The organism is Streptomyces sp. NPDC047049 (assembly GCF_040643995.1).
Taxonomy (GTDB): Bacteria; Actinomycetota; Actinomycetes; order Streptomycetales; family Streptomycetaceae; genus Streptomyces; species Streptomyces mooreae.
In genome coordinates this window covers 1-57,086 of sequence record NZ_JBEYVM010000015.1, presented here as the reverse complement: position 1 = coordinate 57,086, position 57,086 = coordinate 1, and the positions used below count along the sequence as shown (strand labels likewise).

The 57,086-nt window shown below is 72.2% G+C and carries 49 protein-coding genes, 1 tRNA gene and 1 pseudogene; 23 read left to right on the top strand and 28 right to left on the bottom strand.

The features are described 5' to 3' along the window. The first annotated feature begins 203 nt into the window (after positions 1-203). Positions 204-2,258, top strand: coding sequence for a fructose-specific PTS transporter subunit EIIC (locus tag ABZ851_RS27080; RefSeq protein ID WP_361132543.1), 2,055 nt, complete (start codon positions 204-206; stop codon positions 2,256-2,258). A gap of 267 nt (positions 2,259-2,525) precedes the next feature. Continuing rightward, entirely contained in the window at positions 2,526-3,044 is a 519-nt protein-coding gene (locus ABZ851_RS27075) for a hypothetical protein (protein ID WP_361132540.1), read from the top strand. Between the two features lie 11 nt (positions 3,045-3,055). On the opposite strand, the gene ABZ851_RS27070 is transcribed toward ABZ851_RS27075, so the two are convergent. Beyond that, on the bottom strand, positions 3,056-3,844 hold the full coding sequence (locus ABZ851_RS27070; RefSeq protein ID WP_361132537.1) for a TetR/AcrR family transcriptional regulator C-terminal domain-containing protein: 789 nt from the start codon (positions 3,842-3,844) through the stop codon (positions 3,056-3,058). A gap of 124 nt (positions 3,845-3,968) precedes the next feature. Between ABZ851_RS27070 and ABZ851_RS27065 the strand changes: the two genes are divergently transcribed. Beyond that, entirely contained in the window at positions 3,969-5,723 is a 1,755-nt protein-coding gene (locus ABZ851_RS27065) for an MDR family MFS transporter (protein WP_361132534.1), read from the top strand. 85 nt (positions 5,724-5,808) lie between these two features. Here ABZ851_RS27065 and ABZ851_RS27060 read toward each other — a convergent pair whose 3' ends face one another. Next, positions 5,809-7,140 (bottom strand): Ig-like domain-containing protein, encoded by a 1,332-nt coding sequence (locus tag ABZ851_RS27060; RefSeq protein WP_336052037.1) that lies wholly within the window; start codon positions 7,138-7,140, stop codon positions 5,809-5,811. A gap of 81 nt (positions 7,141-7,221) precedes the next feature. Beyond that, entirely contained in the window at positions 7,222-8,427 is a 1,206-nt protein-coding gene (locus ABZ851_RS27055; protein WP_361132798.1) for a CoA transferase, read from the bottom strand. A gap of 411 nt (positions 8,428-8,838) precedes the next feature. Between ABZ851_RS27055 and ABZ851_RS27050 the strand changes: the two genes are divergently transcribed. Beyond that, positions 8,839-9,171, top strand: coding sequence for a hypothetical protein (locus tag ABZ851_RS27050; protein WP_093638391.1), 333 nt, complete (start codon positions 8,839-8,841; stop codon positions 9,169-9,171). Between the two features lie 38 nt (positions 9,172-9,209). Here the strand turns inward: ABZ851_RS27050 and ABZ851_RS27045 are convergent, their stop codons facing one another. After that, complete coding sequence (locus tag ABZ851_RS27045; RefSeq protein ID WP_336052041.1) at positions 9,210-9,833, bottom strand: hypothetical protein; 624 nt, start codon at positions 9,831-9,833, stop codon at positions 9,210-9,212. A gap of 83 nt (positions 9,834-9,916) precedes the next feature. On the opposite strand from ABZ851_RS27045, the gene ABZ851_RS27040 reads away from it, so the two are divergent. Then, on the top strand, positions 9,917-10,633 hold the full coding sequence (locus tag ABZ851_RS27040; RefSeq protein ID WP_336052042.1) for a VIT family protein: 717 nt from the start codon (positions 9,917-9,919) through the stop codon (positions 10,631-10,633). Between the two features lie 163 nt (positions 10,634-10,796). Here ABZ851_RS27040 and ABZ851_RS27035 read toward each other — a convergent pair whose 3' ends face one another. The 4 genes from ABZ851_RS27035 to ABZ851_RS27020 form a co-directional block, all read right to left on the bottom strand. Then, on the bottom strand, positions 10,797-11,909 hold the full coding sequence (locus ABZ851_RS27035; RefSeq protein WP_361132529.1) for a P1 family peptidase: 1,113 nt from the start codon (positions 11,907-11,909) through the stop codon (positions 10,797-10,799). Positions 11,910-11,919: 10 nt separating this feature from the next. Continuing rightward, positions 11,920-12,771, bottom strand: coding sequence for a hypothetical protein (locus tag ABZ851_RS27030; protein WP_361132526.1), 852 nt, complete (start codon positions 12,769-12,771; stop codon positions 11,920-11,922). Positions 12,772-13,209: 438 nt separating this feature from the next. Further along, a complete protein-coding gene (locus tag ABZ851_RS27025; protein ID WP_361132523.1) occupies positions 13,210-14,367 on the bottom strand; it encodes a low temperature requirement protein A in 1,158 nt (385 codons plus the stop codon). Between the two features lie 256 nt (positions 14,368-14,623). Next, positions 14,624-15,655: a methyltransferase gene (locus ABZ851_RS27020; RefSeq protein WP_361132519.1), complete on the bottom strand. Its 1,032-nt coding sequence runs from the start codon at positions 15,653-15,655 to the stop codon at positions 14,624-14,626. Between the two features lie 212 nt (positions 15,656-15,867). Between ABZ851_RS27020 and ABZ851_RS27015 the strand changes: the two genes are divergently transcribed. Then, positions 15,868-17,226, top strand: coding sequence for an amidohydrolase (locus ABZ851_RS27015; protein ID WP_361132516.1), 1,359 nt, complete (start codon positions 15,868-15,870; stop codon positions 17,224-17,226). A gap of 103 nt (positions 17,227-17,329) precedes the next feature. Then, positions 17,330-18,421, top strand: a complete 1,092-nt coding sequence (locus ABZ851_RS27010; RefSeq protein ID WP_361132795.1) for a MerR family transcriptional regulator — start codon at positions 17,330-17,332, stop codon at positions 18,419-18,421. A gap of 111 nt (positions 18,422-18,532) precedes the next feature. Here ABZ851_RS27010 and ABZ851_RS27005 read toward each other — a convergent pair whose 3' ends face one another. From ABZ851_RS27005 to ABZ851_RS26990, 4 genes and pseudogenes are all read right to left on the bottom strand, one after another. Continuing rightward, on the bottom strand, positions 18,533-19,747 hold the full coding sequence (locus ABZ851_RS27005) for an FAD/NAD(P)-binding oxidoreductase (protein WP_361132513.1): 1,215 nt from the start codon (positions 19,745-19,747) through the stop codon (positions 18,533-18,535). 67 nt (positions 19,748-19,814) lie between these two features. Continuing rightward, complete coding sequence (locus tag ABZ851_RS27000; RefSeq protein ID WP_361132792.1) at positions 19,815-20,171, bottom strand: sulfite exporter TauE/SafE family protein; 357 nt, start codon at positions 20,169-20,171, stop codon at positions 19,815-19,817. Between the two features lie 402 nt (positions 20,172-20,573). Then, positions 20,574-20,951 (bottom strand): annotated as a pseudogene (locus tag ABZ851_RS26995) (sulfite exporter TauE/SafE family protein); the annotation flags it as partial. Further along, positions 20,936-21,736, bottom strand: coding sequence for a GntR family transcriptional regulator (locus ABZ851_RS26990; protein WP_361132510.1), 801 nt, complete (start codon positions 21,734-21,736; stop codon positions 20,936-20,938). The gene ABZ851_RS26990 and the pseudogene ABZ851_RS26995, both read right to left, overlap by 16 nt. Positions 21,737-22,094: 358 nt before the next feature. Here ABZ851_RS26990 and ABZ851_RS26985 point away from each other — a divergent pair, with 358 nt between their 5' ends. From ABZ851_RS26985 to ABZ851_RS26970, 4 genes are all read left to right on the top strand, one after another. Beyond that, the gene (locus ABZ851_RS26985; protein ID WP_361132507.1) at positions 22,095-23,498 is read left to right on the top strand and encodes a rhodanese-like domain-containing protein; all 1,404 of its coding nucleotides are present in this window, start codon (positions 22,095-22,097) and stop codon (positions 23,496-23,498) included. Between the two features lie 244 nt (positions 23,499-23,742). Next, positions 23,743-24,276 (top strand): AMP-binding protein, encoded by a 534-nt coding sequence (locus ABZ851_RS26980; RefSeq protein ID WP_361132504.1) that lies wholly within the window; start codon positions 23,743-23,745, stop codon positions 24,274-24,276. Between the two features lie 670 nt (positions 24,277-24,946). Next, the gene (locus ABZ851_RS26975; RefSeq protein ID WP_361132501.1) at positions 24,947-25,528 is read left to right on the top strand and encodes a MepB family protein; all 582 of its coding nucleotides are present in this window, start codon (positions 24,947-24,949) and stop codon (positions 25,526-25,528) included. A 118-nt stretch (positions 25,529-25,646) separates the two neighbouring features. Continuing rightward, on the top strand, positions 25,647-25,910 hold the full coding sequence (locus tag ABZ851_RS26970; protein WP_361132789.1) for a hypothetical protein: 264 nt from the start codon (positions 25,647-25,649) through the stop codon (positions 25,908-25,910). A 43-nt stretch (positions 25,911-25,953) separates the two neighbouring features. On the opposite strand, the gene mscL is transcribed toward ABZ851_RS26970, so the two are convergent. The 5 genes from mscL to ABZ851_RS26945 all read right to left on the bottom strand — a co-directional run bounded on the left by mscL (position 25,954) and on the right by ABZ851_RS26945 (position 32,107). Next, positions 25,954-26,460: a large conductance mechanosensitive channel protein MscL gene (gene mscL, locus ABZ851_RS26965; protein WP_336052055.1), complete on the bottom strand. Its 507-nt coding sequence runs from the start codon at positions 26,458-26,460 to the stop codon at positions 25,954-25,956. Positions 26,461-27,330: 870 nt separating this feature from the next. After that, positions 27,331-28,164 carry an S-methyl-5'-thioadenosine phosphorylase gene (locus ABZ851_RS26960; RefSeq protein ID WP_361132497.1) on the bottom strand — a complete coding sequence of 278 codons (834 nt, stop codon included), beginning with the start codon at positions 28,162-28,164 and terminating at the stop codon, positions 27,331-27,333. A 252-nt stretch (positions 28,165-28,416) separates the two neighbouring features. Continuing rightward, the gene (locus tag ABZ851_RS26955) at positions 28,417-28,788 is read right to left on the bottom strand and encodes an FmdB family zinc ribbon protein (protein WP_361132494.1); all 372 of its coding nucleotides are present in this window, start codon (positions 28,786-28,788) and stop codon (positions 28,417-28,419) included. A gap of 134 nt (positions 28,789-28,922) precedes the next feature. Beyond that, positions 28,923-30,224, bottom strand: a complete 1,302-nt coding sequence (locus tag ABZ851_RS26950) for an MFS transporter (RefSeq protein ID WP_361132491.1) — start codon at positions 30,222-30,224, stop codon at positions 28,923-28,925. A gap of 362 nt (positions 30,225-30,586) precedes the next feature. Next, positions 30,587-32,107, bottom strand: a complete 1,521-nt coding sequence (locus ABZ851_RS26945; RefSeq protein WP_361132786.1) for a potassium/proton antiporter — start codon at positions 32,105-32,107, stop codon at positions 30,587-30,589. A gap of 182 nt (positions 32,108-32,289) precedes the next feature. Between ABZ851_RS26945 and ABZ851_RS26940 the strand changes: the two genes are divergently transcribed. Beyond that, positions 32,290-35,013 (top strand): penicillin acylase family protein, encoded by a 2,724-nt coding sequence (locus ABZ851_RS26940; RefSeq protein ID WP_361132488.1) that lies wholly within the window; start codon positions 32,290-32,292, stop codon positions 35,011-35,013. Between the two features lie 139 nt (positions 35,014-35,152). Here ABZ851_RS26940 and ABZ851_RS26935 read toward each other — a convergent pair whose 3' ends face one another. Then, positions 35,153-35,764 (bottom strand): 5-formyltetrahydrofolate cyclo-ligase, encoded by a 612-nt coding sequence (locus ABZ851_RS26935; protein ID WP_361132485.1) that lies wholly within the window; start codon positions 35,762-35,764, stop codon positions 35,153-35,155. 144 nt (positions 35,765-35,908) lie between these two features. On the opposite strand from ABZ851_RS26935, the gene galU reads away from it, so the two are divergent. The 10 genes from galU (at position 35,909) to ABZ851_RS26885 (ending at position 44,397) form a co-directional block, all read left to right on the top strand. After that, positions 35,909-36,811, top strand: a complete 903-nt coding sequence (gene galU / locus ABZ851_RS26930; protein ID WP_361132482.1) for a UTP--glucose-1-phosphate uridylyltransferase GalU — start codon at positions 35,909-35,911, stop codon at positions 36,809-36,811. Between the two features lie 4 nt (positions 36,812-36,815). Then, positions 36,816-38,132, top strand: a complete 1,317-nt coding sequence (gene glp, locus ABZ851_RS26925) for a gephyrin-like molybdotransferase Glp (RefSeq protein WP_361132479.1) — start codon at positions 36,816-36,818, stop codon at positions 38,130-38,132. A 61-nt stretch (positions 38,133-38,193) separates the two neighbouring features. After that, positions 38,194-38,676, top strand: a complete 483-nt coding sequence (moaC, locus tag ABZ851_RS26920; RefSeq protein WP_311625243.1) for a cyclic pyranopterin monophosphate synthase MoaC — start codon at positions 38,194-38,196, stop codon at positions 38,674-38,676. Continuing rightward, positions 38,673-39,176 carry a MogA/MoaB family molybdenum cofactor biosynthesis protein gene (locus ABZ851_RS26915; protein WP_361132475.1) on the top strand — a complete coding sequence of 168 codons (504 nt, stop codon included), beginning with the start codon at positions 38,673-38,675 and terminating at the stop codon, positions 39,174-39,176. The genes moaC and ABZ851_RS26915 overlap by 4 nt, the downstream gene beginning before the upstream one ends. A gap of 14 nt (positions 39,177-39,190) precedes the next feature. Further along, entirely contained in the window at positions 39,191-39,805 is a 615-nt protein-coding gene (locus tag ABZ851_RS26910) for a GNAT family protein (RefSeq protein WP_336052066.1), read from the top strand. A 151-nt stretch (positions 39,806-39,956) separates the two neighbouring features. Beyond that, complete coding sequence (locus ABZ851_RS26905) at positions 39,957-41,006, top strand: hypothetical protein (RefSeq protein ID WP_361132472.1); 1,050 nt, start codon at positions 39,957-39,959, stop codon at positions 41,004-41,006. Between the two features lie 75 nt (positions 41,007-41,081). Further along, positions 41,082-41,154, top strand: a tRNA-Ala gene (locus tag ABZ851_RS26900). A 334-nt stretch (positions 41,155-41,488) separates the two neighbouring features. Then, positions 41,489-42,103: a hypothetical protein gene (locus ABZ851_RS26895; RefSeq protein ID WP_361132469.1), complete on the top strand. Its 615-nt coding sequence runs from the start codon at positions 41,489-41,491 to the stop codon at positions 42,101-42,103. A gap of 52 nt (positions 42,104-42,155) precedes the next feature. Beyond that, on the top strand, positions 42,156-43,835 hold the full coding sequence (locus ABZ851_RS26890) for an alpha/beta hydrolase (RefSeq protein ID WP_361132466.1): 1,680 nt from the start codon (positions 42,156-42,158) through the stop codon (positions 43,833-43,835). A gap of 97 nt (positions 43,836-43,932) precedes the next feature. Beyond that, positions 43,933-44,397 carry a hypothetical protein gene (locus ABZ851_RS26885; protein ID WP_361132463.1) on the top strand — a complete coding sequence of 155 codons (465 nt, stop codon included), beginning with the start codon at positions 43,933-43,935 and terminating at the stop codon, positions 44,395-44,397. Positions 44,398-44,404: 7 nt separating this feature from the next. Here ABZ851_RS26885 and ABZ851_RS26880 read toward each other — a convergent pair whose 3' ends face one another. From ABZ851_RS26880 to ABZ851_RS26835, 10 genes are all read right to left on the bottom strand, one after another. Further along, positions 44,405-47,974: an ATP-dependent DNA helicase gene (locus ABZ851_RS26880; protein WP_361132460.1), complete on the bottom strand. Its 3,570-nt coding sequence runs from the start codon at positions 47,972-47,974 to the stop codon at positions 44,405-44,407. Between the two features lie 156 nt (positions 47,975-48,130). After that, positions 48,131-48,970, bottom strand: a complete 840-nt coding sequence (locus ABZ851_RS26875; protein ID WP_361132457.1) for an alpha/beta fold hydrolase — start codon at positions 48,968-48,970, stop codon at positions 48,131-48,133. Then, a complete protein-coding gene (locus ABZ851_RS26870; RefSeq protein ID WP_361132454.1) occupies positions 48,967-49,398 on the bottom strand; it encodes a helix-turn-helix domain-containing protein in 432 nt (143 codons plus the stop codon). Before ABZ851_RS26870 ends, ABZ851_RS26875 begins: the two co-directional genes overlap by 4 nt. A gap of 94 nt (positions 49,399-49,492) precedes the next feature. Continuing rightward, positions 49,493-50,062: a M23 family metallopeptidase gene (locus ABZ851_RS26865; protein WP_336052075.1), complete on the bottom strand. Its 570-nt coding sequence runs from the start codon at positions 50,060-50,062 to the stop codon at positions 49,493-49,495. Positions 50,063-50,210: 148 nt separating this feature from the next. Next, positions 50,211-51,479, bottom strand: coding sequence for a glycosyltransferase (locus ABZ851_RS26860; protein WP_361132449.1), 1,269 nt, complete (start codon positions 51,477-51,479; stop codon positions 50,211-50,213). A 159-nt stretch (positions 51,480-51,638) separates the two neighbouring features. Next, complete coding sequence (locus tag ABZ851_RS26855; RefSeq protein WP_361132446.1) at positions 51,639-52,418, bottom strand: MerR family transcriptional regulator; 780 nt, start codon at positions 52,416-52,418, stop codon at positions 51,639-51,641. Positions 52,419-52,594: 176 nt separating this feature from the next. Then, positions 52,595-52,990, bottom strand: a complete 396-nt coding sequence (locus ABZ851_RS26850; RefSeq protein ID WP_088798196.1) for a GntR family transcriptional regulator — start codon at positions 52,988-52,990, stop codon at positions 52,595-52,597. A gap of 232 nt (positions 52,991-53,222) precedes the next feature. Then, complete coding sequence (locus tag ABZ851_RS26845; protein WP_361132439.1) at positions 53,223-54,320, bottom strand: ABC transporter permease subunit; 1,098 nt, start codon at positions 54,318-54,320, stop codon at positions 53,223-53,225. Further along, positions 54,317-55,246, bottom strand: a complete 930-nt coding sequence (locus tag ABZ851_RS26840; RefSeq protein WP_361132436.1) for an ABC transporter ATP-binding protein — start codon at positions 55,244-55,246, stop codon at positions 54,317-54,319. The genes ABZ851_RS26845 and ABZ851_RS26840 overlap by 4 nt, the downstream gene beginning before the upstream one ends. 133 nt (positions 55,247-55,379) lie before the next feature. Then, on the bottom strand, positions 55,380-55,868 hold the full coding sequence (locus ABZ851_RS26835) for a GNAT family N-acetyltransferase (RefSeq protein WP_361132433.1): 489 nt from the start codon (positions 55,866-55,868) through the stop codon (positions 55,380-55,382). 134 nt (positions 55,869-56,002) lie between these two features. On the opposite strand from ABZ851_RS26835, the gene ABZ851_RS26830 reads away from it, so the two are divergent. After that, positions 56,003-56,806, top strand: a complete 804-nt coding sequence (locus tag ABZ851_RS26830) for an exodeoxyribonuclease III (protein WP_361132430.1) — start codon at positions 56,003-56,005, stop codon at positions 56,804-56,806. The last annotated feature ends 280 nt before the right edge of the window (positions 56,807-57,086 follow it).

Genomic DNA, 57,086 nt, shown 5'->3' with positions numbered 1-57,086 from the left:
CCCCTCGCCCCCCTCGCTGTCCCCGTGGCCTCCCGGTTCCCTGCGGCCTCCTGGCCCCCTGTCACCTCCCGGGGCCGTGCGGCTCCCTGGTCCTTCGCGGCCCCTCGTTCCCGCCCTCCGGCCCATGCCGGGAGGCGTCCCAGCCACCCCCCCGTTCCGTCCCCACCGCCCGCACGGCGGTGCCGCGTGCAAGGGAGCCCGCGATGAGTGAGCTGATCACCGCGGAACTGGTCGACCTCGACCTGTCCGCAGAAACGAAGGACACCGCCGCACGGTCCCTGGCCGAGCGGATGGCCGCCCACGGTCGCGTCACCGACCTGGAGGGCTTCCTCGCGGACGTGGCCGCACGGGAGGCCCAGATGCCGACCGGTCTGGACGGCGGGATCGGGATTCCGCACTGCCGCAGCGCGCACGTCACGGAGCCGACGCTGGCCTTCGGGCGCAGCACCTCCGGTATCGACTTCGGCGCGCCGGACGGACCGGCCGACCTGATCTTCCTGATCGCGGCACCGGCGGGCGGCGACGCGGACCACCTGTCGGTCCTTTCGACCCTCGCCCGGCAGCTGATGGACGAGTCCTTCACCGGCGCGCTGCGGTCCGCCACCGAACCGGGGCGTACGGCGGCACTGATACGCGGGGACGCGCCGGCGGAGGAGCCCTCGGCCCGGGCGCCGGAAGAGGACGCGTGCCCCGGGACCGCCCCCGAGAGCGCCCCTGGGACCGCCGCTGAGACCGCCCCTGAGACCGCCCCCGAGAACCCCGCCCCTCCGGCCGCCCCCTTCCGTATCGTCGCCATCACCTCCTGCCCCACCGGCATCGCGCACACCTACATGGCTGCCGAATCGCTGGAGAAGGCCGGGCAGGCCGCCGGCGTCGAGGTGTCCGTCGAGACCCAGGGCTCGGCGGGGTTCAAGCGGCTCGATCCGCAGCTCGTCGCGGACGCGGACGGCGTGATCTTCGCGCATGACGTCGAGGTGCGGGAGAAGGAGCGGTTCGCCGGGAAGCCGACCGTCGACGTCGGGGTGAAGGCGGGCATCAACCGTCCCGCCGAACTCATCGCCGAGGTACGGCAGAAGGCCGAACGCGGCGAGGTGTCCGCCCCCGCGCGCGCCACCGCGCCCATGGACAAGGACGCCGCCACGGGCGACGGCTTCGCCACCCGCCTGCGCACCTGGCTGATGACCGGCGTCAGTTACATGGTCCCGTTCGTCGCCGCGGGCGGTCTGCTCATCGCGCTCGCCTTCGCCATCGGCGGCTACACGATCAACAAGGCGCCGTCCGTCGCCCACCACTTCCTGTGGACCGAGTCCACGAGCTGGGCGGCCCTGCTCTTCCAGGTCGGCAGCGTCGCCTTCGGCTTCCTCGTCCCGGTCCTGGCCGGTTTCATCGCGTACGGCATGGCGGACCGGCCCGGCCTGGTGCCCGGCTTCGTCGGCGGCGCCGTCGCGCTCACCATCAACGCGGGCTTCCTCGGAGGCCTGATCGCCGGTCTGCTCGCGGGTGCGGTGGTGAGGGCGATCCAACGGGTCGGCATCCCGCCGGTGCTGCGCGGCATCATGCCGGTCGTGGTCATCCCGCTGATCTCCTCGGCGGTCGTCGGCTTCCTGATGTTCCTCGTGATCGGCAAGCCGGTCGCCGCGCTGCAGAAGGGGCTGACCGACTGGCTGTCCGGCCTCACCGGCGCCAACGCGATCATCCTGGGCGTGATCCTCGGCCTGATGATGTGCTTCGACCTGGGCGGGCCGCTGAACAAGGTCGCCTACGCCTTCGCGGTCGGCGGCCTCGCCAACCCCAACGAGGGGAGCCTGAAGGTCATGGCCGCGGTGATGGCGGCCGGTATGGTGCCGCCGCTGGCGATGGCGCTGGCCACGACCGTCCGCGGGCGGCTCTTCACCAAGGCCGAGCGGGAGAACGGCAAGGCCGCCTGGGTGCTCGGGGCTTCCTTCATCACCGAGGGCGCGATCCCCTTCGCCGCCGCCGATCCGCTGCGCGTCATTCCCGCCGCGATGGCCGGCGGCGCGGTCACCGGAGCCCTGTCGATGGCCTTCGGCTGCACCCTCCGCGCCCCGCACGGCGGCATCTTCGTCGTCCCCCTGATCGGCCGGCCGTTCGTCTATCTGCTCGCCATCGCCGCGGGTACGGGCGTCAGCGCGGCCCTGGTGGTCCTCCTCAAGGGCCTCCGCAAGACCCCGTTGACCCGCACGGCGGACTCGCCGACCGACGGTGCGGCCGAGGCCGGGGTGACCGCCGCCGCCTGAGCACCGTCCCCCGCCCGCTCCTCCCGAGGCCTCCGCCGGACATCCGGTGGAGGCCTCGGTGCGCCCGCCCGCCACCCGGCTCCAGGACGGATTGGGACGGGACGTGGCGCGAAGTTACTCGTGCGTTAGCAGACCTTTAGCACCCACGACGAGAGTCCTGGGTGTCATACCGCGAAGGACGCCAGACACCAGACGCCAGACGCAGCCACCGGTACCAGGCACCCGACACCCGTTACCAGGCACCACTCACCACTCGGGGGAACCTCCATGTCGCTTGCCACCACCACCCTGCGCCGCGGTCGTCGTCTCGCCGTCGCATCCCTCATCGCCGCCGCGGCCCTCTCGCTGACCGCCTGCCAGAACGGCGACGACACGGCGTCGGCCGCGCCCTCCGCCGCGAAGGACGCGTCACACACGAGCGCCACCGGAGGCAAGAGTTCCGCGACGGGCGGCCCCGGTGGACAGGGCGGCGCCTCGGCCGGCCGTAAGGGCGTCAGCGGCACCTGGACCGGCAAGCTGAAGTGGCTCACCGAGGACAAGCTCACGGTGGCCCCGGACAGCGGCGCGGAGCAGGCGTTCCACCTCCTCGACAGCACCAAGGTGCTCGGCGCGGCAGAGCTCTGCGAGGCCCCCGACGGCCGCGTCCACACCGACGCCTCCGACCACGGCACCACCCACTGCACCCTCGACGACGCGCGCAAGGCGGCAAGGATGGGCAACGTCGACGTCCGGGTGACCGTGACGAACGGCGCCGCCACGAAGATCGCCGAGCGCTACCACCCGTAAGCTCCCGCCGCTCAGATCCCCAGCCGGGCCGCGATGCCGTCGAGGACGCTGTCCAGGCCGGTTTCGAAGCGCCACTGCGGGTCGTCCTTGCGCGTGGCCTCCAGGAGATAGCGGTGGTAGGTGGGGTAGCGCCCGGTGCCGATCAGGTAGCGCATCTGCGGGGCGAGGGCGTGCCGCAGATCGTCGTTGCTGTCGCAGCCATGCTCCCGCATCAGGAGATGCTGGGCGCACTCCGCCGAAACCGCCCCGTGGACATAGGAGTTGACGGTCCCGACTACGGCCATCATCGCGTCGACGTCGAGTCCGAGCCCGTCCAGGGAGGCGAGTGCGCGCTCGGCCGCGGCCATCCGGTGGGGGGTGAGCGCGTGCAATGACTGCGGCGAGGAGATCTGGATGAGCCAGGGGTGGCGCAGCACGATCTCCCGGGAGCGCAGCGCGCCGGCGCGCATGACGTCGCGCCAGTTCTCGACGTCGTCGGGGAGTGTGAGGTCCGCGTAGACCGCGTCCGTCATCAGGTCCAGGAGATCGGCCTTGCCGGAGACATAGCGGTAGGCCGCCATGGGCGCGACGTTCAGCTCGGTGGCCAGGCGCCGCATGGTGACGGCGTCGATGCCGTCGGTGTCGGCGATGCGTACGGCGGCCGCGGCGATCTTCTGCGGGGTCAGGGTGGCCCGCGGTGCGGGCGCCGGGCGGTCCAGGCGCTCCCAGAGGGAGACCGCCGCAGGGTTCGGTGAGTCCGTGGACGCCCCGGACGGCGACGGCTGCCCGTCCTCGGCTGCGCCGGGCTTCTTGCCGGTCATGGCGCTCACTTCCTTCCCTGATCCTGCCGCAGGATTGCGTACAACGTATCAGTAGTAGACGCTGTACACGCTGCTGTGTACGTTGTATTCGATCGATACGCAGTACACGCGAGAGGGCGCAGAAATGGCGGTCAACGGCACGAGGAAAGCGGCCGACCGGGCGGACGCAGCCCACCGGCCGGGAGGGGCAGACCAGCCGGGAGGGGCGGACAGGGCCGAGGGGACCGGCAGGCTCGGAGGAGCCACGGACGAGGAGGAGCCCAGCGGGCGACGCCCGTCGAGGTCCTTGTACTTAGGGGTGTTCGGGCTGCTGCTCGGGATGTTCCTGGCGATGGTGGACGGTCTGATCGTGGGCACGGCACTGCCCACGATCGTGGGGGAGCTCGGCGGACTGGACCAGCTGTCGTGGGTGGTGACGGCCTATCTGCTCACCACCGCCGTGGCGACACCGCTCTGGGGGAAGGCGGGCGATCTCTACGGCCGCAAGGGCACGTTCATGGCGGCGATCGGGCTCTTCCTGGCCGGGTCGATGCTGTCCGGGCTGGCGCAGGACATGGGGCAGCTGATCGCCTTTAGGGCACTGCAGGGACTGGGCGCGGGCGGGTTGATGGTCGGGGCGCTGTCGGTCATCGGGGTGCTGGTGCCGCCCCGGCAGAGCGGCCGGATGCAGTCGATGATCGGTGCCATGATGCCGGTCGCGTTCATCGGGGGGCCGCTGCTGGGGGGTTTCCTCACGGACCATCTGAGCTGGCGGTGGGCGTTCTACGTCAATGTGCCGATCGGGATGGTGTCGCTGGTGATCGTCGGGGGCTGGATCCGGCTGGGCCGCACGGAGCGGAGCACGGCCCGGATCGACTACCCGGGTGTGGCGCTGCTGTCCGGCGCGATCCTTGCGCTGACCCTGCTGGCCAGTTGGGGTGGCGTCCGGTACGGGTGGGGGTCACCGCAGATCCTCGGGCTGGCGGCCGTGAGCGTGGTGGCGCTGGCCTGGTTCGTACGGGTCGAACGGCGGGCCGTGGAGCCGGTCGTCCCGCCCCGGCTGTTCCGCAGCCGCAACTTCACCCTGGCGCAGATCCTGAGCTTTCTCATCGGCGCGGTGATGCTCGGGGTGACCAGCTATCTGCCGCAGTACATGCAGTTCGTGCAGGGCCTGTCGCCGACGGCCGCCGGATTGCTGTTACTGCCGCTGATGTTCGGGATGCTGGGCGTGCAGCTCGGCACCGGGGCGTTGATCAGCCGTAACGGTCGCTATCGGATCTACCCGATCCTGGGGGGCGGGGTGCTGACCGTGGGCGTCCTGGTCCTGCTGCTGCTCGGCAGCAATACCGCGACGGCCCTGGCCTCCGGGCTCACGGTCATTGCGGGGATGGGCATCGGGTTCGTCATGCAGAGCACCATGCTGATCACCATGAACAGCGCGGAGCCCCGGGACATGGGCGCCGCCAGTGGCACCGTGACGCTGCTGCGTACGGTCGGCGGCTCGCTCGGCGTCGCCCTGCTGGGCGCCGTCTTCACCGGCCGGCTGCACAGCGGGCTCGCCGGCCGGTTGGGGGAGGGTGCTGCGGGCCGGCTGACGGAAAGGGCCGGTCAGGTGACTCCGCAGGTGCTGGACGGGCTCGCCGCACCGGTGCGGGACGCCTACCGGGCGGCGGTCACCAGTGGGCTGCACGGTGTCCTGGCAGGCGCGGCGGCGCTGGCCGTGCTCGGCTTCGCGGCCGCCTGGTTCGTACGGGAGGCCCCGCTGCGGAGCACGGTGGAGCCGGACGGTCCGGCGCATCCCGAGGGTCCGGCTGATCCGCACAGCCCGGCGGAGCCAACCGGACCGGCGCGTCCGCACAGTACGGAGAACGCGCACGGTCCGTCGAAACCGCTTCCCTGAAGACAGGCCCCACGGACAAAGCGGTGGCCGGCCCCCTCCGGGACCGGCCACCGCCTCCGTGCAGCTGCGCTGCGGGCGCCGTCCGTCAGACCGCGCTGCCTGCCTTCCAGTCGGACCAGGACAGGTTCCAGCCGTTGAGGCCGTTGTCGGGCTTGACCGTCTGGTCGTGCGAGTTCTTCACGATGACGACGTCGCCGACCAGCGACTCGTTGTAGAACCACTTGGCCGGGGTGTCGCCACCGCCGCCCTTGTTGTCCCGCAGGCCGACGCAGCCGTGGCTGGTGCCGGAGTTGCCGAAGATCGACGGGTTGCCCCAGTAGTTGCCGTGGAGGAAGGTGCCCGACGACGACAGGCGCATGGCGTGCGGGACGTCCTTGATGTCGTACTCACCGCCGAAGCCGACGGTCGAGCCGTCCATCCGGGTCTGCTCGAACTTCTCCGAGATCACCATCTGGCCGTTGTAGGTGGGGTGGTCGGCGCTGCCGCCGGAGATCGGGATGGACTTGTAGGTCTTGCCGTCCCGCTTGACCGTCATGGTCTGGGTGTTCATGTCGACGGTGGAGACCTGCGAGCGCCCGATGGTGAAGGAGACCGTCTTGGACTGGACGCCGGTGATGCCCTGGCCGCCCTTGACCCCGTCCAGGTCGATCTTCATGGTGATCTTGGAGCCGGCCTTCCAGTAGTCCTCGGGCCGGAAGTCCAGGCGCTGGGTGCCGAACCAGTGGCCGACGACCTGCTGGCCGCTGCTGGAGGACACCGTGATGTGGGACTGGACGTCCTTCTTGTTGGTGATCGCCTTGTCGAAGTTGAAGGAGACCGGCATGCCGACGCCGACGGTCTTGCCGTCGTCGGGGGTGTAGCTGCCGATGAAGCTGTTGGCCGAGGAGACCGTGGTGAAGGTGGCGTTCTCGGTGGCGGGACGGCCCTTGGCGTCCTTCGCGTTCGCCACGATCTTGTACTTGGTGCCGCGCTCCAGCTGGGCGCCGGGCTTCCAGGACGAGCCGTCGGACGATATGGCACCGGCCACGGCCGTGCCGGAGTCGGCGGCGGTGAGCTTCACATCGGTCAACTTGCCACCGGTGACCTTCACACCGGTGTCGTTGATGCTGGCGTTGGTGGCGCCGTCCTTGGACGAGACCTTGATCTTGGCGTCCGAGGCGTCCTTCTTGGCCGCGGCATCCGCACCGGCCTGGCCGTTCTTGCCGTCGTCATTGCCGCCGGCCGAGGCGTCCCCGCCACAGGCGGACAGGGCCAGCGCACCCGCCGCGAACAGGGCGGTGACGGCCAGGGTGCGGCGCATCCGGCGGTGCGGACGCGGCGCTCCGGACGCCGGCTGCTCGGCTGACTGGAGCAGCTGGTGCGGGGTGCGGGACCGAGCGGGTGCGGGGTTGTCCGGCGATGTCACGAGCTGCTCCATACAAGGGTGTTGTGATTCCGTGCTGGTAAACAGCACCTACGGGCAGATTTGGTTGCGGGTGGGGCCCGGTTGTGATGAAGGTCACATATGCAAAGGAAGGGGTTGGTCGGCCGGTCCCGATAGCCAGGTTCGCAGTGGCGCGCCGTGTTCGTCCAGGCGGGGTGGAGCGGAGGGTTGGGTCACCGGCGTGGCCGAAAGGCGGAGCGGGCTGGTGACTTGGGGGATGCGGCCCTCTCCGACGGAGGTTACCGGATCGAGACCCAGTCGGTCCGCCAACTCCAAAGCCTGGGAGAGGCTGTTGACCGGGCCGCAGGGCACCGCGGCCGGGGTCAGCCGCTCGGTCCAGGTCTGCGGGGTGTCGGTGGCCAGGAGGCTTTCCAGTGCTTTGATGAGATCTGGGCGGTTTTGTACCCGGTCTTGATTGCGGGCGAACCGGACGTCCCCGGCGAGCTCCGGTGCACCCAGGACCTGCGCCAGCGCCCGGAATTGACGGTCGTTCCCCACGGCCACCGCGAGCGGCTGCCCGTCCCGGCAGGCCAGCGTCTCGTACGGGGCGATGCTCGGATGGCGGTTGCCCATCGGGCCCGGATCGTCGCCGGTGGCCAGATATCCGGAGGCCTGGTTCACCAGCGAGCCCAGCAGGGAAGAAAGCAGATTCACTTCCACCAGCTGTCCCCGGCCGGTGCGGTCACGGTGGCGGAGCGCGGCGAGGATGCCGGTGACGGCGTCCTTTGCGGTCAGAACGTCCACCAGGGCGACACCTGCCTTCAGGGGCGGCCCGCCGGGCTCGCCGGTGATGCTCATCAGCCCCCCGACGGCCTGCACCACGAAGTCGTAGCCGGGCAGCGCGGCGCCGGCGCCGGACCCGAAGCCGGTGATGGTGCAGTGCACCAGGCCGGGGTTGGCGGCGCGGGTGGCGGTGTGGTCCAGGCCGTAGGCGGCGAGCGAGCCGGGGCGGAAGTTCTCGATCAGTACATCGGCTCGGCGTGCCAGCTCACGGGCCGCGGCCGCATCGTCCGGGTCGCCGAGGTCCAGGGCCAGGCCGCGCTTGGAGCGGTTCGCGGCGTCGAAGTACGCGGCCGTCCGCCTCGGCTGCGCTCCCCCTTCGCCGTCTGCCGAGTCCTCGGAAGCGGAGTCCGCGGCGAACGGCGGGCCCCAGGCGCGGGTGTCGTCGCCGGTGCCCGGCCGCTCCACCTTGATCACCTCGGCGCCCAGGTCGGCGAGCGTCGCGGCGGCCAGCGGGCCGGCCAGCACCCGGCTGAAGTCCGCGACGAGGATGCCCTCCAGGGCGCGGGCGGGCGGCCCGCCTGCTTCCGTGCCGGTGGCGTCCGTGGCGTCCGTGGCGTTCTCGGCGTTCTCGGTGTTCCTGTCGGCGCCGCTGGACGGCGGGGGCTGCGGCCGGTGCGACTGCGGCACGTGCGTACTCCTCACGTCGCGGACGAACGCCCCCATGGTCCGCGACGGCCTTCGCCGGAGGGAAGCCTCCGAGGTGGCCAACCGGGCGGCGTGCACCCTGCCGTGGTGGCCTCTTGGATGGCTCCTTGCGCGGGCGATGTGCCGCGCTGTGACGGGCATGTAGCGAAATGTCATAGGAGATGTGTCACTTCGGGACTTAAGTCCTAAGATTCCCTGTCGGGCGGACTGGCGTGTGGTGTCTACTGGCTCTGCCCCAGCGCCTCACCCGTCCGGGAGGACCGCATGCTCCCCTCCGCTTCGATTCTGCAGCAGATCGGCCTCGGCGTGTTGCTGGCTGTGGCCATCGTCTGGGTCGTCGGGCTGGCCAGACTGCTGCGCCGGGGGCGGTACGAGTCGGCCATGTGGCGTGATCAGCGGGAAATGCGGGCACGGTACGCGCCGCGCGGACGCTTCGCCCCGCCCTCTCCCGGGGGGCTGCCCGCCCAGCCGGGGCTGCTCGGTTCCGTGCCGCGGCAGACCGGGCCGGCCGGCCCGCCGTCGGAGTGCGTGGAGCTGAGCGCCGCCGAGCGTGCGGCGTTCGAAGGTCTCGTACGGCAGCTGACCAGCCGGAGTTGACCGGGTGACCGGCGCCGGGCCCGACCCCGGGCCCGGTCTCAGTGCACCGGACCCAGCCGCAGCAGGGCCAGCGCGGTCAGCATCTGCACCGACACCGCCGCCGCCGACTTCCACGTCGACAGATGGTGCTGGCCGCGTATCAGCAGGACGGCGAGGACGTAGCCGAACCCCCAGGTCGTCCAGGTCGCGGCCTGGACGAAGGTGGCATCGGTCGGCAGCCAGGCCGCTATCGCCATCCGCGGCAGGTCCGTCACCCAGAAGAGCACGATGAACAGGCTTGCCGTGGGCGCGAAGCGGCCTATGCCGCCGAGCGTCCGGGCGATGGCGTGGGCGACCGAGCCCAGCGCGAGGCTGGCGGCCAGCACGCCCGCCTCGCCCAGCCCGAGGAGCTTCAGCGCCGCGGCGTGGTCGACGGCCCACTGGGTGTGGAACGCGTCCACCGACAGCACCCCGATGCCGCCGCTGATCAACGACAGCAGCACCGCGGCGCTCCACGCACTGCGGTCGCGTGCCTCGTCCAGCACCTCCACCGGGCGGTACCAGAGCCCGAATATCAGCCGGTGCCACCACAGTCGGCGGCGTGGTGCCGGCCCCCGAGGAGCCGGCTGGACGAGCGTGGGCGGTGGCGGCGGGGGAGGCGGGGAGGGGGGTGGTGCGGACATAAGCCGTTTCTACCACCGGCCCATTCGGGGCGGGGCGGTGGCGTCGGGGGAGGCACAGCGGGTGCGGATGCCATGCTCTGCCGATGACTGTGCAGACACCGGAGCACGACGAGGCGCACGGCGGCGGGCTCGGCAGCCGGCTCAACTGGCTGCGGGCGGCGGTACTTGGTGCCAATGACGGCATCGTCTCCACCGCCGGACTCGTCGTCGGAGTGGCCGGCGCCACCGATTCCCGTGGCGCGCTGCTGACGGCGGGGCTGGCCGGACTGCTGGCCGGGTCCCTGTCGATGGCGGCCGGCGAATACGTATCGGTCTCCACCCAGCGGGATTCGGAGAAGGCCGCGCTCGCCCAGGAGAAGCGGGAACTGGCGACCGAGCCGCAGGCCGAACTCATCGAACTGACGGAGATGTTGGAAGGGAAGGGACTGAACGGGCAACTGGCCCGGGAGGTCGCCGAACAGCTCACCGAGCATGACGCGCTGCGCGCCCATGCCGAGGTGGAGCTGGGGATCGACCCCGATGAGCTCACCAATCCCTGGCACGCGGCGGGGGCGAGCTTCCTCGCGTTCACGGTGGGGGCGTTGCTGCCGTTGCTCGCGATCGTGCTGCCGCCGGCCGCCCACCGGTTGTGGATCACGGTGGTCGCGGTGCTGGTGGCGCTGGCGCTGTGCGGCTGGAGCAGTGCCCGGCTGGGGGCCGCGCCGGTGGGGCGGGCGGTGTTGCGGAATGTGGGCGGTGGCGCCGTGGCGATGGGAGTGACGTATGCCGCGGGGTCGGTGCTGGGGGCGGTGGGGGTGTGACCCGGGGGTGACCCGGGGGGTGACCCGTCCGGTGGGCTCGGTGCCCGGGCGCAGGGGACCCGTAGGGGTCGGGACCGCCCCGTAGGGGTCAGGCCGTCCCCTACGGGTCAGACCGTCCCGTAGGGATAAGGCCGCCCCCTGGGGGTCAGGCCTCCCGTAGGGGTCAGACCGTCCCGTAGAGCTCTCGGTACGACAGGAAGACCCCGCCGGGGCCGTCCACCGTTTCCGCCTCCTGGGCGGCCCGGACCACGGCGCGGGTCAGCACGTCCGCGCCCGCGGACAGGATCTGGTTGAGGGCCCCGGCCTCGGCGTGTACGTCGAATGCCGCCTCGGTGTGGCCCGCTTCGGGGACGAGCGGACGCGCCGCGGTGGACAGGGCGAAGACCGTGTCGCCGTCGGACAGCAGATGGACGGGGCGGACCGCGCGGGCCAGCCCGTCGTGGGCGGTGCCGGCGAGCTTGAGGGCCTGGGCGCGGGTGAGGACGGCGTCCGTGGCGACCACGGCGAGGGTGGTGTTCAGCGGCGGACGGACGGACGCGGCCGAGCGGGCCCGGGATATCTCCCCGGCCTCGGCCAGCCGGCGCGCGGCGGCGGCGTGCACCTCGGGGGAGGGCAGGGCCGCCGCGCCTTCGTCCAGCCGGCCGTAGAGGGCGCCGGTGCGCGGGTCGGCGAAGGAGCCCGCGGCATTGACGGCGGCCAGCGCGGCGACGGTGGCGCCCGAGGGGAGGACCATGCTCGCGGTGCCGACGCCGCCCTTGAGGCCGCCGGCCACCGCGCCCGTGCCGGCGCCCGTATTGCCCTGGGCGACCGGGGCGCCGGGCCCGGTGTCCGCCGCGGCCACGGCCGCGGCCCGGCCCAGTGCGGCATCCGGACGGGCCCGCCAGTCGCCGCCGCGCCCCAGGTCGAAGAGGGCCGCGGCCGGCACGACCGGTACGACCTGCGCGGGGTCGGGGCCGACGCGGAAACCGCGCCCCTGCTCCTCCAGCCAGCCGGCGACACCGGACGCCGCGTCAAGACCGAAGGCACTGCCGCCGGTCAGCACGACCGCCTCGATGCGCTGGACGAGGTTGCGCGGGTCGAGCGCGTCGGTCTCCCGGGTGCCGGGGCCGCCGCCGCGTACGTCGACGGCCGCGACGGCGCCGCCTTCGGGGGCCAGGACGACGGTGGTGCCGGTGAGGTACCCGTCACCGGTCCGCTGGGCGTGGCCGACCCGGAGGCCGAGGACATCGGTCAGTGCGTCCCGCGGCCCCGCGGGGTGCGGCGAGGGCTCAGTCATCGGCGGGTGCTCAGTCATCGGCGGGCGGGCGGTAGCCGGCCGGTCCCATCACGATGACCGGGTGCAGGTCGGGGTCGAGGGTGCGCAGCAGTTCCTGCATCACCTTGGGCTTGAGGCTCACACAGCCCTGGGTGGGGCCGTCGTGGTCCACATGCAGCCAGACGCCGCCGCCCTTGGCGTCGCCCAACGGACGACGCTGGTCCAGGGGAGAGGCGCCGGGCTCCCGGTTGTAGTTGATGGCGATGACGTAGTCGAAGGCGCCGGCCAGCGGCTCGCCCTCCACACCGGTGCCGTCGGCGACAAAGCTGCTGTTGTGGTCGTAGGGGAGCTTGGTGTCCCCGGGGGCGGCCAGCAGACCGCCCGCGTCGGTGAGGGAGAAGACACCGATGGGGGAGCGCAGATCGCCGTAGCGGTGGTCGTCCGTCCAGCCGTGCGCGGCGTTGTGCGCGGACCAGGTGGGGCCCGGCTCCCAGTCGTCGGAGCCCTCCTCGCGGGTGTAGAGGACGACACGCGACTCGAAGGAGTCCATGCCCTTGCCCGTGACGACCAGCGCCTGCCGGGAGTCGGCCGGTATGCGCTTCCGGACGGCGTCGCTGAGGCCCGGGATGGGCCGGCCCGCGGGGGCGTTCGGTGCGGCGTTCGGGGCGGATTTCGCGGCGGACACGGGGACGCGTGGCGTGTCCGGGCCGGAAGCCGTCGAGGACGTGGTGCTCTTGGCGTCGGTCGCGCTGCTGTGGTCGTCGCCCGACGCGGGCCACGCCCACAGGGCGGTGCCGACCAGCGTGGAGAGGGCGAGACCGCCCACGGCCTTGCTGCGCCGGGACAGTCTCGTCCGCGCGCGGGACTGAGCGTGGCGGGCCATGGCTGGCGTCTCCTCAGTTACGGACGGCGGTCGGTCCCCGGGGCTTTTCCTGCGGCTTCCCCAGGGGCGCCCCTGTCATAAAAAGGGCAATCTGCACCCTACCGCTTCAGACTCGGCGCGCCTCCGCTGGCCCCGGTGAACAGTGGGGAACAAGGGCGCCAAGTGGCGGGAAGTGGGATCCATTGGTGGGTAATTGACGGGGTATGGGGCGGGGGAGGCGCCGAGGGCTCCGCTGGTGAGGGGCCCCTGCGGCGAAGGCGCCGAAGATGGCCGGATCTGATGCCGGATCAGGGCGGTTGCGGAGGTTTGCACGGCCGTTCGGCACGCTTATGGGGGAGCGGAGGAGGGGGCCGCGGGGGCGCCGGGAGGTCCGTGCGGGCCCGCTCGCCGAGATCCGTGCCGGGGCGCTCGCCGAGACGGGTGACGCGGCGGGCGCTTCTACTCCACCGGTGCGGCCCCCTGACGGGATGTGAGCAACACGCCGGCCGCCACCGTGCCGGATGCCACCAGGCCGGCCGCCAGAACCGCCTGGTGTCCGGCGAAGGTGCATACCAGGATCAGGAGCGAGGACACCGGCAGCACCAGCTGCTGCGCCGCGCCGCGCTTGTGGTGGCGGGAGTGGATCAGCCACACCGCCATCATGAACAGGGTGGCCGGCACCGTGACACACCCGGCCGCCGCGAACGCCGACAGCTGCGCCCTGCCGAACGCCTCCTCCACCGCGATCTCGATGCCCGCACCCACCGCCGCCGCCGAGCCGAACACCAGGTAGTGGCCGTAGCCCCACAGGAAAGCCTGCCGGTTCGAGCGCAGATGACGGTGGATGGGGACCGCGAAGTAGATCCAGTACGCGGCGAAGACCAGCAGCAGTCCGCCGCCCGCGATCGGCAGCAGGACGCTGAGCTCGTCGTTCGCGTCCAGCGCCGACTGCACGGCGACGGTGGCCGCCGCGACCGTCTCGCCCAGCACGATGAGGGTGAACAGGCCGTAGCGCTCGGCGATGTGATGGGGATGCCAGGTCGTCTGCCGCCCCCGCTCGGCCAGTGCGGGAACGGCCAGCTCCAGCAGCGCCACGACGGCGAACACCCGGGGGATGTCCTCCCTGGGCAGCGCGAGCAGGCCCAGCCAGCCGACCTGGCACACCGTCACCCCCAGGGCGTAGCGCAGTGCGGTGCGCCGCTCGGCACCCCGGCAGGCGTGTGCGGCCCGCAGCCACTGGGTGACCATGGCCAGCCGCATCACCAGATAGCCGCACCAGATGACCGTGAAGTCGCCGTGGACGAAGGCCCGCGGCACGCCGGCGGCCAGGATCAGCACCCCCGCCATCTGGACGAGGGTCACCACACGGTAGAGCGGGTCGTCGGTGTCGTACGCCGAGGCGAACCAGCTGAAGTTCATCCAGGCCCACCAGATGGCGAAGAAGAGCATCAGGTAACCGGAGATGCCGTGTCCCGGGTGCCCCTCGGCGAGCGCATGGGCCAGCTGCTGCCCGGCCTGGGCGATCGCCACGACGAAGCACAGGTCGAAGAAGAGCTCCAGCGGGGTGGCGGTGCGGTGCGGCTCGTCGCGGCGACGCGCCCGCATGGGGACCGGCACGTCAGCTCCTCTCCTCGGCCGGTGCGGCCCGGCACGCCCGGCATCAGTACAGCGCGGGCGGGCGATGCCGCCCATGAGGGGAGTGGGGTGCGGCGTGTCGTGCCGTTTCGTGAGGGAGCGGGTGCGGCGTGTCGTGTCGTGCCGCCCGTGCGGGGAGTGGTGCGGGTGCGGCGTGTCGGTCCGTCTGCGAGGAGTTGGGAGCGGCGGCGTATCGCGGCGCGGCGTGTCGTGCTGTGCCGCGTGCGGGTGCCCGTGGCTACTCGGCGACCGCCTCCACGATCGAAGGGAAGGCCGGTGTGGGCAGCACCCGCGTCAGCCGGAAGCCTCCGGCCGACAGCAGGGTGGCGAACTCCTCCGTGGTCCGCTCCCGCCCGTCCACCACCGCCATCATCGCGACGTCCAGGGTCTTGCCGAAGTGCGGGGCGTTGCCCGGTGGCAGTACGGCATCGATGACCAGCAGCCGCCGGCCCGCCGCCATCGCCCGGCGGCAGGAGCGCAGGATGCGCAGGCAGGCGTCGTCCGGCCAGTCGTGCAGGACGTGCTTGAGGACGTAGACATCGCCGCCCTCCGGCACGGACGCGAAGAAATCGCCCTCCTGGGTGCGCCAGCGGCCCTTCAACTCGTCGCCCTCCAGGAGGTGGTGGGCCAGCGGCGGCGCCTGGTCGAAGAGCACGCCGGTCAGTTGCGGGTGGCGGCGCAGCGCGGCGCGCAGCAGCCCGCCGCGGCCACCGCCGACGTCCACGACCGTGCCCTCGGCGGGGAACGGGTACACGTCGGCCACCGCCGCGTCGGCCGGGGCGGACACGGAGGACATGCCGTCGTCGAAGACCCGCCGGGTGGCCGGATCCGTCGTCAGATGTTCGAAGAGGGGCGCCCCGAAGAGCCGTTCGAAGGACGCGCCCTCGTGCCGTACGGCCTCCGGGAGGGCGGCCGAGGTCCGCAGGAACAGTTCGTCGGTCGCCATCATGACGGCCGGGTGCATCGAGTCGGGGACGTCGGTGCGCAGGGGGACCGCGGCGGGCGTCAGATGGTAGGCGCCCGCGGTGTCCTCCCGGAAGAAGCCACGGGTGGCGAGATAGCGCAGTACGCGGTGCAGATGCGGGGCGTGGGTGCCGGTGGCGGCGGCCAGCTGCTCGGGGGTGCGCGGGCCTGCGGCGAGGTGGTCGGCGAGCCGGTGGTGCGCCGCGGTGCGCAGGGCGGCGGAGAAGACGTGGCCCATGGCCTGTTCCATCAGATGCGCCGCGAGGTCGCGGGGCTCGCCGGTCGGTGGGGTGGGGGAACTGGCCAACGTCGGCCTCCAGTCGTCGGCTTGGGCGTGCTGGTCCCGGCCACAGGCAGGGTGATCCACGGTTGCAGTCACGGGCGCCGGTGTCACGATCGGGCGCTGCGGCACCCGCGAAGTCCGGCCAGGGAAGGGCGCCGTGCCCTTACGGGACGGATCCGGGACGGGTGGGGGCCGACGCCAGGGTGCGGCGTGGCGATCCATGGTCGAATGCGTGTATGAGCGACAGCGACACGACAGGCATGACCGGCCCGGCCGATGACGCCGAGCACAGCGACGGCTCCGCCGCCGTCCTGGCCCCGCTCGACGACCGCCTCGCGGACCTCGTGGCCCTCTACGAGGACCTGCACCGCCACCCCGAACTCGGCTTCCAGGAGACCCGTACGGCCGCCGAGGCCGCCCGCCGGCTGACCGGCTGCGGCTACGACGTCACCACCGGCATCGCCGAAACCGGCGTCGTCGGCGTGTTGCGCAACGGCCCGGGGCCCGTGGTCCTGCTGCGCGCCGACATGGACGCGCTGCCCGTCACCGAGAACTCCGGCCTGGACTACGCCTCCACGGTCCCCGGCCGGATGCACGCCTGCGGGCACGACGTCCATGTGACCTGTCTGCTGGGCGCCGCCGACCTGCTCGCGGCGGCCCGCGACCGCTGGTCCGGCACGCTGGTCGTGCTCTTCCAGCCCGCCGAGGAGGTCGGCAGCGGGGCCCGCGCCATGCTCGACGCCGGCCTCTACACCAAAGGCATGGTCCCCACGCCCGATGTGGTGCTGGCCCAGCATGTCGCCCCCCTCGGCGCCGGGCTGATCGCCTACTGCCCCGGGCCCTGTATGGCCGCCGCCGACAGCCTGCAGATCACCTTCCACGGCACCGGCGGCCACGGCTCCCGGCCCGAGACCACCGTCGACCCGATCCTGATGGCGGCGGCCTTCGTGCAGCGGGTGCAGTCCGTGGTGGCCCGTGAGGTCGCGCCGGCGGACCGGGCGGTGGTCAGCGTCGGCTCCTTCCAGGCCGGGGACACCGCCAATGTCATCCCCGACCGGGCCGTCGTACGGCTCAGCGTGCGCACCTTCGACGAGACGGTGCGCACGGCCGTGCTGGCCGCCATCGACCGCATCGCGCGCGCCGAGGCGGCCGCCTCCGGCGCGGACCGGGAGCCCGAGACCGAGGTCCTGGACTCCTTCCCCGTCACCGTCAACGACGCCACGACCCTGCGCCAGGTCAATGAGCAGTTCACCGGACTCTTCGGCGAGCAGCGGGTGTTCGCCTACGAGCCGGCGACCGGCAGCGAGGACGCCGGACTGCTGGCCACCGCCGCCGGGGCACCGCTCTACTACTGGTGGCTGGGCGGCTGGGACCCGGAGGAGTTCCGAACGGCCCTGGCCGCCGGGCGGCTGGCGCAGGACATCCCCTCCAACCACTCGCCGCACTTCGTCCCGGTGGTCCGGCCGACCCTCACCATGGGCGTCCAGGCGCTGACCGCCGCGGCGCTCAACCAGCTGGCCCGCGCGGGCACGGACCCGGCCCCTGCGGAGGCGACGGACCGGGCCGGCCGGGGCGGGGCGGCGATACGCGTTTGACCTTGTCCTTGGGGGAAGCCCCAGCATCGGCCGTACCGGGCGAAGTGCCCGGTACGAGGAGGGCGGACGGGTGGACCGAGGGGCGGACCGGGCGGACCGACGGGTGGCCGGAGGCGTGGGCGACGCGCCCCGCGGGGACGGTGAGCTGCTGACCATCGGGGCGTTCGCCCGCGCCAGCCGGCTCTCGCCGAAGGCGCTGCGGCTCTACGACGAGCTCGGCCTGCTGACCCCGGACCGTGTCGATCCGCGGAGCGGCTACCGCCACTACGCCCCGGCCCAGCTGGAGCGGGCCCGGCTGGTGGCCTGGCTGCGCCGGCTCGGTATGCCGCTGGCCCGCATCCGCGGGGTGTGCGAGCTGACGCCGGACGCGGCAGCCGGGGCGGTCGCCGCGTACTGGGCGCAGGTCGAGGCCGACACCGCCGCCCGCCGGGACCTGGCCGCCTTCCTCGTCGACCAGCTGTCCAGGAAGGACACCGTCATGACCGAACCGCTGACCCCTGTGACGATGCGCTGCGCCGCCCTGACCGATCAGGGGCTGGTGCGCCCGGCCCAGCAGGACGCCGCCTACGCGGGACCGCGACTGCTGGCGGTGGCCGACGGCTACGGCCCCCGTGGCGGCCCCGCCGCGACGGCCGCGATCGAGGCGCTCAAGGACCTGGAGCACCGGGATCTGACCTCGGCGGATCTGCCGGCCGTCCTGGAGGAGGCGGCCCATCGCGCACACCGTGCCGCCCCGCCGGCCAACGAGGCCTCCGGCAGCACCCTCACCGCGCTGCTGCGCAACGGCTCGCAGCTGGCGCTGCTGCACGTCGGGGACTCGCGCGCCTACGTCCTGCGCGACTCCGGCCTCTTCCGCATCACTCACGACCACAGCCTGGTCCAGTCGCTGGTCGACGAGGGCCGTCTCACCCCCGAGGAAGCCTCGTCGCACCCCCAGCGCGCGCTGCTGCTGCGGTCGCTGGAGGGCGGCACCGCGTTCGCCCCTGACCTGCAACTGCTGGAGGCCCGGCCCGGGGAGCGCTATCTGCTGTGCACCGACGGCCTGACCTCGGTGGTACCGGCCGGGACGATCCAGGCCGTGCTGACCACGGCCGACGACCCCGACCAGGCCGTACGGGACCTGATCCGACTCGCCCGCGAGGCGGGGGCACCGGACAACGTGGGGTGTGTGGTCGGCGAGACCGTGGCGGCGTAGCACAGAACGCGGCGCGGCGGCGGGCCTCATGGGGCGGCCGCCGCGCTACTGCCCTTAGGGGGACACCCCCTGGGCGTGTCTCCCTGATCAGGCCGGATCAGGGAGACACGCCTAGGCCAGCCCCTTGAGCATCCCCTTGAAGTAGAGCTGCGGAAGCCCGTAGCGCTTGAGGAACCACATGTCGGTGCGTTCCCGGGTGGTGTCGATGAAGGGGATCGAGGGGGTGGGCTGCAGGTCGTAGTCGAACTCGGCGAGCAGCATCTTGTGCCGGGCGGTGACCAGGGGGCAGGAGGTGTAGCCGTCGTAGCGGGCGGTGGCGGGGCGCCCGCGCAGACCGGCGAGGAGGTTGGCGACGACGACCGGCGCCTGCTTGCGGATCGCGGCACCCGTTTTGGACGTCGGAAGGTTGGCGGCATCGCCGAGCACGAACACGTCGGGGAAGTCGGGGTGCTGGAGGGTTTCCCGGTCGGCCTTGACGTACCCGAACGGGGAGTCGGGGTCGGCCAGCGGGCCGTCGGCCAGCCACTCGGGGGCGCGCTGCGGCGGTACGGCGTGCAGCAGGTCGTAGCGGACGGTCTCGTCCTTGCCGGTGGTGTGGTCGGTGATCACTGCCTCGCGCGCCGCGCCGTCGAGCCGGGTCATCTCGGAGCTCAGCCGCACCTCGATGCCGTACCGCCGCGCCGTCTCCGTCAGCGCCCGGGAGAAGACCGGCACCTTGAACATCTCAGGCTCCGGGAGCACCAGGATGGTGCGGATCGCACCCAGCACGCCGCGCTTGCGCCAGTGGTCCGCCGCCAGATACGCGATCTTCTGCGGGGCGCCGCCGCACTTCACCGGCCCGGACGGCATGGTGAACACGGCCGTCCCGCCGCGCAGCCGGCGGATCAGATCCCAGGTGAGCGGGGCGAGATCGGGCCGGTAGTTGCTGCTCACCCCGCCGTGGCCGAGGGCCGGGGCCAGGCCGGGCACGCCGTCCCAGTCGAGCTGCAGGCCGGGGGCGAGCACCAGCTTCCCGTAGGAGAGGACCCGGCCGGAGGCCGTGGTGACCGTACGGGCGGCCGGGTCGACGGCGGTGGCGCGCTCCCGCAGCCAGCGCACGCCGGGCGGGATGACCTCCGCCTCGGTGCGCAGCGCGGCGCGCAGCGGGGCCTGGCCGCCGCCGACCAGCGTCCACAGCGGCTGGTACCAGTGCGTCTCCGACGGCTCCAGCAGGGCGATGTCCCGGACGCCGGCGCGGCGCAGCCGGGCGGCGACGGTGATGCCTGCGGTACCGCCGCCGACGATGAGGACTTGGTGGTGGGCCGGGGTGACGGGTGCGGGGGCCATGTGCTTCCTCCTGTGAGTGGGGGGTGAGTGGGGTGCGGGATGGTGGCCGGCCCTGAGGCCGAGGGCGTCAGGGTGACCAGAGGCGGGGCAGGGCGGTGACCGCCATGGAGAGGGCGAGGACGGTGACGAGGCAGGCGAAGGCCGTGGTCAGGGTGTGCGGGCGCAGACGGGTGGTGAGGCGGTTGCCGAGGTGACTGCCGACCGCCGCACAGGCCGCGAAGCCCGCCAGCACCGGCCAGTCCAGTGCCCCGGTGCCGGCCCTGGTGCCCAGCGCCGTAAGGGAGTTGAGGAGTATGACGAGGAGAGAGGTGCCGATGGCGACCGGCATCTCCAGGCCCAGGACCAGAGTGAGCGCCGGTACGACGACAAAGCCGCCGCCGACCCCGAAGAAACCGGTGAGCAGCCCGACGGCGGAGGCGGTCACGGCGAACCGGAGGGGACGACGGGCGGGCCGGGAGGCGCCTGCGGGCCGGGGGTCGGCGGAATGAGGGCCGACGGGCTGGGGGCCCGTGGGCGGTCTGTCGGCCGGGCGGGTTCCCGTGGGGCGGGTTCCCGTGGGGCCCGTGGGGTGGGAAGGGCCGGCGGTCCGGGCTGCGGAGGGAGCCGCGGGGGCCGTACCCGGGGCGCCCCGTAAGGGCGAGGGCTCCGGGGCGTCCCGTAAGGGCGCGGGACCCGGGCTGTCCCGTAAGGGCGCGGGCCCCGGCGAGTGGCGAAGGGGCGCGGGCGGCTCCGGAGTATCACGTAAGGGCACGGCCTTCTCCTCCCCCGTATCTCCCGAGGAGACCGTCTCCGGGGACTCCCGTAGGGGACGGGCACCGCCCGCCGCTCGCCACTCGCGCAGCCCCCGTGACACCAGCATCGCCGCCACCACGAGCAGCAGCCCCGCGAACGCCGCCATCAGCACCGCGGGGTCCAGTGCCGCGCTCCACCGGGAGCCGAGGTAACTGCCGGCCGTACCCAGCGCCCCGAATGCCGTACCGGCCGCCCACCGGACCCGCCCGGCACGGGCATGGCAGAGCAGCCCGGTCACCGAGCCGACCATGACGACGATCAGAGCGCCCGCGGTCGCCTCGTGCGGCGACTGCCCCAGCAGATAGACCAGCGCGGGCACCGCCAGCACCGAACCGCCGCCGCCGAGCGAGCCCAGCAGCAGACCGATCAGCAGTCCGCACGGCAGCGCCGCGGCGGCTATGAGGACGGACACGAGGCACGCGGCGCAAGGGCGACGGCCGGATTCCGGTCGGACCACTCCGCGACGAAGGAGAACCGGTCGCCGCGTACCACCGTCTCGCGCCACTCCACGGGCCGCTCCCCGGCCCGCCCCAGCCGCTCGATGGTGAACGCCGCCTCCCGGTCGGCCAGCCCCAGCAGCCACGCCTGCCGGACGTCCGGCAGGAACGGCTGGATCCGCTCCCGGCCGCCGGTGACCTTCACCTCGCAGCGCCGGGCCAGCTCTCCGTAAAGCGAGGTGTGCCCGAAGTCGGCGTCCAGCAGCGGCTCGGCGACTTCTGCGGGCAGGTACGCGGTGTCGTGGGCGAGCGGTTCGCCGTCCGCGAGCCGCAGCCGTTCCAGGACGACCAGCGGCGCATCCGCAACCAGCCCCAGATGCCCGGCGACCGTCCCCTCCGCGGTCCGCTCCAGCCGCAACACCTCGCTGCGCTGCTCCACGCCCTGGCCCTCCAGCTCGCGGAAGAGGCTGTAGAGGGAGCCCAGCGGCTGCTGTATGCGGCGGGTGTCCAGCCGGCTGGTGCGGCCGCGCTCGGCGATCACCAGGCCGTCGGCGCGCAGCTTGCGCAGCGCCTCGCGGACCGTGTGCCGACTGACCTCGTACTCGCCCGTCAGCCGGTGCTCGGCCGGGAACTCCGCACGGAATGCGCCGGCTTCCATCCGACGGCGCAGATCGGCGAAGAGCTGCGCCCACAGGGGCAGCGGCGAGCGCCGGTCCAGGGGACGCGGGCCGTGCGCGCCGTCCGGCGGCTCGGTCGTCATGGTGGGTTCCTCCGCGGGCGTACGGGCGGTGTGGGCGGTGCGGGTGGCGTGAGTGGTGCGGTTGTTGATGCCGGGCGAGTCGGTACAGCCGTCCGGCGGGCAGGGTGTCGTGCGTCGCGCCCGGAAGTTGATGTGACGTCACGTTCGTCCGCATGCGGCGACGTCGGGCGTGATACCTGCCACGTCGTCACGCAAGTTCGCCTGGTGCGCCGTCACATGGAGTGCCGGGAAGACGGCCTCGGCTTGTCGCCCGCCATCCGGCTCCCTAATGTACGTACATCCGTGCATCCGCACAACGCACCCTGCCCGGGCGGGCCCCAGCCGCCGCGCACGGGCCCGCGCACCCTGGAGGCCGACCGTGCACTTCGCGCAGTACTACCTCGACTGCCTCTCCCAGGCGTCGTATCTGATCGGCGACGAGAGCACCGGCCGCGCCGTCCTCGTCGACCCGCGCCGCGATATCGACGAGTACCTGCGCGATGCGGAAGCCGCCGGCCTGCGCATCGAACTCGTCATCGAGACGCACATTCACGCCGACTTCCTCTCCGGCCACCTCGAACTCGCGCGGGCCACCGACGCCGCCATCGCCTTCGGGGAAGCCGCCGAAACCGGCTTCCCCGTACGGCGGTTACGGGACGGCGAGCGCATCTCGCTCGGGGCGCACGACGACGAAGGGGTGACCCTCACCGTCCTCGCCACCCCCGGCCACACCCTTGAATCCATCTGTCTGGTCCTCCGCGAACACCCGGACGACGAGGTGCCGTTCGGCGTGCTCACCGGTGACACCCTCTTCGTCGGCGATGTCGGCCGGCCCGACCTGCTCTCCGCCGCCGGCCATTCCCCGCAGGACATGGCCGCCCGTCTGCACCACTCCCTGCACACCAAACTCCTGACCCTCCCGGACGCGACCCGGGTCTTTCCCGCACACGGCGCCGGCTCGGCCTGCGGCCGCAGCCTCTCCACGGAGACCAGCTCCACGATCGGCGACCAGCGCCGCCTCAACTACGCCCTGCAGCCCATGCCGGAGGCCGACTTCGTCCGGCTGGTCACCGCGGGACAGCCCGCCACTCCCGGGTACTTCGCGCACGACGCGGCCCTCAACCGCGACGGCCACGCCCTCCTGGAGCCCGGCCCGCCGCCCGCCCTCACCCTCGACGAGGTGCTTGCGGCCCGCGACCGGCAGGGCGCCGCCCTCCTCGACTGCCGTCCGCCGGCCGCCTACACCCGCGCGCACCTGGCCGGTTCGCTCCACACGAGCCTGGACACCCGGTTCGCGGAGTACGCCGGCAGCGTGGTCGCCCCGGGCACCCCCATCGTGCTGCTCGCCGACCCCGGTACGGAGCAGGAGGCCCGCCTCCGGCTCGCCCGCATCGGCTACGACCACGTCCTCGGCCATCTGCCCGACCCGGCCGCCGTACTGGAGCGCACGCCCGCCCTCGCCCGCCGCAGCCACCGCATCCGCCACGACGAGCTGCCCCTGCCGGCAAGCGAGTTGCCCGAGGAGCACGCGCCCGGCCTCCAGTTGATCGATGTCCGTAATCCGGCCGAGTACGAGGCGGGTGCCCTCCCCGGTGCCCGCAACATCCCGCTGGCCGGCCTTTCCGCCCGCATCACCGAACTGGATCCGGCCCGCCCGGTGGTCCTGTACTGCCGCAGCGGCAACCGGTCGGTGATCGCGGCGGCACTGCTGGAGGCGCGCGGGTTCGGGGACGTGTGCGACGTGGTGGGGGGATACGACGCGGTGGCCGCGGGCGTGGGGTGAGCACGCTCCGGTGGGCCGGCGGAGGGATGGAGCGCGCCGGAACGGGGCAGCATTCCCGGGGCGACGAGAACCTGCTGAGCCCGCTGGCGCGCACGTTCCCGTACACGGCTGCTTGCACCGGCCCCGTGTCTCGCTGCACGGCCCCGTGCAGCGGCCCCCGGAACGGCTCGTACGACGGCTCGTACAACGGACGTTCAGTGAACGTTGATCGATGATCTACATCCTGGTCCGCATGTTGCGCCGTATGAGCTCAGAGCATGCAGACGACGCCCGGGAAGTGCAGGAACCGGAGGCGTCGCGAATCGCCCTCACCTGGAGCGGGGAGCCGGGACGCCATGAGGAGCTGACGCACGGCATGCTCCTCGACCAGGCCGAGCGGGCCGCGGCCGCGCTCACCCGGCTCGGCGTACGGGCCGGCGACCGGGTAGCGGTGCATCTGCCACTGGTGCCGGAGTCGGTGATCGCCACGCTCGCCTGCGGACGGCTGGATGCGATACGCACCACGCTGCCGGTCTCGTTGACGGTGCCCGAACTGGTCGCACGGACGCGTGAGTCCTCGGCCAGGGTGCTGATCACGGCCGATGCGGCGTTCTGGGACGGGGCCGTACGGCCGGTGAAGGCGGTCCTCGACCACGCGCTGGCCCGGGGCGCGGCCTCGGCAAGCGTGCCGGACCGCACCGTGCTGGTGGTGAACCGGTGTTCGCGGCCGGTCTCCTGGAAGCCGGGCCGCGACCTGTGGTGGCACGAGGCACTGGGCGCCGGCGCCCCCACCCGCTGACGGGACGGCCGCCCGGGGAGAGGCGGCCCGCACCGGTTCAGGGGAGGCGCGGGGGAGACGGGGAGGCGCGGGGGACGGGGAGGCGCGGCCCATGTCCGTGCCGGTGCGGGGGGAGGTGCGGCCCACGCCGGTACAGGGGGCAGGTGCGGCCCACGCCGGTACAGGGGGCAGGTGCGGCTCACGCCAGTACAGGGGCAGGCGTGGCCCACGCCGGTGACGTGGCGCGGCTTCACCCGCCGGGCCCATAGAACGGGCCATGCGCCGGACGCGTGCCTAGCGTGGGTCCCGTGGACTAGCCCCAAGCGTCCCAGGCGTCTCAGGTGCCCCACGTGCCCCACGTGCCCTACGTGCCCCGGCTCCGGCTCCGGAGGCAGCACTCTTCTTCCGACCGGGCGCCGTCGTACTCCCCCGACCGGAAAGGCCCCTCACCATGCCCCGCCACGAGTACGCCCACCCCCGCCATCCCCTGCCCGGCACCAACCGGAACCGGCTCCTCAGGCGCAGCCGCGCCTCCCAGGGCCCGCCGACCCGCCCCCGCGACGGCCACCGCCCGCAGCCCATACCGACCCACGACACGGGCCGGTAAGGCGCGAGGCGCCCGCCGCACCGGCCCGCGGGCCCCGGCTGTCCCGCTGACCCGCGTGAGGGCCGGCAATGGCACGATGGCGCAATGGCGACACATCCCGCGGAATCCGCTGCGCAGGGCCCCGCAGGTTCCGAGCCCTGGGCGGGCGGGGAATCGCTGCACGAGGAGCTTCTTGCGGCGAAGACGAGGGTGTATGACCCGTGCGGGTTCGCCTGCTCGCGGCCGGTGCCCGAAGCGGAGAGCGCGGAGTACGCGGCCCATGAATTCACTCTCGACGGCTCGGCCGTCAGGTTCCGGGTGGCCAAGACGACCCCGACCAAGGCCGGCCAGTTCGTCACGGTGTGGAAGCGGAGCCCCGGCGGGCCGATTCAGCCGTTCGACTCCGCGGACGCGGTCGATCTCTTCGTCATCAGCAGCCGCCAGGACGGGCACTTCGGGCACTTCGTCTTCCCGCGGGATGTGCTCGCCGAGCGGGGCATCGTCTCCCGCAGCGGCACGGGCGGAAAGCGTGCGTTCCGCATTTACCCGCCGTGGGTGGAGACGGTCAGTCGCCAGGCCCGCAGCGCACAGGCGTGGCAGCTGGACCACTTCCTGCCGATCGGTGCCGACGGCGCCCTTGACCGGACCCGTGCCCGGACCCTCCACCTCCCCGGCCACCGCCCCTGAGCGACAGGGCCCCGATGGCCGGTGGGCGGGGACGCGGGCCCGTGCTGAGCGGTGACCGCTCCCCGCGCGCCCGTACCCTGAAGGGGTGAGCACCAGCCCCGAACCCGAGTCGGCCCCCATGCCCCAGGACACGTCCCAGGACGCGTCCGAAGACGTGCCCCGGGACGCGTCCCGAGAGGCGTCCGAGGCCGCACAGGCCGCTGCGCCTTCGCCGGCTGTGCGCCCGGCCCCCAAGCCCGCCGCGAGGCTGATCTTCGACGACCCGCTGAACCAGCAGTCCTCGGACGACACCGACCGTGGCTGGGGCGAGCGCCCGGACCGCGGTGACAGCGCCGCCGACCTGGCCCGCTTCCTCGACGAAAAGCCGCCCCACCACCTCTGAGCGAGGCGAGGGGGCGGCGCGGGCCCGCCGCCGTTGGCGCCTGCTACTGCTGAGACTTCTGTGTGCCGATGATCCCCGTGCCGGAGGACGGCGCGGACGGTGAGCCGGTGCGCTGCGCGATCAGCGCGTCGCGGATCTCGATGAGCAGCTGGATCTCGGTCGGGTCCGCGGGGATGCTCTCGTCCGCCTTCCTGGCCGTCTGGCGCTCCTTCCACTTGTTGATCGGAAGGATCATGAGGAAGTAGACGACCGCGGCGGTGATCAGGAACGTCAGGGCGGCGCTGAGCACCGAGCCCCAGAGGATGTAAATACCGTCGGCGAAGGCGCCCGTCTTGGGATCCTTGGCGCAGGTCTCGGTCAGGCAGGACTGGTAGTGATCGAGATTCTGCGAACCGAGCGCGCCGACGATCGGGTTGATGATGCCCTTGACCACGGCGTTCACGATGTTCGTGAAGGCAGCACCGACGACCACCGCGACCGCGAGTTCGATGACGTTGCCGCGCATCAGGAATTCCTTGAATCCCTGCAGGACGCCCTTGCTCTCGCTCACCTGACAGCCTCTTTCCACGCTCACTACGGATGGTGCACCAACAGTCAGCACCGCAACTTACGTCAGGGCAGGGCGGAGGTGTCCAGTCCTGCCCCGTGCACCGGCGATCGGCCGGAGCCCTGGTGCCCGTCCGGCGGAGGGCATCGACTCCGCGGACGCCGTGGACGGATACCGCGGTGGTGGTGCGGTGAGCGCGACCCCATTGGCGCGCGGCGGATGCCCCGCCATGCGGAGCAGTGTGGCGTGCGGGGAGTACGGATGCCACTTGATCTCGGTGCATGGTCACCGCCCTCCCGCGGCCGTGGCCGACGGGCAGCCGGGGACGGGCGCGGCTCGTACGGCACCGTACGAGGCTCCACAGGCCAGTGCCGCGGCGGTCAGGGCCAGGCCGGCGGCCAGCATCCGCTGCCGCGTGCTCCCGCCCCGTCGGCGCCGGCCGCCGCCGGCCCGTACGGGAGAGAAGTGCGGCACGTCACACCGCGGGGGAGGGGGGAGCGGCGGAGAGAGAAGGGCGGGGTCGGCCCGGGGAGGGAAAGGAGGCGGGGAGCACGGAGAGAAAGGAGAGAGGGGAGAGGGAGACGAGGGAGGAGCGGAAGGGGTATGCGGCATCGTAGGCACCACCTGCGGTGAGAGGTCGGAGGGACCGGGCTCACCACCGTGCCGGAATCCGCTCCCGCCCGCTCCGGGCTGTGGACGACCCCGCCCCTGTGGACAACCCGGCCACCCGCAAGGGGGAGGCCGGGCAGTGCGCCGAAGCCGTGACGGCAGGCAGATCCCAGGGCGTGACGGCAGGCAGGTTCGAGCGGCGTTACGGCAGTTCCGAGGCGGTTACGGCAGGCAGTTCCGATACGGCAGACAGTTCCGATGCCGTTACGGCAGGTCGATGCCCAGGTCCCAGCCGGTGTGGACCTCGGTGCACAGGCAGGCGCGGGAAGCGGTGTCCGGGAGGGCGGCGACCGCGTCGAACAGGACCTCCCGCAGCCGGCCCACGTTCTCGGCGAACACCCGGAAGACCTCCTCGTGGGAGACGCCGTCGCCGGTCTCCGTGCCCGCGTCCAGGTCGGTGACCAGGGCCAGGGAGGTGTAGCACAGGCTCAGTTCGCGGGCCAGGACGGCTTCGGGGTGGCCGGTCATGCCGACCACCGACCAGCCCTGGGCGGCGTGCCAGCGCGATTCGGCGCGGGTCGAGAAGCGGGGGCCTTCGATCACGACCAGGGTGCCGCCGTCGACGGGTTCCCAGTCCCGGCCGCGGGCCGCCTTGAGGGAGGCCTGCCGCCCGGTGGGGCAGTACGGGTCGGCGAAGGTCAGGTGGACGACATTGGGGATCTGCCCGTCGGGAAGCGGCTCGCCGTCGAAGTAGGTCTGGGGGCGGGCCTTGGTGCGGTCGACGAGCTGGTCGGGGACCAGGAGCGTGCCGGGGCCGTATTCGGTGCGCAGACCGCCGACCGCGCACGGGGCGAGGACCTGGCGCACACCGAGCGAGCGCAGGGCCCAGAGGTTGGCGCGGTAGTTGATGCGGTGCGGCGGAAGGTGGTGGCCGCGGCCGTGCCGGGGGAGGAACGCGACCCGGCGGCCGGCGATCTCTCCCAGGAACAGCGAGTCGCTGGGGCGCCCGTAGGGGGTGTCCACCGTGACCTCGGTCACGTCGTCGAGGAAGGAGTAGAAACCCGATCCGCCGATTACGCCAATCTCCGCGTCAGCCATGCCGGTCACACTATCGGGGTACGGCGGCCGGAGTGGGCGGGTGCCGCAGACGCAAGAAATCCGTAAGCCGGAGGACGGCCGGCGAAGGCAGCGCAAGCCGCAAGGCAGAGCAACCGCAAGGCAGAGCAACCGCAAGGCAGCGCAAGGCGTAAGGCAGCGCAATGCGTAAGGCAGCGCAAGCCGTCAGCCGACGGTGGGGACTGAAGCAACAAGCCCCGCCGTCGATGACGGCGGGGCCCGGAGAGCTGGGGGTCAGGCCGCGGAGCTGGCGCCCGAGGTGCTGCCGGACGACGACGCGGCGGCCGGGGCCTTGGACTTGCTGTCCGAGCCGCCGGACGAGGAGCCCGGCGAAGAGCTCGACGAGGAGTCGGAGGAACCCGAGGAGTCCGACGAGGACGTGCTGCCCGAGGTGGCGGCGTTCTTCCCGGGGCTGCTGCTGGACGACGAGCCGCGGCTGTCGTTGCGGTAGAAGCCGGAGCCCTTGAAGACGATGCCGACCGCGGAGAACACCTTCTTGAGGCGTCCCTGGCAGCCGGGGCACTCGGTGAGCGAGTCATCGGTGAACTTCTGCACCGCCTCGAGGCCCTCGCCGCACTCGGTGCACTGGTACTGGTACGTCGGCACTTGTCTTCCTCCTGGCACTCTCACTCGATGAGTGCTAACGACGCTCCATATTGCAGTATTCCCGCCCGTCAGTCCACCGTGGACCGCCGTACGGTGACCGACTCCACGTTCCGTCAGACGTCCGGCAGGGGCCGTCAGACGCGCGCCAGCTCTCGTTCCCGGTCGTCGGAAACGGCTGTGACCTGCGCGTTCGCACCGTCTGCCGGGGCACCCGCAGCCTGGGCCGACGAGCGGGGCAGCAGATGGGCGCGGAGCGTCAGCAGCACGGTCAGGGCCAGTGCCGTACCGGCCAGCGGCACCAGGAATCCGGTGCTCGGCCCGAAGCCGTCCGCGAGCTGCCCCGCGGAGGTGGCCGCGGCCGCCTGGCCCAGGGCGACCGCCCCGGTCAGCCAGGTGAAGGCCTCGGTCCGGGCGGCGGCCGGCACCAGCGACTCGACCAGCGTGTAGCCGGTGATCAGGGCCGGTGCGATGCACAGGCCGACGACCAGGCCGACCGCGCCGAGCAGCGGCAGTGCGGTCACCGCCCACAATGGGGTGGTGGCCAGGGCCAGCAGCCCGTAGGCGACCAGCAGCCGGCGCCGCGGGCCGACCTTCCAGGTGATCGCGCCACAGGCGATACCGGCGAGCATGTTGCCGCCCGCGAAGATCCCGTAGAGCACGCCGTTGATGCCGGGCTGGCCGATGTGCTGGGTGAAGGCGGTCAGCGAGACCTGCATCCCGCCGAAGACGGCGCCGATGCCGAGGAACGCCACGATCAGGACGCGCACGCCGGGCACCGACAGCGCCGAGACGCGCGGCCGGTCCCCGGCCTGCGGACGGTGCACCGGCGGCTGGCTGCGCCGCTGGGAGGCGAACAGCAGCCCGCCGGCCAGCGTCAGCGCGGCCTCGGCGACCAGACCGGCCGCGGGGTGGATGCCGGTGCACAGCGCGGTCGCCAGCACGGGGCCGACGACGAAGGTGAACTCGTCGGTGACCGACTCGAAGGCGGCGGCGGTCGGCATCAGCGGGCTGCCGCCGAGCCGGGAGGCCCAGCGGGCCCGCACCATCGGGCCGACCTGCGGTGTCGAGGCGCCCGTGGGGACGGCCACCGCGATCAGCGCCCACAGGGGGGCGTGGGCGAGGGCGAGGGTGATCAGTGCGGCGACGCCGGCGACGTGCACCAGTACGCCGGGGATCAGCACCGCGCGCTGGCCGAAACGGTCGGCGAGCTTGCCGCTCTGCGGGGCGAACAGGGCCATGGACACACCGGTGGCGGCGGAGACCGCGCCTGCGGTGCCGTACGAGCCGGTGGTCGATTCGACGAGCAGCACGATGCCGATCGTCAGCATGGCGAAGGGCTGCCGGGCCAGAAAGCCGGGCAGCAGGAATGTCCATGCACCAGGGGTGCGGAGCAGTGGTCCGTATCCGGAACGGGATTCCTTGACCGCGGATGCCACGGCCGGGCCTTTCTGCCGCCTGGTAGCGCGCCACCCGCGAGGTCGTCACGGGTACGCGCCGAGAGCTGTCCTCTCGCGCAGGACCGAGTGATACCGCGTGGTCCGCACCGAGAGGGTGGCTGCGTGTGGCAGGAGGACCGCGGCCGCCGAGCGGTCGCGCCAGCTCTGCATCAGGCAGAGTTGGTTCGTCGATGTTGCCTTTTCATACTACAGGCCATCGCGAGGCAAGCCCTGGGATTGGCCTGGGCTTCAGGTAAATTTCCTTGGGATCCGTGGAGATCTGCAGCACATTTCCCGCACTCCGGGGGCCTGCCCCCCCCGGGAGCCTTCCCTGAAGCCCTCGCCCCGCGCCCGTCCGGGCCTCAGTGGTGCCGGTGCTCCCGCCGCCCCGCGGGCCCGCCCGTCCCCAGCCAGCCGGCCAGCTTGCCGCCCTGGGAGACCGCCTGCAGCCGTCGCTCGGCCGCGTCGCGCACCGGATCGGTGGCGACCACCAGCAGTTCGTCGCCGCGCCGCAGCACCGTCGAGGGCGACGGCACGAAGCTGGAGCCGTCCCGGACGACGAGGGTGACCGCGGCGCCCGCGGGCATCCGCAGCTCACCGACCTCGACGCCGTGCATACGGGACGCCGGGCCGATGGACGTGGACAGCAGATGGCCGCGCAGCCGTTCCAGGGGAGCGGACTCGATGCCCAGGTCGGCGGCCTCCTCGTCGTCGCCCAGCTGCAGCCGCCTGGCGAGCCAGGGCAGCGTCGGCCCCTGGATCAGGGTGTAGACGACGACCAGGACGAAGACGATGTTGAAGACCCGGTCGCTGCCGGGAACGTCGCCCACCATCGGGATCGTGGCCAGCACGATCGGCACCGCGCCGCGCAGTCCGGCCCATGACAGCAGGGTCTTCTCCGGCCAGGGCACCCGGAACGGCATCAGCGCCACAAAGACGGACATCGGCCTGGCCACGAGCGTGAGGATCATGCCGATCAGCAGCGCGGGCACGAAGTCGTCCAGCAGGTTGTGCGGGGTGACCAGCAGGCCGAGCAGTACGAACATCCCGATCTGGCCGATCCAGCCCAGGCCTTCGGCGAAGCCGCGGGTGGCCGGGGCGTGCGGCAGCTTGGCGTTGCCGAGGACCACCGCGGCCAGGTAGACGGCGAGGAAGCCCGAGCCGTGCGCCAGCGCACCGGCCGCGTAGGCGGAGACCGCGATGGCCATGACCGCGATCGGGTAGAGGCCCGACGCGGGCAGTGCCACGTGCCGCAGGCCGTAGGCGCCGAGCCAGCCGATAGCCAGTCCGAGCGCGGCGCCGATCGCCAGTTCCAGGGCGATCTCGCCGAGCAGGAGGTACCAGTGTTCGACCGGCCCCGCGGTGGAGAAGGCGACGACGAGGATGACCACGGGGGCGTCGTTGAGGCCGGATTCGGCTTCGAGCACCCCGGTCAGGCGGGCCGGCAGCGGCACGCTGCGCAGGACGGAGAAGACGGCCGCGGCATCCGTGGACGAGACCACGGCGCCGATCAGCAGCGCCTGCCGCCAGTCGAGCCCGGCCAGGTAGTGCGCTCCGGCCGCGGTGACCCCCACGCTCACCGCGACGCCGACCGTCGACAGCGAGACCGCCCGGGGCAGCGCCGGCCTGATCTCTTTCCACTTGGTGCCCAGACCGCCCTCGGCGAGGATCACGACCAGCGCGGTATAGCCGAGGAGTTGGGTGAGCTCGGCATTGTCGAAGACGACACCGCCCAGGCCGTCCTGGCCTATGGCGATGCCTATCCCCAGGTAGATGAGCAGGCTGGGGAGCCCGCTGCGCGAGGAGAGCCGTACCGCGGCAACCGCGATGAGCAGTACGAGCGAGCAGAACAGCAGGAGTTCGTTGAGGTGGTCGACAGACAGGAGCTGGTCCTTCCTCGCACGGGTTACCGGAGGGGCTTTCCTTACCGTATCTAGTTACTGAGGCTAACAATTTACCATTACTTGAAGGTTGGAGGTGCTGGCGGTGACTCCGCGTAGGGGTAGCCGGACCCGTGCGCCTATGGTTGCTCCAGCACTCCCACCCTGCCCCTCGAAGGACCGAGATGCCCGCCAACAAGTCCGGCCCAGTCCCCAGGAAGAAGAAGGGGCGGCGCGGCCGCCTCGTCGCGATCACGGTCGTGCTGCTGCTCGTGGCGGGCATCGGCTTCGGCGCGTTCTGGGGGGTCAGTACCGTCCGCGCCTCCTTCCCGCAGACCACCGGCTCGCTCAAACTCCCGGGCCTGGCCAACCCGGTGGATGTCGTCCGCGACGGCAACGGCATTCCGCAGATCTACGCCGACACCGACGAAGACCTCTTCCGTGCCCAGGGGTACGTCCAGGCCCAGGACCGCTTCTGGGAGATGGACGTACGGCGCCACATGACCTCCGGCCGGCTCTCGGAGATGTTCGGCAAGAGCGAGGTCAAGACCGACTCGTTCCTGCGCACCCTCGGCTGGCACGACGTGGCGCAGAAGGAGTACGACACCAAGCTGTCGCCCAGCACCAAGAAGTACCTCCAGTCCTACTCCGCCGGCGTCAACGCCTACCTCAAGGACCACGAGGGTTCGGCGGTGTCCCTGGAGTACGCGGCGCTGGACTTCCAGAACGACTACAAGCCCCAGAAGTGGACGCCGGTCGACTCGGTGGCCTGGCTCAAGGCGATGGCCTGGGACCTCCGCGGCAACATGCAGGAGGAGATCGACCGCTCCCTGATGACCAGCCGCTTCACCCCGGAGCAGATCTCCCAGCTCTACCCGGCATACCCGTACAAGCGGAACAAGCCGATCGTCGAGGGTGGCGCGGTCGACCCCGCCACCAAGAAGTTCTCGCCCAAGGCCTCGGCGAACGCCACCCCCGCCACCCCCGCCGGCGCGACCGCGGGCCTGCAGTCGCAGCTGTCCTCGCTGTCCAAGACCCTCGACAAGGTCCCGGCGCTGCTCGGCCCCAACGGCAACGGCATCGGCTCCAACTCCTGGGTCGTCTCCGGTGCGCACACCACCACCGGCAAACCGCTGCTCGCCAACGACCCGCACCTGGCCCCGCAGATGCCCTCGCTCTGGTACCAGATGGGCCTGCACTGCCGTAACACCGGACCCCAGTGCAACTACGACGTCTCCGGCTTCACCTTCTCCGGTATGCCCGGCGTCGTCATCGGCCACAACCAGGACATCTCCTGGGGCATGACCAACCTCGGTGCCGACGTCACCGACCTCTACCTGGAGAAGGTCAACGCCGACGGCTACCTCTTCGACAACAAGCAGCAGCCCTTCATAACCCGCAAGGAGACCATCAAGGTCGCCGACGGGGAGAGCCGCGAGATCACCGTCCGGTCCACCAGAAACGGGCCGATCGTCTCCGACCGCGACGGCGAACTGGCCAACGTCGGCAAGGACGCCCCGGTCGGCAACGCCGCACCGGACCGCGGCGACGGCTACGCCGTCTCGCTGCGCTGGACCGCCCTGGATCCCGGCAAGTCCATGGACGCCGTCTTCGCGCTCGACCGCGCCAAGGACTGGAACGGCTTCCGCAAGGCCGCCGCCGACTTCGAGGTCCCCTCGCAGAACCTGATCTACGCCGACACCAAGGGCAACATCGGCTACCAGGCCCCGGGCCGGATCCCGGTCCGTGGCAAGGGCGACGGCCACTTCGACGGCACCCTCCCGGCGCCCGGCTGGGACCCGAGGTACCAGTGGAGCCGCTACATCCCGCAGAAGGCGCTGCCGTACGAGTACAACCCCCAGCGCGGCTACATCGTCACCGCCAACCAGGCCGTCACGGACGAGAAGTACCCGTACCTCCTCACCAAGGACTGGGGCTACGGCTCCCGCAGCCAGCGGATCAACGACCTGATCGAGTCGAAGATCAAGGACGGCGGCAAGGTCTCCACCGACGACATGCAGGCCTTCCAGAAGGACAACAGCAGCGAGATCGCCCGGCTGCTGACGCCGTACCTCACGAAGATCGACATCAAGGACAAGTACGTCCGCGACGCCCAGCAGCTGCTGGAGGGCTGGGACTTCACCCAGGAGCCCGATTCCGCCGCGGCCGCCTACTTCAACGCCGTCTGGCGCAACACCCTCAAGCTCGCCTTCGGCAACAAGATGCCCAAGGAGCTGCGCCCCGATGGACAGTGCCTGACGGTCCGCCCGGCGGACGGGACCGGCCCCGCCGACGAGAACGACAAGTACATCCGCGAATGCGGCGAGCGGGCCGGTGACACCGCCCAGCCCGACGGCGGTGACCGCTGGTACGAGGTCGTCCGGGGCATCCTCGACGACCCGAACAACCCCTGGTGGAAGACCGAGGACCGGCCGGGCCGTCCCGGCGACAAGAACCGCGACCAGCTCCTGGCGCACGCCATGGCGGACGCGCGCTACGAACTGACCTCCAAGCTGGGCAAGAACATCGACAACTGGAGCTGGGGCCGGCTGCACCAGATGTTCCTGAAGAACCAGACCCTGGGTACCGACGGACCCGGCATGCTGCAGGGCCTGTTCAACCGCGGGCCCTGGAACGTCGGCGGCGGTGAGGCCGCGGTCGACGCCACCGGCTGGAACGCCGCCAGCGGCTACAAGGTCACCTGGGTCCCGTCGATGCGGATGGTGGTCAACCTCGCCGACCTCGACAAGTCCCGCTGGATCAACCTCACCGGCGCCTCGGGGCACGCGTACGACGCCCACTACTACGACCAGACCGACAAGTGGGCCAAGGGCGATCTGCTGCCCTGGGCGTACAGCCACGACGCCGTCAAGAAGGCGGGCAAGGACACGCTGACGCTGTCGCCGTAGGGGCGCTGCCCCTGGGGGCGGGCGGGCTGCCCGCCCGCCACCTGGAGAGCGCTGCGCCGTCGGGCGGGCCGGAGGACTTCCGGCCCGCCCGGTGTCTTTGCGGCGCCCCTCCGGGCGGCCCCGGCCCAGTCCGTCCGCCTCAGCCCTCCGTACGGCCCCCCGGCGCCGTGAAGCGGTGCACCGCCGACGGGGTCACCGCGGCATGCACATGCCGGTCGTGCGGTTCGGCGGGCACCTCGGCCAGCACCTCCGCGTCGTAGAGCAGTACCACCAGCGACGCCCGGGCACCGGCCCGCTCCAGCCGGGCCAGCACCCGGTCGTAGGAGCCGCCGCCGCGGCCCAGCCGCAGCCCGCCGTGGTCCACCGCGAGCCCCGGCAGCAGCACCACATCGGCCCGTGTGACGGCCTCGGGGCCCAGCCGGTCCCCGTCCGGTTCCAGCAGCCCCCGGCCGGCCCGTACGAGCCGTTCGGCGCCCTCGTAGAGCGCCCAGTCGAGATCGTTGTCCGGCAGCAGGACGGGCAGCAGTACCCGCACCCCGGCCGCCCGCAGCCGGTCCAGCAGGGCGCGGGTGGAGGGCTCGCCGCCTATCGACACATAGGCGGCCACCGTGGGCGGGCCGCCGGAGCCACCGGGACCGCCGTGGTTGCCGGGACCGCCGGGGCGCGCGCCGGCGGCCGCGGCCAACTCGTCCAGCTCCAGCGTCCGTCGGGCCAGCGCCTCGCCCGTCACGGCGACGACATCTGGCGGCAATGCTCTCCTCACCTCCAGGAGATGCCGCCGCAACCTGCGCTTTCTACCGTCGTCAACGCTCACTGTGTGCCCTTGCTCCCGCTCTCATGCTCTATTCACCAGACCCTCATCATCGTTCCGATAGGGCCGGTTATGGTGGCGCGCATGACCCCATCGCACACACGGATCAGCAAGGCTGTCATCCCCGCGGCCGGCCTCGGCACCCGGTTTCTCCCCGCCACCAAGGCCACACCCAAGGAGATGCTTCCGGTCGTCGACAAGCCCGCCATCCAGTACGTGGTGGAGGAGGCGGCCGCCGCCGGACTCTCCGACGTGCTGATGGTGACCGGTCGCAACAAGCGCCCGCTCGAGGACCACTTCGACCGCAATTACGAGCTCGAAGAGGCCCTGCACCGCAAGGGCGACGAGTCCCGGCTCGCCAAGGTGCAGGAGTCCAGCGACCTGGCGACCATGCACTACGTACGGCAGGGCGACCCCAGGGGCCTGGGCCACGCGGTGCTGTGTGCCGCACCGCACGTGGGCGACCAGCCCTTCGCGGTCCTCCTCGGCGACGACCTGATCGACCCCCGCGACCCGCTGCTGGCGCGCATGGTCGAGATACAGGAGCAGTACGGCGGCTCCGTGATCGCCCTCATGGAGGTCGACCCCGCGCAGATCCACCTCTACGGCTGTGCCGCCGCCGCGCCCACCGGCGACGACGATGTCGTGACCGTCTCCGACCTGGTCGAGAAGCCCGACCCGGCCGAGGCGCCCAGCAACCTCGCGATCATCGGCCGTTACGTCCTCGACCCGGCCGTCTTCGAGGTGCTGCGCAAGACCGCCCCGGGCCGCGGTGGCGAGATCCAGCTCACCGACGCCCTCCAGGCGCTGGCCGCCGACCCCGCCCTGGGCGGGCCGGTGCACGGCGTGGTCTTCAAGGGCCGCCGCTATGACACCGGCGACCGCGGCGACTATCTGCGTGCCATTGTCCGGCTGGCATGCGAACGTGAAGACCTGGGCCCGGACTTCCGGTCCTGGCTGCGCAGTTACGTCACCGAGGAGATGTGAGAAGTTGAACCACGCCACCGGCCGGACCCGCCACCAGGACCGTGTCTGGTCGGTGGCCGAGCATCTCGACGACGTCCTGGCGAAGATCGCCCCGCTGGACCCGATCGAACTGCAGCTCCTCGAAGCCCAGGGCTGCGTCCTGGTCGAGGACATCACGGTCCCCGTCGCCCTGCCGCCCTTCGACAACAGCTCCATGGACGGCTACGCGGTCCGCGCCGCCGATGTGGCGGACGCCACGGAAGAGGCGCCGGTCACCCTCACCGTCCTCGGCGATGTCGCGGCGGGCAGCGGCGCACTGCCGGAGATCGGCCCCGGCCAGGCCGCCCGCATCATGACCGGCGCCCCGCTGCCGGCCGGCGCCGAGGCCGTCGTCCCCGTCGAATGGACCGACGGCGGCACGGGCGAGGGGCCGGCCGCCTCGATGCGCGCCCACAGCGCCGCCCCCCAGGACGCCGCCGGCGAGGTCCGCGTCCACCGCCCGGCCGCCGCCGGCGCCCATATCCGCACCCGCGGCAGCGATGCCGCCGAAGGCGAGCCGGCCCTCCAGGCGGGCACGGTCCTCGGGCCCTCCCAGATCGGCCTGCTCGCCGCCATCGGCCGCGGCACGGTCAAGGTCTGCCCCCGCCCGCGCGTGGTGGTGCTGTCGACCGGCAGCGAACTGGTCCAGCCCGGCGAGGCGTTGGGCCCCGGGCAGATCCACGACTCCAACAGCTTCCAGCTCACCGCCGCCGCCCGCGCCGCCGGTGCCATCCCCTACCGCGTCGGCGCCGTCGCCGACGACGCCGACACCCTCCGCTCCACCCTGGAGGACCAGCTCATCCGGGCCGACCTCCTGGTCACCAGCGGCGGCGTCAGCGTCGGCGCGTACGACGTGGTCAAGGAGACCCTGACCGCCCTGTCCGCCGACGAAGGCACGGTCGAGTTCCGCACCCTCGCCATGCAGCCGGGCAAGCCCCAGGGCTTCGGCCTCATCGGCCCCGACCGCACCCCGCTCCTCGCGCTGCCCGGCAACCCCGTCAGCTCGTACGTCTCCTTCGAACTGTTCGTCCGGCCCGCCATCCGGGCCCTGATGGGGCTGCCCGAGGTGCACCGCCCCGTCACCCCCGCCCGGTGCACCGAGGCCGTCGCCTCCTCGCCCAAGGGGAAGCGCCAGTTCCTGCGCGGCGCGTACGACCCCGACGCCGGCACGGTCACCCCCGTCGGCGGCGCCGGCTCCCACCTGATCAAGGCCATGGCGCACGCCAACGCGCTGATCATCGTCCCCGAGGACACCACCGAGGTCGCCGCGGGCTCGGACGTGGACATCGTCCTGCTCGGATAGCCCGCTGCCGCCGGGGGTACGGTGTCGTCCCACAGGCGGCAGTTTGGGTACCGGGAGAACGATGAGCAGCGGCCAGCACCACCTCACCCATCTCGACGCGGCGGGCGCGGCGCGGATGGTCGACGTCTCCGCGAAGGACGTCACCGCCCGCACCGCCGCCGCCCGCGGCCGCGTCCTGGTCTCCGCGCAGGTCATCGAGCTGCTGCGGGGCGAGGGCATGCCCAAGGGCGACGCCCTGGCCACCGCCCGGATCGCCGGCATCATGGGCGCCAAGCGCACCCCCGAGCTGATCCCGCTGTGCCACCCGCTGGCCGTCTCCGGCGTCACGGTGGACCTCTCCCTCACCGACGACGCCGTGGAGATCACGGCCACCGTCAAGACCACCGACCGCACGGGCGTCGAGATGGAGGCCCTGACCGCCGTCTCGGTCGCCGCGCTCACCGTCGTCGACATGGTCAAGGCCGTCGACAAGGCAGCGGTGATCTCCGACATCCGCGTGGAGGAGAAGACCGGCGGCAAGTCCGGCGACTGGAGCCGGTCATGAGCCCCGCCCGCGCCCTGGTCGTCACCGCCTCCAACCGCGCCGCGGCCGGCATCTACCCCGACAAGGGCGGCCCGCTGCTCGCCGAGGGCCTGGCCGCCATGGGCTTCGAGGTCGACGGCCCGCAGGTGGTGCCCGACGGCGAACCGGTGGAAGCCGCCCTGCGCGGCGCCGTCGCCTCCGCCCGCTACGCCGTCGTCCTCACCACCGGCGGTACGGGCCTGTCGCCCACCGACCGCACCCCCGAGGCCACCCGCCAGGTCCTGGACTACGAGATCCCCGGCATCCCCGAGGCGATCCGCGCCGCCGGCCGGACGAACGTCCCCACCGCCGCCCTCTCCCGGGGACTGGCGGGCGTCGCCGGTACCACCCTGATCGTCAACCTCCCCGGCTCGTCCGGCGGGGTCCGCGACGGCCTCGCCGTCCTCACCGACCTCCTGCCGCACGCCGTCGACCAGATCCGCGGCGGCGACCACCCCAGACCCTCCGGGAGCCCGAGCTGAACGCGCCCTGGCCGGTGATCCTCACGGACGGAGAGGTGACCCTCCGCCCGATAAAGCTGCGCGACCAACGGGCCTGGCGCGAGGTCAACCGCCGCAACCGCGACTGGCTGCGCCCCTGGGAAGCGACCGTCCCGCCGCCCCCGCCCGGCCTCGTCCCGCCGCACCGCCCCACGTACCGTCAGATGGTCCGCCACCTCCGCGCCGAGGCGCACGCGGGCCGGATGCTGCCGTTCGTCGTCGAGTACCGCGGCCGGCTCGTCGGCCAGCTGACGGTCGCGGGCATCACCTGGGGCTCCATGTGCTCCGGCCATATCGGCTACTGGGTCGACCAGGAAGTCGCCGGCCGCGGGGTCATCCCGACCGCCGTGGCGCTCGCCGCCGACCACTGTTTCCGGTCCGTGGGACTGCACCGCATCGAGATCTGCATTCGCCCCGAGAACGTCCCCAGCCGCCGGGTGGTCGAAAAGCTCGGCTTCCGTGAAGAAGGCACCCGCCCGCGCTACCTCCACATCGACGGCGCCTGGCGCGACCACCTGGTCTTCGCCCTCACCGCGGAAGAAGTGCCCGAAGGCCTGCTCAGCCGCTGGCGCAGGGGGAAGCCCAGTACTCCCGGCACCTCCCACAAATAAAATAAATGTTCGAATCCATTCCCTGATTGACCGGATCGGCGGAGACACTGATCTCTACCATCACAAAAAAGTTCGAGATATCAGCCAGATCGTGCGACACACCGGCCCAATTGGCGGATGGCCCCCTGCAAACCCCTCTACCGTGTGAGTTGTGAGAAGCAGCGGCCTCATCTACGCAGTCATCGTCGGGGCCTGGGCCGCCTATCTGGTGCCGATGTGGCTCCGTAGGCAGGACGAGCTCAACGAGGCCCGTCCGACCGAGCGCTTCAGCACCGCCATCCGGCTGCTGTCCGGACGGGCGGCGATGCAGCGCCGTTACGACAAGGCTCACGGGGAGCACCCCGCCGACGATGCGGGCGATGACGTGGACCCGGACGCCCCGGCCGACGAGGCCGCCGCCCGGGCCTTCGGCGACCCCGCCGCGCCGGACCCGGCCGACGCTCCGCACACCAGGGTGCAGCCCACCCCGCCGCGCCCCTCCGCCGCCGAGCGGACCAAGCGCGCCAAGGTCCTCGCCCGCCGCCGGCGCACCACCACCATCCTCTTCCTCACCTTCACCGCGGGCGCCATCGTCGCCGCGGTCGGCGGCCTCCCCTTCCTCTGGGCCCCCGCCCTGCCCGCCGTCCTGCTGACCGCGTACATCATTTACCTGCGCGCCCAGGAGCGGCGGCGCTTCACCTTCACCATGGACCGGCGCAAGGCGGAGGCCGCGGCCCAGCGCCTGCGGGAAGGACGCCGGGCCCGCCCTCAGCAGGCGGCCGACCAGCCGCCCGCCGACGGCCACCCGGCCGACGTCCACGCTGACCTCCCGCCCGACGCGGCTCCGGAACCGCCCCGCCCCGCGACCCCCGCCCACACCGCGGGCCGCCGCGCCCTGGTCGAGGAGACCGACCACGCCGAGTGGGTCGACCAGCAGCGCGAACGCGAACGCCCGCGCCCCGCCGCCGGCAGCTGGGACCCGGTCCCGGTCCCCCTCCCCACCTACGTCACCGCGCCGGTCGCCCCCCGCGCCACCAGCCACGTCGACCTGGACGCCGAGGACGCCTGGAGTTCCGCCCGCTCCAGCGCCGCCCCCGACCACCCCCAGACCGACACCCCCACCCCGGACCGCCCCACCCACCCCGGCCGCCGCACCCGCGGCCGCACCCCCCTCTTCGACCAGTACGAGAACGAGGACCGCCCGCGCGCGGCGAACGAGTGACGGCCCTCCGCTGACCAGCACCGCAAGCGATTTCCGAGCACCGCGACCGAGATGCTAGAGTTTCACTCGTCGCAAGGGCCTGTGGCGCAGCTGGTAGCGCACCTCGTTCGCAACGAGGGGGTCAGGGGTTCGAATCCCCTCAGGTCCACAGCGCGTCAAAGCCCCCACCGGGATGATCCGGTGGGGGCTTTTTCCTGTCGTGCGGCAGTGGTCGTGCGGCAGTGAAGGACGGTAGGTGCGCGGGATCGGCTGATGGCCGAAGGCGCTGGCCCGGGGTCCTTGGTGCCCTCCGTGTCGGCTCCGCCGGCACATGCGTGTGGATCTTCATGGTTATGGCGATCTTGGTGTGCCGGAGCAGCTGCAGGGACGGCGCCTCGGGGCGCACCGGAGTCCCGGTACGCGTACGGTCAACAACCTCCCTCTGTCAACGGGCCGTTGCTATTGTCAGGCGGAAGCTGGATTCAGGGGGGAGGGCCAGGAGAGTGTCGTCCACGACGTCCGTCGATCCGGGGGAACTGCGCGCCGCCGCTCATGCGGAGGACTCGATTTCCGACGACATGACGGACAAGAACCGCAAGGCGATCAGCGCCACCAAGGACGCTGCGGCGTCCCTGCGGGGCTGGTCGTTGTCGCAAGCCCTGCAGGCCACAGCCGACAGCTGGAAGCCGTCTCTGGACGGTATGCGCAGCCGTGCCGAAACCGGTGCCAAAAATCTGCGGACCTGTGCCGACGGGCACGACTGGAACGACAGCGCGACCTCCGAGGACTTCGAGAAATCCGGCGCCCAGACGCAGTCCGCACCGCAGACCATGTCCGCACCCGCAGGACTCGGTGGTCCAGGGGCGGTGGGGTCGGAGGGGCGGCACGCCATGCCCGGTGCCGAAGGCCTGCGCGACAGCCTCACCGCTGACCACGGCATCGGCGGTCCTGGAGCCGTCGGCTCCGAGGGCAGCGCGCCCATCGCGACGCAGCCCGCGTTCCTGGACCGGGGGGACGCGCCGTATCCCGGCCGCGATCCCCGCGCGGAATGGACCGCCGAGGAGATGCGGAAGGCCAGACCCATGCAGACGCCGACCGCCCACTCCCCCTTCGGGTGAGGGATGGATCACCGCACCGTCGGCGTCTGCGTCACCGGGGGAGAAGAGGAAAGTGACCAGCGACTACTTACGACTGCTGAAGCAGGACTTCTCGGACTGTGAGGAGGCGTCGACGGCGTGGCACCGGCTCTCCACCCATATGGACGAGCTCCACGACCGGCACCGGACGAAGGTCACCGGGCCACTGCACTCCAACTGGTCCGGGGATGACGCCGACGCGGCGCTGTTCTACCTCGAAGACCTGGAAAAGCGCTTCGGTATCGTCCGTACCGAAGCGATGGCCCTTTCCGAAGTCATCGCGCTGGCCAGAGCCAAGATGATCCTGGCGCAGAACCATCTGCGCAGCACCGTCAAGGAAATCGAGAGCGAAGGCTTACATGTGGACGACGAGGGCGTCGTCCGTCCGCCCAAGGACCGGGAATCCCCGCAGAAGGGCGAGACCGAGCAGGACCGGTTCGACCTGTTCACCAAGCTGGAGAATTACCAGACAGAGGTCAACGGCTGCGTCGGCAGGGCCAAGCAAGCCAGTGATGAGGCCGTCAAGGCGCTGGACAATCTCGGCGGCGACATTCTGCAGGGCAATATCGACGACTCCGCGGGCGAGGCGCGGGACGACGTCAAGCAGGTCTCCAAAGCTCTGCACACCGACATCGGCAAGCCGTATCCTCCGCACGATCCCAAGGGCGCTGCGGAGTGGTGGAAGAACCTGCCCGAGAGCCAGCGGGAGTCGTACGCGGCCCTCCATCCGGAAATCCTCGGGAAGACCGACGGCCTGCCGTCCGGGGTGCGGGACGACGCCAACAGACTCGCTCTGGACCAAGAGTTGAGCGCAATGGAGAATTACGAGTACCACGACAAGTACTCGGAAGACGATTACAACAAGCGGCTCAATAATCTGCAGACTCTGCAGGCAGAGCTGGACAAGCGCGACAGCGCCACGGGCGACAAGCAGCTGTACGTCCTGGGCTTCGACTCGTCAGGTGACGGGAAAGCCGTTCTCGCGATGGGGAATCCGGACACGGCGGACAATGTCGGCGTCCAGGTGCCCGGCACCGCCACGACCATGGAATCCACCGGTGGGCAGCTGCAACGAGTGGACGCGCTGCGGCGGTCGGCCGAAGGGGCGGACCCGTCGGCGAAGACGTCCATGGTCTACTGGCTCGGCTACGACGCGCCCGAGGTCCCTGTCTCCCAGGCAGGCAACCTGGGTGTCGCCGGCACGGGCCGTGCCGAGGATGCCGCGCCGGACCTGCGGAACTTCACCCATGGGTTACGAGCCTCGCACGAGGGTGAGGGGCGGGCCCATATGACGGTGCTCGGCCACAGCTACGGATCCACGGTGGTCGGAGCTGCCGCCTCGGGTGAGGGTGGCCTGGATGCGGACAGCATTGCCGTTGTCGGTAGCCCGGGGATGACGGTGGACAAGGCAGAGCAGCTCAATATCGACCCCGACCATGTCTATGTCGGACGAGCCCCGGATGACGACATCAAATACGCAGGTGGGACGACGTTGGGCCCGGACCCCGCGGTACCGGGAGGGGTTTTCGGAGGGCATCGGTTCAAGGTGGACACGGAAGGCCACAGCGGTTACTGGGACGAGTCCGAGTCCGGCCCGAGCGAGAGTCTGAGAAATCAGGGCAGGATCATCGCGGGCCAGTCACCCAGTGACGGCCCCAAGCCGCCCCACACGGAACCCATTCCGACGCCGCCCCACCATCGATGGAATTTCTAGGGAGAGGACCATCGGTATCCCGAAGCGCTTCGTCCGGCTCACGTCCGCTCTGCCCGTCTTCCTGATGTCCCTGGCCGTTCTTTTCACCGGAGCCTGCATGTCCCCGCCCCCGAGCGACGATGTCAACAAGCCGCTGCCACGCAAAAGCCGACAGGACGCCCTGGCCTGGGCCAAGCAGTACACCTCGACGATGGCTCACTACGCGGGGGTGGCCATCGGCCATCAATTCGGTCCCCTGGAGAACTTCACGGACTGCGTCGGAAAGCACGACGAGGTGGCTGACGACGGCAGGTACAAACTCACCTACACGGTGTACGCCAAGCTCCCCCGGGACCAGCACATCGCCGCGGCCCGTAAGTTGCGTACGGCGCTGGAGGAACACGGCGTGGAGATCACCGACTTCACCGAGCGTCCGGAAAAGCCCGAGGTCATCATGTACGCCAGACACCCTCACGAGAAGTTCTTCGTGGTGGCGGACACCGTCAAGCCCCCGGACACCCTCCGCCTGGAGGTCAGCACCCCCTGCTTCCTCCCGCCCGGAGCCAAACAGCAGCAGTTCTGACCCGGCGTCACGGTGTCAGGGGCAGGCCCTGGTTCTGACCGGGGGCCAGTGCGGATTGCGGGTCGGTGCCGCCCCAGCCGTCGGGGGTACGCCAGAGGACCTGGACGTGGAAGACGTCGTGGAGGGTGTCGGCGGACCAGTCCTCCGTGGGGGGTTCGGAGAGGACCAGGTAGAGGCTGTCGGCCGGGGTGGGCAGGGTGTGGTTGATCTCCAGGAGGCGGGTCGCTCCTGAGCGGAGGTCTTCGTAGGTGGAGCGGCCGGCGCCCAGGACCTCGTAGAGGAACAGGCCGTCGTCCGTGAGGCAGCTGACGTCGACGAGCGGGGAGTCGGCCGGCTGGAGGTCTGCCCAGAGCAGGGCGGACTTCAGGGCGTAGCGCACCGACTCGTGCTTCTTGCAGGTGCGGTCGGCGGCGGCCGAGGCCTCCAGTGCGCGCAGGAATCCCTCCTTCGTGGTCACGGCCGGTGCGGTGGGAACGTCTGCGTCGGTGGGCACGGGGGCGGATTCCTTCTGTTCGGGCTGAGGCGCGGGGGTGACGGGGATGACGGGGGCGGTGGGGGCGGTTTCGGGGTCCGGGCCGGTGCCGGGCTCGGTGGCGAGGCGGGTCCGGAGCGTTTTCCGGGCTTCGGCCAGGGCCTGGGTCCAGCCGGAGTGCGTGAGGTCGTGCCGCAGCCGGCCGGTGTCCAGGGTGTGGTCCTTGAGCGCGCGGTGGGCGCCCGCCATGAGGTCGCGCAGCACGCCCAGACGGTGTCGGTCCGGGGAACCGAGCACACGCCGTACGTCCACCCAGTCCGCCTGTTCGCGGCGGAGGACGCGGTGGGCCATGCCCTGCAGATCGGACAGGCGGCTGCGGGCGTCCTGGGGGACGCTTCCGTCACCGGTCAGCAGTTCGTCGAGCACGTCGAGTGCCGCCGCGTAGCGTTCCGCCATCGTGGGGGAGAGGGGCTTGCGGCCGCGCTGGTCGGTGGTGAGCACGCTCTGGTTGGTCTCGTTGGCGAAGACCCAGCAGTCCAGTTTCTCGCCCCGCCGTGGGGGAGCGGAGCCGTGCCGGACGGTCAGGACCAGCGGGCGGTCGATCTCGGGGGCCAGTGCTTTGACCTTGTAGCGGCCGCCCGGCCCGGGGCCGATGACCCGTACGCGGATGTCGGTGCCGATCTGGGGGACGGTGACGTGTGCGGTGCCGGATGCGGCTTCGACGGCCTCTGCCGCCTCGACGGCTTCGACGGCCTCGGCGGTTTCGGGGGCTTCGGCTGCTTCGGTGCTGGGTGCTTCGGCGGGTTCGAAGGGGGCGCCGGTGTCCGTGCCGAGGGTGCCGTCGGGGTGCGTCAGGAGGTCCGGGAGGGCGGAGGTGTGGAGCACCGTCAGGCTCTGGGTGCTGCGGGTGAGAGCGATGTAGAGCTGGCGGGGGCCGGCCGGGCCGCGGTCGGCGATGGTGGCGGGCTCGACGACCAGGACGTGGTCGTACTCCATGCCCTTGGTCTGGGCGGCGGCCAGGACGGAGACCGTTTCGCGGCCTTGTCCGGTGAGGCCGGCGCGCTCGTCGAGATGGCGGCTGATCTCGTCGAGCCAGCCCGAGTCGTCGGGGACGATGACGGCCACGGAACGCGGGGTGGTCCCGTCGCTGGTGCCCACCAGGCGGGTGACCTGGGCGGCGGTGTCGTCCAGAAGCTTCCACGGCTCGGTCGCCAGGGTCCGTACGGCGTCGTCGCCCGCCTCGCGCACGGCCTGCGGGTAGGGCAGGGCCGGGGCGACCGCACGGGCGAGGGGCGCCACGAACTCCATGATCTCCGCGGGCACGCGGTAGCTGGTGGTCAGCTCGGCGACGCGCCAGTCCCCGTGGTCGGACAGCAGCGTGCCGAGGCGGTCCCAACTGGTGTGGGTGTGGGGGCCGGTGGCCTGGGCGAGGTCGCCGAGGACCGTCATGGAGCCGCCCGCCGCACAACGGCGGCGCAGTGCGCGGGCCTGCATGGGGGTGAGGTCCTGCGCCTCGTCGACGACGATGTGTCCGTAGCGCCGCGGGATCTCCCCGGAGATGAGGAACCGGAGTTCTTCGAGGCAGACCTGGTCGTCGAGGGTCCACGGGTCGGCATCGGCGGTGGCGGCGCGGGGGCGGTGCAGGGCCGCCTGTTCCTCGTCGTCGAGGAGACCGGCGGCGCAGGTGGCCAGGAGGCCGGCCGAGTCGTAGAGCGTGCGCAGGGCCTCCCTGGCGCCCGGCGAGGGCCAGATGCGGTCCACGAGCCGTTCGACCCGGCGGTTGCGTTCCAGGTCGCGGCGGATCGTACCGCCCTGCCCGCGGCGCGGGGCGATGGCGGCGAGCTCCTGCAGCAGGCGGTCGACGAAGAGGCTGCGGAAGCGTTCGCGGCGTTCCCGGTAGGCGCCGTCGCCGCCCCGCGCCTCGTCGAGGAGGGCGAGGACTTCGCTCCGCGGGACGCGCAGGGTCGTGCTGCCGGCGGTGACCACGACCGCGGGCTCGTCGCCCTCGAAGGAGGGGGCGGTGGTGAGGTCGTCGAGGACTTCGGGCCGGCAGTCGTTCTCGACCCGGCGCCGCAGGACGGCCGCCATGCGCTCGTCCGACTTCACCAGCCGCGCCGACGGGGTGTCGGTGCCCGAGATCTCGCCGTCCCACAGGCGGGTCAGCTGGACGGCGTTGACGTCGCGCGTGCCGAGGGTGGGCAGGACCTGTCCGACGTAATCGAGGAACCGCTGGTGGGGGCCGATGACGAGGATGTCCTGGGCCTTGAAGTGGTCGTTGTTGACGAGCCAGGTCACGCGGTGCAGACCGACCGCGGACTTGCCGGTGCCCGGACCGCCCTGCACCACGAGGATGTCGGAGGGGGAGCCCGTGACCAGGTCCATCTGGTCCCGGCGGATGGTTTCGACGATGTCCCGCATACGGCCGCTGCGGGACCGCTGGAGCTCCCGCAGCAGGAAGTCGTCCGGCTGGAGCGTCGTACGGCGCCGGCGGCGGGCGGCATCGCCGGGTGTACGGGACGGCGGGCGCTGTTTCCCCGGCGCCGCGACGGGGGTCTCGGGCGTGGCCGCCGGCCGGGAGTCGTCCGCGGCCGGCCGCGGCGCCGGGACGGGTGGGGGCGAGGTGGGCGCGGTGGGTAATACGGGGGCCGCGGGAGCCGGCGGAGCCGCCCCGGCGATCTCGTCGAAGTAGCCCTCGACCACCCGCTGCGCACAGCGCAGCTGCCGTCGCAGGCTCACCTCGCCGGGCGCCTCGGGACGCGCCTCCAGCCACTTCTTCGCCAGCGGGCTGGTCCACAGCAGGACCACCGGTTCGTTCACGGCGTCGCGCACGCCGCGTCGCCCGATGTACCAGGGGCGGTGCTCGCCGCCCGGCTCCTCCGGTGCGTCGACGCGGGAGAAGACCAGCGACTCGTCGCCGAGCCCGTCGTATGCCTCGGCCCGCGCCTCCGCGTCGATCCGGTTGGCGATGCTGTCCTTGCCGCTCGCCGATGCCGTGGCGGCCGACGTCCCGCTCATCTGGGCCAGCCGCGCGCGGTAGCAGTCGTAGGCGTGGTCCACCGCCTTCTGCTCGACAGCGATGACCTCGTCGCGTGTGGTGGCGCTCATGTGCTTCCTCCCTGCGGCGTCCAGGGGATGCCGCTACGGGCCTGCGCCCGTACCCCGTTCACATAACTATCAGAGAAGGGATGATGACGAATGGTCATCGCATCAGTTCCTCGGACCGGCTCTGGCGGAGGGGCAGTTGAGGGCGCCGCCGGAGGGTCAGCCGCGGAGAAAGGCCAGGACGGAGGCGGTCTGGCCGAGGAGCGCGTGTCCGGCGCCGGGCAGCAGGTTCACGGTCGCGTGCGGGGCGCAACGGCGCATGCGCCGGGCGGTCCGGGCGGAGTCGAACAGGGCGTCGCGGGCGCCGGCCGTCACCAGTACCGGCATCGTCAGGCGGCGCAACGCGCTGTCGGGAAACACGGGAAGCCGCTCCGTGCGCGGCTTGAAGTGCCGGAAGGTCAGCATCACATGGTCGAGGAGGTGCCGGGTCTGCGGCGTGTCCAGGCCCGTTGCGGCCCGCGCCGACCGGAGCGCTCCCCGGCGTCCGAACGGGCGCAGGAGCAGGAAGGTGAGCACCACGCCCCACTTCTGTCTCCCCACGCCGCCGGGGCACAGCAGGCCCAGGCGGGTCACCCGCTCCGGCCGGCGGGTGGCGTAGTCCAGTGCCAGCCAGCCGCCGAGCGACATCCCGACGATCGCGGTGTCCGTGATGCCGAGCCCCTTCAGTACGTCGTCCAGCCACCGCGCGGGGGCGTCGGAGGCGAGGGGCGGGCGGGACGGTGCGCTCCTGCCGGGCTCGCCGATGACGTCGACGGCGTAGGTGCGGAAGTGCCGGGACCAGGCTGCGATGTCGTCCTGCCACACCGTCGTGTTCGCCCCGCTGCCGTGCAGCAGCACGAGGGGCGGGGCGTCCTCGGGGCCGGAGGCGATGACGAAGGTCTCGCCCTCACGGGTCGGTAACCGCAGGTGCTCGGCGGCGACCGGCCAGGCCCGCAGCGCCTCCTGATAGCGCCGCCGGATCTCGTGCGCGCCGGCCTCGGACCGGTAAATCGTGCTCATGACGAGAGCACCCCCTCCACGTAGTCGAGCAGCCGGGCGGTGGCTCCCAGGCCGCCGAGCACAATGATCTTCATCCGGGCCCGCTCCCGGTCGTAGGCCGTCTCGATCCGCAGCGGCTCGTCCCCCGGCCGGCCGTTGGTCGCCGAGCCCACCAGGAGGATGGTCAGGCGGTCGGCCGTCTCGGCGCTGACCCCGTCGATCTCCACGATGCTCGACACCTCGGCATGCCGCTGCCGCCCGTCGGTGTCGCCCGGGGGCGCCGGCACCGGACGGCCGGTGAACGCCTCCAGGTCCTCGTGCGCGATCCGGTACTGCTTGCCGATCCGGACCGCGGGGAGCCGTCCGTCCCGTACATAGCCGCGGATGGTGCGTACGTGCAGGCCGAGGCGTTCGGCGACTTGCTCCACGGAGTAGAAGTGCTCGCTCACGAAATTACCTTAACCTTCCCTGTGTCGCGATGGAATAGGGAATGTTAGGGAAGTTTGAGGAGTGGTGGGGTGAGTGGGGGAGGCCGGAAGAGGGTCAGCGGGTGAAGGAGCGTGCGGTGAGGCGGACGCCGTGTCTGGCCAGGTAGGTCAGGGGGTTGATGTCCGAGCCGTAGCGGCGGTTCTTGCGGACCTCCAGGTGGAGGTGGGGGCCGGTGACGCGGCCGGTGGCGCCGCTGTAGCCGAGGCGGGTGCGGGCGCGGACCTTCTGGCCGGGGCGGACGGTGATGCGCGAGAGGTGGCCGAAGAGGATGTAGCGGCCGTCGTTCATCCGGATCGTCACGGCCTTGCCGTAGTCGCCCGATCTCCGGGCGAGGACGACGGTGCCCGAACCCACGGACCTGACCCGGGTCCCGGAGCGGACGGCGAGGTCGATGCCGGTGTGGTGGCCGGCGCGCCAGTGGCCGCGGGCGCCGTAGGGCGAGCTGATGCGGTAGTGCGCGGTCGTGGGGTGGGTCCACTTGCCGGAGCGGGTACCGGCGGCGGTGGGCGCGGCGGCGTGGGCCCCCTGGGAGGCCGTCAGCGTGAGGACGCCGCCCATGGCCGCCGTGGCTATGGCGTGGAGCAGCATTCTGCGGAGCGGGGGGCGGATGCGGAATGGGGTCATGTGGCGAGCCCACGCCTTGTGGCGGGTGGTCGCATCCCGGGGCGGGCCGCCGGGCCGCCGAACGGGTGGAGGTTGGCCGGGCGGGTGAGGCTCGTTGGGCCGGGCGGCCGGATGGGGAGGCGCGGCGGTGCGGGGCGGGCGGGTCGCCTCAGGAACCGAGGCGTTCGACCGCCTTGAGGACCTGGCCCGCGCCGTCCTCGGCGGCGAGGCGGCGGGCGGCCTCGGTGGCGTGGTGGCGGCGGTCGGGGGCGGCGGTGGCCTGGGTGAGGGCGTGGGCCAGACGGTCGACGGCGTGGCCGGCGGACAGGTCGGCGAAGGGGATCGGGGCGGTGGCCGCGCCCAGCCGGGCCAGGCGGGCGGCCCAGAAGGGCTGGTCGGCGGTGACCGGGACCGGGACGGTGGGGACGCCTGCGCGCAGCCCCGCGGCGGTGGTTCCGGCGCCGCAGTGGTGGACCACGGCGGCCGTCCGGGGGAAGAGGAGGGCGTGCGGGACGTCGCCGAGGGTGAGCAGGTCGTCGTGCCCGGGGGTGTGCCGGGTGGTCAGCCCGGCCCAACCGGACTGGAGGATGCCGCGGAGCTTGGCGCGGCGCAGGGCGGCTGCCGCGAGGGCGCTCAGGCGCTCGCCGTCGCCACTCGCCATGCTGCCGAAGCCGAGGAAGACCGGGGGCGGGCCCGCGGCGAGGAAGTCCTCGACGACGGGCGGGAGCTGGGCGTCCGGTGCGTGCCAGGGCCACCAGTTGCCGACCACGTCCAGGCCGGCCCGCCAGTCCGCGGGGCGGGGCACCAGGACCTCGCTGAAGCCGTGCAGGACCGGCCGGCCGGCGGCTTCGGCGCGGCGGCGGGCCGCGCGGGCGGTGGCGGGCGGCAGGCCGAGGCGGGCGCGGAGATCGCGGGTCGCGTCCGCGTAGAGGCGGTCGACGATGCGGAGCGACAGGCGGCCGGCGGCGCGGTTGCCCAGGCGGCCCAGTGAGCGGCCGCCGCTGACGACCGGGGCGAATTCGCCGGTGGGCGCGCCGGGTACGAGGGGCAGGTCCAGGTACGGGATGTTCATCGCCTCGGCGAGGTGGTGGCCGAGTGGCGCGGTGGTGGCGGAGAGCAGGAGGAGGCCGGTGTCCGGGTGGGCGGCCTCGGCGATTCCGCCGCCCAGTTCCTCGATGAAGGCGGCGGCCCGGCGCATGAGGGCGCGTTTGCCGGCGGGGGCGGCGGGCTGGGCTTGTCCGGCGGCGTCGGGGCGGCGGGTGCGGGGGTCGGCCGGCAGGCGGCGGAACTCCAGGCCGGCGGCCCGTACCAGGCCGGCGTAGGTGTCGTGCGTGGCGAGGGTGACCTCGTGGCCGGCCGCGCGGAGCCGGGCGCCGAGGCCGGTGTACGGGGCGATGTCGCCGTACGATCCGGCGGCGGTGATCAGGATGTTCGTCATGGAACCGGCCTTCTTGGACAGGGAGGGAGTCAGGGAGGAGGGGGCCGCGGCACGGTGGGGCAGGGCGGCGCGGTCCGGGGGGCGCGGGGCAGACGGGAGTTCGGTGGCAGGCCCCGGTGGGGCCCGGAGGGGGAGTCCTAAGGGGCCCCTGGGGAATCCCTAGGACGCCGGGGATTGGCGTACCGCGTTGGCGTGCACGGCGGTGCGCACATACGCGGCGAGGCCGGGCCGCTGTTCGCTGGGCGGGACGACCAGGGCGAACGCGCGGGGGTCGGCGGCGAAGTCGTCGGCGATCCGGCCGTGCATGTCCGTGGGGCAGGGGGTGAACCAGCGGGTGATGTGCCGGCGCTGTTCCTCCGCGAGGTCCATGGCGCGCTCGCCGTCCGCGGGCTCCCCGGCGTCGAAGGCGGCGGTCAGCCGCCGGCGCCAGTCGGCGTGCTCGGCCATGAGGGTCGCCCAGTCCTCCTTGGAGTGCGCGGCGGCCCGCGCCATCGAGCGCTGGTGGCCTTCGAGGTGCTGCCACTTCAGACGGGCCTCGGTGGCGTAGGTGAGGTCGAAGGCCAGCTCGCCGAAGACCTCGAAGCGCTCCTCGGGGGTCAGGTGTACGCCGGTCTCCTGGACCTTCATGGCGTTCTCGGCGACCTCGACCAGCCGTTGCAGCTTGGCGATCTGGTCGTTGAGGCTGCGGTGCCGGGCGCGGAGGTGTTCGAGGGCGTTGGCCTGCGGGTCTTCGAGGATGGTGGCGATCTCGTCGAGGGGGAAGCCCAGTTCCCGGTAGAAGAGGATCTGCTGCAGCCGGGCGAGGTCGGCGTCGCTGTAGAGGCGGTAGCCGGCGGCGCTGCGGTCGCTGGGGGAGAGCAGGCCGGCCTTGTCGTAGTGGTGCAGGGTCCGCACCGTGATGCCCGCGAATCCGGAGACCTGCCCGACCGAATAACTCATCGCAGCGCCTTTCGTCCCGTCCGTCCGGCCGGCCCGTCCTTCCCGGTGGGGTGCCACCGGTGGCGGGCCGTGCCGCCCTTCAGGGTGGAACCTGACGTGGGGTGAGGGTCAAGCGGGGCGGGGTCCGGGGACGGCGTCGGCCCCGCCCGGTGCGCCGCCCGCCCGCGTCGTCCGGTTCAGCCCTGCGGATACCGGTCCTGCAGCACCGAGTTCATCAGCGCCTGGACGTCCTCCCGGTCCAGCCCCTCCGCGCGGGCCCGGTCCACCCAGGAGCGGAGCTCTTCGCGCAGCAGGGCGTCCGCCGCGGACTCCGGGCGGGCGAGCGTACGGCTGACGAAGGTGCCGAGGCCGGGGCGCGGTTCGACCAGGCCCTCGCGCTCCAGTTCGCGGTAGGCCTTGAGGGTCGTGTTGGGGTTGACCTTGGTCGTGGCGGCGACCTGCGCGGCGGTCGGCAGCCGGTCGCCCTCCACCAGGATGCCCAACCGCAGTGCCTGCTGGACCTGTTGGACGATCTGGAGGTAGGTGGCTACGCCGCTGCGGCGGTCGATGCGGAATTCGACGACGCTCACCACCTCTCTGCTGCTTTCACCGGTGCCGCCCCGCGGGCCGCGGTTACCACCCTGTGGGCCGCGGGTGCCGCTCCGTGGGCCGCGGGTGCCGCCCTGTGGGCCGCCGGGACCGTGCTGCCCGACCGCTTGATGATCGGCCCGGCCGTGCCGGGTGTCAAAGCGCCGCCCGGGGCGTTCCCCGTACGCGCGCAGTCCACGGGCCGCCGCCCGCACCGTCCGCCGCGCGCCGCGCCGTTCAGAGCGGCCGCCGGTGTGCCCGCCAGACGGCGCACGCGAGGACCACGGCCGCGAGCGCCAGCAGAATCCCCGCGCCCAGCCACTGCATCCCCGCCATCTGTCCGTAGTCGAAGTACTGGGTCACCCGGTTGACGATGCCCAGTTTGGCCCGGCAGGCCTCCGCGTCGCCGGTGGTGCAGGTGCCGAAGCCGTAGAGCGTGCCGTCCGCGGTGGACACCCAGTCGTCGATCCGTACGGAGGCGGCGGGCAGCGACGGGCCGTCGCCGTCGTACGGGTAGCTGACGCTGCGCAGCGTGCCGAGGAGGGCGCGGACCTTTTCGTCCCAGATCACGGAGGCGACCACGGAGAGGACGGCGGTGGCCGCCATCGCCGCCGTCACCCGCCTGATCAGCATGCCGAGGGCGATACCGCAGGACGTCAGGAACAGGGCCGTGGCCACCGGCACCGGTCCGGTGGTGTCGAAGGCGCCGCTCTCCAGCCAGTCGCCGTCGGCGACCAGGGCGTGGGCCGGGGACCACAGCCAGGTGAAGGCGGCGGACAGCAGGGTGGTGCACAGCACGACGAGGGCCAGCGGCAGGCCGAGCGTGGCGGCGAGCCAGCGGCCGCGGCTCGCGGACTGGGTGGTGACCAGCTTGAGGGTGCCGCGCTCCTGCTCGGCCGCGATCAGCGGTGCGCCGAGGAACAGGCCGGTGAGCAGAGGCAGGAGCCGCAGGAACTCGACATCCCGGCTGAACATCGTGCCGAAGGCGTTCTGGAACTCCTGGGACACCTGGCTCCCGGCGCCCGCCGAGGCGCCGTTGGTGTGCAGGAAGTCCATCAGGCCGATGCGCTGGTAGGCGAAGGTGGCACAGCCCGCGACGGTGATCAGCAGGCCGGTGCGCAGCAGCGCGCGGTGCCGGCGCCAGACCAGCCAGGGCAGGCCGTGCAGCGGTCCGCGGCGGACCGCGGCCGCGGGGGCGGGGCCGCTGCCGGTCTCCGCGTCCGCAGCCGTGCCCGTGCCTGCGTCCGCAGCCGTGCCCGTGCCTGCGTCCGCAGCCGTGCCCGTGTCCGCGGCCGGGTCCGTCCCGCCCGGTGTGACGGTGCCGGTCCGGCTCACGCGGCGGCCTCGTGCGGTCCGTCGGTGCGGGCCTCGTCCGCGATCAGGGTGGGCGCGTCGGGCGAGCGCAGGTAGGCGAGCAGGACTTCCTCCAGGCTCGGTGTCAGGGAGTCCCAGCTGTCGGAGAGCGGGCCGTGCGGCCGGACCAGGGCGCTGAACTGCCGCCCGGTGACCCGGGATTCGACCACGGTGTGCTGCCGGCTCAGCTCCTCGGGGACCCCGCCGTCGGCACCGGCCACGCCCGTCACCAGCTGGTGCGCGGGCACCAGCTCGTCGGTCTGGCCGGCCATCCGCAGCCGGCCCTCGGCGAGCACCAGGAGGTAGTCACACATGACCTCCATCTCGGCGAGCATGTGGGACGACATCAGGACCGTGGTGCCGTGCTCGGCGGCCTCGGCCATCAGCAGCCCCGACAGCTCGTGCCGGGCGAGCGGGTCGAGGTCGGACATCGGCTCGTCGAGCAGCAGCAGCTCGGGCCGCTTGCCGAAGGCGAGGGCGAAGGCGACGCGGGTGCGCTGGCCGCCGGAGAGGGTGCCGATCCGGGCGCTGAGCGGCACCTTCCCCGACCGTACGATCCGCTCGGCCAGAGCCTGGTCCCAGCGCGGGTTCAGCTCACGGCCCAGGCGCAGCGTCTCGGCCACGGTGAAGCGCGGGTAGAGCGGCTTGTCCTGGGCGAGGAAGGCGACCCGCTGCAGGACGGCGGGGTCGGAGACCGGGACGCCGAACAGCTTCAGGGTGCCGGTGGTCGGCTGGACCAGCCGGGTCGCGGTGCCCAGGAACGTGCTCTTGCCCGCGCCGTTCGGTCCGACGAGTGCGCAGATGTGGCCGGCGGGAAGCCGGAAGGAGCAGTCCCGCAGCGCCCAGCCGCGGCGGTACTTCTTCCCCAGTCCTTCGGCCTCGATGGCCCATGGGCTCGCGTCACTCACCCGGATCCCCCCTTTAGCTAGTTGATTAGTGGAATGAGTATGGGGAGCGGCCCGGACGCCTGTCAACAATAGTCGGGGCCCGCTCGTGCCCCCGCGCGGGCGGGGAGGCCGGCACGCGTCGGCCCGGTGTCCCTCAGGCGCGCTCCACCAGCGATTTCGTCATGCACCGGCTGTCCTTGTAGGTCCGGTACAGCCCGAACTTCTTCTTGGCCATCACATAGCCGCTGGAGGCGTACAGCTCCAGTGCCTCGGGCTGCTTGGTACCGGTCTCCAGCACCATCCGGGAGCGCCCCGCGGCCCGCGCGTCCGCTTCCAGGGCGGCCAGGATCCGCCGGGCCAGGCCCTGCCCGCGCGCCTCCTGGAGCACGAACATCCGCTTGATCTCGGCGTCGCCGGTCTCGTACCCCTCCGCCGCGTCCTCCTGCAGCCGCCATCCGCCGGTGGCCAGCGGGCGGGTGCCGTCGTACGCGATCAGATACGTGCCCCGCGGCGGGGTGAACATCTCGGGGGCGAGCGGGGTGATGTCGCCGTCGTCGCCGTAGCGCCGGGCGTACTCCTGCTGCACCAGCGCGTCGAGGGTGACCGCGTCGGGGTGGTCGTAGCGGACGGGGCGTATCTCCATTCCAGAAATCGTACGGGCGGGCGGGCGCCCGGCGCGATGAGGTCCGGGGATGGGTATCGTGCCGGGATGCTCGCCGCAACCACCGTCAGTGTGTGGGGCAGCCTCCTCCCGCCTGCGAAACCAAGGAGCATGTTGTGCTCACCGTGACCACCGTGAATGTGAACGGGCTGCGCGCCGCGGCCAAGAAGGGCTTTGTCCCGTGGCTGGCGGGGACCGCGGCCGATGTGCTCTGCCTGCAGGAGGTGCGGGCCGAGACCGCTCAGCTCCCGGAGGAGGTGCGCCGGCCCGCGGGGTGGCACACCGTGCACGCCCCCGCGGCGGCCAAGGGCCGGGCCGGGGTCTCGCTCTACACCCGGCGGGAGCCGGAGCGGGTCCGGGTGGGATTCGGGTCGGCGGAGTTCGACGACAGCGGGCGGTACGTCGAGGCGGACCTGCCCGGTGTGACCGTCGCCAGCCTCTACCTGCCCTCGGGTGAGGTCGGCACCGAGCGGCAGGACGAGAAGGAACGCTTCCTGGCGGAGTTCCTGCCCTACCTCGTCGGCCTGCGCGAGCGGGCCGCGGCGGACGGCCGTGAGGTGGTGGTGTGCGGGGACTGGAACATCGCCCACCAGGAGGCCGACCTGAAGAACTGGAAGGCCAACCGGAAGAAGGCCGGCTTCCTCCCGGAGGAGCGCGCCTGGCTGACCGATGTCCTCGACGAGACCCGCGGCGGCTATGTGGACGTCGTACGCGGCCTGCACCCGGACACCGAGGGCCCGTACTCCTGGTGGTCCTACCGGGGCCGCGCCTTCGACAACGACGCGGGGTGGCGCATTGACTACGCCATGGCCACGCCCGGTCTGGCGCGGCGTGCGGTGAAGGCGTACGTGGAGCGGGCGGCCGGCCATGACCAGCGGTGGTCCGATCATGCGCCGGTGACGGTCGTCTTCGATCGCTAGGGCCTGTCGTTTGGATCATGCCGGGCTCGCGGGGTCTGGCACGCACTCCCCCACGCCTGAACGGCGCGGGGGGACCCCCATCCGCGTTGTCGTCACTCGCCGACGCTCCGCGTCGACTCCCTCCTCCGCCTTGCAGCTGCACGCACCAGACCCCGCTCCCTGATCCGGCCTGATCCAAACGACAGGCCCTAGCTGTGTTGTCCGGAGAGGTTGGTGACGCGGCTGGCTGGGGTGTGGCCGCTGATTCCGGTGTGGGGTCGGTGGTAGTTGTACCAGTGCA

What these genes read in the sequence shown, in the direction of transcription:
- ABZ851_RS27015 (WP_361132516.1), top strand. Translation starts at nt 15,868, where the DNA reads ATGAGCGACAGCGACACGACAGGCATGACCGGCCCGGCCGATGACGCC.
- ABZ851_RS26835 (WP_361132433.1), bottom strand. Translation starts at nt 55,868, where the DNA reads ATGGAGATACGCCCCGTCCGCTACGACCACCCCGACGCGGTCACCCTC.
- ABZ851_RS27050 (WP_093638391.1), top strand. Translation starts at nt 8,839, where the DNA reads ATGCTCCCCTCCGCTTCGATTCTGCAGCAGATCGGCCTCGGCGTGTTG.
- ABZ851_RS26960 (WP_361132497.1), bottom strand. Translation starts at nt 28,164, where the DNA reads ATGGCTGACGCGGAGATTGGCGTAATCGGCGGATCGGGTTTCTACTCC.
- ABZ851_RS27040 (WP_336052042.1), top strand. Translation starts at nt 9,917, where the DNA reads ATGACTGTGCAGACACCGGAGCACGACGAGGCGCACGGCGGCGGGCTC.
- ABZ851_RS27060 (WP_336052037.1), bottom strand. Translation starts at nt 7,140, where the DNA reads ATGGAGCAGCTCGTGACATCGCCGGACAACCCCGCACCCGCTCGGTCC.
- ABZ851_RS27035 (WP_361132529.1), bottom strand. Translation starts at nt 11,909, where the DNA reads ATGACTGAGCCCTCGCCGCACCCCGCGGGGCCGCGGGACGCACTGACC.
- ABZ851_RS26855 (WP_361132446.1), bottom strand. Translation starts at nt 52,418, where the DNA reads ATGAGTTATTCGGTCGGGCAGGTCTCCGGATTCGCGGGCATCACGGTG.
- ABZ851_RS27065 (WP_361132534.1), top strand. Translation starts at nt 3,969, where the DNA reads ATGGCGGTCAACGGCACGAGGAAAGCGGCCGACCGGGCGGACGCAGCC.
- ABZ851_RS27080 (WP_361132543.1), top strand. Translation starts at nt 204, where the DNA reads ATGAGTGAGCTGATCACCGCGGAACTGGTCGACCTCGACCTGTCCGCA.
- ABZ851_RS26990 (WP_361132510.1), bottom strand. Translation starts at nt 21,736, where the DNA reads ATGACGACCGAGCCGCCGGACGGCGCGCACGGCCCGCGTCCCCTGGAC.
- ABZ851_RS27045 (WP_336052041.1), bottom strand. Translation starts at nt 9,833, where the DNA reads ATGTCCGCACCACCCCCCTCCCCGCCTCCCCCGCCGCCACCGCCCACG.
- ABZ851_RS27005 (WP_361132513.1), bottom strand. Translation starts at nt 19,747, where the DNA reads ATGGCCCCCGCACCCGTCACCCCGGCCCACCACCAAGTCCTCATCGTC.
- ABZ851_RS26865 (WP_336052075.1), bottom strand. Translation starts at nt 50,062, where the DNA reads ATGACCCCATTCCGCATCCGCCCCCCGCTCCGCAGAATGCTGCTCCAC.
- ABZ851_RS26940 (WP_361132488.1), top strand. Translation starts at nt 32,290, where the DNA reads ATGCCCGCCAACAAGTCCGGCCCAGTCCCCAGGAAGAAGAAGGGGCGG.
- ABZ851_RS26975 (WP_361132501.1), top strand. Translation starts at nt 24,947, where the DNA reads ATGGCGACACATCCCGCGGAATCCGCTGCGCAGGGCCCCGCAGGTTCC.
- ABZ851_RS26875 (WP_361132457.1), bottom strand. Translation starts at nt 48,970, where the DNA reads ATGAGCACGATTTACCGGTCCGAGGCCGGCGCGCACGAGATCCGGCGG.
- ABZ851_RS26915 (WP_361132475.1), top strand. Translation starts at nt 38,673, where the DNA reads ATGAGCCCCGCCCGCGCCCTGGTCGTCACCGCCTCCAACCGCGCCGCG.
- ABZ851_RS27070 (WP_361132537.1), bottom strand. Translation starts at nt 3,844, where the DNA reads ATGACCGGCAAGAAGCCCGGCGCAGCCGAGGACGGGCAGCCGTCGCCG.
- ABZ851_RS26880 (WP_361132460.1), bottom strand. Translation starts at nt 47,974, where the DNA reads ATGAGCGCCACCACACGCGACGAGGTCATCGCTGTCGAGCAGAAGGCG.
- ABZ851_RS26860 (WP_361132449.1), bottom strand. Translation starts at nt 51,479, where the DNA reads ATGACGAACATCCTGATCACCGCCGCCGGATCGTACGGCGACATCGCC.
- ABZ851_RS27030 (WP_361132526.1), bottom strand. Translation starts at nt 12,771, where the DNA reads ATGGCCCGCCACGCTCAGTCCCGCGCGCGGACGAGACTGTCCCGGCGC.
- ABZ851_RS26885 (WP_361132463.1), top strand. Translation starts at nt 43,933, where the DNA reads ATGTCCCCGCCCCCGAGCGACGATGTCAACAAGCCGCTGCCACGCAAA.
- galU (WP_361132482.1), top strand. Translation starts at nt 35,909, where the DNA reads ATGACCCCATCGCACACACGGATCAGCAAGGCTGTCATCCCCGCGGCC.
- ABZ851_RS26970 (WP_361132789.1), top strand. Translation starts at nt 25,647, where the DNA reads ATGCCCCAGGACACGTCCCAGGACGCGTCCGAAGACGTGCCCCGGGAC.
- ABZ851_RS27075 (WP_361132540.1), top strand. Translation starts at nt 2,526, where the DNA reads ATGTCGCTTGCCACCACCACCCTGCGCCGCGGTCGTCGTCTCGCCGTC.
- moaC (WP_311625243.1), top strand. Translation starts at nt 38,194, where the DNA reads ATGAGCAGCGGCCAGCACCACCTCACCCATCTCGACGCGGCGGGCGCG.
- ABZ851_RS26980 (WP_361132504.1), top strand. Translation starts at nt 23,743, where the DNA reads ATGAGCTCAGAGCATGCAGACGACGCCCGGGAAGTGCAGGAACCGGAG.